Source organism: Priestia sp. 53B2 (assembly GCF_056099005.1).
Genome location: NZ_JBLZXA010000030.1, coordinates 229,579 through 287,249, shown reverse-complemented (window position 1 = coordinate 287,249; position 57,671 = coordinate 229,579). Strand labels below are relative to the sequence as shown.

The 57,671-nt window shown below is 37.8% G+C and carries 54 protein-coding genes, 3 pseudogenes and 1 other annotated feature (2 of these 58 only partly in view); of the genes and pseudogenes, 49 read left to right on the top strand and 8 right to left on the bottom strand.

Annotated elements, in window-relative coordinates; translation table 11 throughout:
- The 4 genes and pseudogenes from ACN6NE_RS26095 to ACN6NE_RS26080 all read left to right on the top strand — a co-directional run.
- A protein-coding gene (locus ACN6NE_RS26095) for an MFS transporter (protein ID WP_474328183.1) crosses the window boundary here: on the top strand, window positions 1–796 show its 3' portion. It extends 434 nt beyond the left edge of the window; the window shows 796 of its 1,230 coding nt (coding positions 435–1,230); the start codon falls outside the window, past its left edge; it ends in the stop codon at window positions 794–796.
- A gap of 84 nt (window positions 797–880) precedes the next feature.
- Window positions 881–1,297, top strand: coding sequence for a DUF4275 family protein (locus tag ACN6NE_RS26090; protein WP_474328513.1), 417 nt, complete (start codon window positions 881–883; stop codon window positions 1,295–1,297).
- A gap of 282 nt (window positions 1,298–1,579) precedes the next feature.
- Window positions 1,580–1,918: pseudogene (locus tag ACN6NE_RS26085) on the top strand (DUF805 domain-containing protein); the annotation flags it as partial.
- A gap of 45 nt (window positions 1,919–1,963) precedes the next feature.
- Complete coding sequence (locus tag ACN6NE_RS26080; protein ID WP_129710173.1) at window positions 1,964–2,320, top strand: DUF805 domain-containing protein; 357 nt, start codon at window positions 1,964–1,966, stop codon at window positions 2,318–2,320.
- Between the two features lie 64 nt (window positions 2,321–2,384).
- Here ACN6NE_RS26080 and ACN6NE_RS26075 read toward each other — a convergent pair whose 3' ends face one another.
- Window positions 2,385–3,443, bottom strand: coding sequence for an LLM class flavin-dependent oxidoreductase (locus ACN6NE_RS26075; RefSeq protein ID WP_474328181.1), 1,059 nt, complete (start codon window positions 3,441–3,443; stop codon window positions 2,385–2,387).
- A 322-nt stretch (window positions 3,444–3,765) separates the two neighbouring features.
- Here ACN6NE_RS26075 and ACN6NE_RS26070 point away from each other — a divergent pair, with 322 nt between their 5' ends.
- From ACN6NE_RS26070 to ACN6NE_RS26045, 6 genes are all read left to right on the top strand, one after another.
- On the top strand, window positions 3,766–4,578 hold the full coding sequence (locus ACN6NE_RS26070) for an amino acid ABC transporter substrate-binding protein (RefSeq protein ID WP_474328179.1): 813 nt from the start codon (window positions 3,766–3,768) through the stop codon (window positions 4,576–4,578).
- 151 nt (window positions 4,579–4,729) lie between these two features.
- Window positions 4,730–5,539 carry an SRA domain-containing endonuclease gene (locus ACN6NE_RS26065; protein ID WP_129710167.1) on the top strand — a complete coding sequence of 270 codons (810 nt, stop codon included), beginning with the start codon at window positions 4,730–4,732 and terminating at the stop codon, window positions 5,537–5,539.
- A 182-nt stretch (window positions 5,540–5,721) separates the two neighbouring features.
- Entirely contained in the window at window positions 5,722–6,633 is a 912-nt protein-coding gene (locus ACN6NE_RS26060) for an NAD(P)/FAD-dependent oxidoreductase (RefSeq protein WP_474328176.1), read from the top strand.
- 105 nt (window positions 6,634–6,738) lie between these two features.
- Window positions 6,739–7,017 carry a hypothetical protein gene (locus ACN6NE_RS26055; RefSeq protein WP_013083544.1) on the top strand — a complete coding sequence of 93 codons (279 nt, stop codon included), beginning with the start codon at window positions 6,739–6,741 and terminating at the stop codon, window positions 7,015–7,017.
- Between the two features lie 251 nt (window positions 7,018–7,268).
- Window positions 7,269–8,270 (top strand): DUF3231 family protein, encoded by a 1,002-nt coding sequence (locus ACN6NE_RS26050; protein WP_129710163.1) that lies wholly within the window; start codon window positions 7,269–7,271, stop codon window positions 8,268–8,270.
- A gap of 160 nt (window positions 8,271–8,430) precedes the next feature.
- Entirely contained in the window at window positions 8,431–8,778 is a 348-nt protein-coding gene (locus ACN6NE_RS26045) for a DUF805 domain-containing protein (protein ID WP_129710161.1), read from the top strand.
- A 32-nt stretch (window positions 8,779–8,810) separates the two neighbouring features.
- On the opposite strand, the gene ACN6NE_RS26040 is transcribed toward ACN6NE_RS26045, so the two are convergent.
- Window positions 8,811–9,995, bottom strand: coding sequence for an iron-containing alcohol dehydrogenase (locus ACN6NE_RS26040; protein WP_474328173.1), 1,185 nt, complete (start codon window positions 9,993–9,995; stop codon window positions 8,811–8,813).
- A 158-nt stretch (window positions 9,996–10,153) separates the two neighbouring features.
- Between ACN6NE_RS26040 and ACN6NE_RS26035 the strand changes: the two genes are divergently transcribed.
- The 6 genes from ACN6NE_RS26035 (at window position 10,154) to ACN6NE_RS26010 (ending at window position 15,951) form a co-directional block, all read left to right on the top strand.
- Window positions 10,154–11,254 carry a sugar diacid recognition domain-containing protein gene (locus ACN6NE_RS26035; protein ID WP_474328171.1) on the top strand — a complete coding sequence of 367 codons (1,101 nt, stop codon included), beginning with the start codon at window positions 10,154–10,156 and terminating at the stop codon, window positions 11,252–11,254.
- 127 nt (window positions 11,255–11,381) lie between these two features.
- Window positions 11,382–12,650, top strand: coding sequence for a GntP family permease (locus tag ACN6NE_RS26030; protein WP_474328169.1), 1,269 nt, complete (start codon window positions 11,382–11,384; stop codon window positions 12,648–12,650).
- A 22-nt stretch (window positions 12,651–12,672) separates the two neighbouring features.
- Window positions 12,673–13,809 carry a glycerate kinase gene (locus ACN6NE_RS26025; protein ID WP_474328167.1) on the top strand — a complete coding sequence of 379 codons (1,137 nt, stop codon included), beginning with the start codon at window positions 12,673–12,675 and terminating at the stop codon, window positions 13,807–13,809.
- Between the two features lie 277 nt (window positions 13,810–14,086).
- Window positions 14,087–15,034 (top strand): alpha/beta fold hydrolase, encoded by a 948-nt coding sequence (locus ACN6NE_RS26020; RefSeq protein ID WP_474328511.1) that lies wholly within the window; start codon window positions 14,087–14,089, stop codon window positions 15,032–15,034.
- Window positions 15,035–15,200: 166 nt separating this feature from the next.
- Window positions 15,201–15,659, top strand: coding sequence for a GNAT family N-acetyltransferase (locus ACN6NE_RS26015; RefSeq protein WP_474328165.1), 459 nt, complete (start codon window positions 15,201–15,203; stop codon window positions 15,657–15,659).
- A 76-nt stretch (window positions 15,660–15,735) separates the two neighbouring features.
- On the top strand, window positions 15,736–15,951 hold the full coding sequence (locus ACN6NE_RS26010; protein WP_129710151.1) for a DUF3951 domain-containing protein: 216 nt from the start codon (window positions 15,736–15,738) through the stop codon (window positions 15,949–15,951).
- Window positions 15,952–15,960: 9 nt separating this feature from the next.
- Here ACN6NE_RS26010 and ACN6NE_RS26005 read toward each other — a convergent pair whose 3' ends face one another.
- Window positions 15,961–16,719 carry a uracil-DNA glycosylase family protein gene (locus ACN6NE_RS26005; RefSeq protein ID WP_474328163.1) on the bottom strand — a complete coding sequence of 253 codons (759 nt, stop codon included), beginning with the start codon at window positions 16,717–16,719 and terminating at the stop codon, window positions 15,961–15,963.
- A 333-nt stretch (window positions 16,720–17,052) separates the two neighbouring features.
- On the opposite strand from ACN6NE_RS26005, the gene ACN6NE_RS26000 reads away from it, so the two are divergent.
- The 6 genes from ACN6NE_RS26000 (at window position 17,053) to abc-f (ending at window position 24,861) form a co-directional block, all read left to right on the top strand.
- A complete protein-coding gene (locus ACN6NE_RS26000) occupies window positions 17,053–18,087 on the top strand; it encodes a LacI family DNA-binding transcriptional regulator (protein WP_129710147.1) in 1,035 nt (344 codons plus the stop codon).
- 312 nt (window positions 18,088–18,399) lie between these two features.
- Window positions 18,400–19,659, top strand: a complete 1,260-nt coding sequence (locus tag ACN6NE_RS25995) for an ABC transporter substrate-binding protein (protein WP_474328160.1) — start codon at window positions 18,400–18,402, stop codon at window positions 19,657–19,659.
- An 89-nt stretch (window positions 19,660–19,748) separates the two neighbouring features.
- Entirely contained in the window at window positions 19,749–20,681 is a 933-nt protein-coding gene (locus tag ACN6NE_RS25990) for a carbohydrate ABC transporter permease (protein ID WP_474328158.1), read from the top strand.
- Window positions 20,681–21,511, top strand: coding sequence for a carbohydrate ABC transporter permease (locus ACN6NE_RS25985; protein ID WP_474328509.1), 831 nt, complete (start codon window positions 20,681–20,683; stop codon window positions 21,509–21,511). Before ACN6NE_RS25990 ends, ACN6NE_RS25985 begins: the two co-directional genes overlap by 1 nt.
- Window positions 21,512–21,537: 26 nt before the next feature.
- Window positions 21,538–22,860, top strand: a complete 1,323-nt coding sequence (gene melA, locus ACN6NE_RS25980; RefSeq protein ID WP_474328156.1) for an alpha-galactosidase — start codon at window positions 21,538–21,540, stop codon at window positions 22,858–22,860.
- A gap of 372 nt (window positions 22,861–23,232) precedes the next feature.
- Window positions 23,233–24,861, top strand: coding sequence for a ribosomal protection-like ABC-F family protein (gene abc-f / locus ACN6NE_RS25975; RefSeq protein WP_474328154.1), 1,629 nt, complete (start codon window positions 23,233–23,235; stop codon window positions 24,859–24,861).
- Between the two features lie 218 nt (window positions 24,862–25,079).
- Here abc-f and ACN6NE_RS25970 read toward each other — a convergent pair whose 3' ends face one another.
- Complete coding sequence (locus ACN6NE_RS25970) at window positions 25,080–27,212, bottom strand: GDYXXLXY domain-containing protein (RefSeq protein ID WP_474328152.1); 2,133 nt, start codon at window positions 27,210–27,212, stop codon at window positions 25,080–25,082.
- A 336-nt stretch (window positions 27,213–27,548) separates the two neighbouring features.
- On the opposite strand from ACN6NE_RS25970, the gene ACN6NE_RS25965 reads away from it, so the two are divergent.
- The 5 genes and pseudogenes from ACN6NE_RS25965 to ACN6NE_RS25945 all read left to right on the top strand — a co-directional run bounded on the left by ACN6NE_RS25965 (window position 27,549) and on the right by ACN6NE_RS25945 (window position 32,098).
- Window positions 27,549–27,884, top strand: coding sequence for a YwqH-like family protein (locus ACN6NE_RS25965; RefSeq protein WP_129710135.1), 336 nt, complete (start codon window positions 27,549–27,551; stop codon window positions 27,882–27,884).
- Window positions 27,885–28,031: 147 nt separating this feature from the next.
- Window positions 28,032–28,403 (top strand): hypothetical protein, encoded by a 372-nt coding sequence (locus ACN6NE_RS25960; protein ID WP_129710133.1) that lies wholly within the window; start codon window positions 28,032–28,034, stop codon window positions 28,401–28,403.
- Window positions 28,404–29,180: 777 nt separating this feature from the next.
- Window positions 29,181–29,573: pseudogene (locus ACN6NE_RS25955) on the top strand (Imm50 family immunity protein).
- 86 nt (window positions 29,574–29,659) lie between these two features.
- Window positions 29,660–29,860, top strand: a complete 201-nt coding sequence (locus tag ACN6NE_RS25950) for a hypothetical protein (protein ID WP_474328150.1) — start codon at window positions 29,660–29,662, stop codon at window positions 29,858–29,860.
- Window positions 29,861–30,595: 735 nt separating this feature from the next.
- Entirely contained in the window at window positions 30,596–32,098 is a 1,503-nt protein-coding gene (locus ACN6NE_RS25945; protein ID WP_474328148.1) for a malate:quinone oxidoreductase, read from the top strand.
- A gap of 114 nt (window positions 32,099–32,212) precedes the next feature.
- Here the strand turns inward: ACN6NE_RS25945 and ACN6NE_RS25940 are convergent, their stop codons facing one another.
- Both ACN6NE_RS25940 and ACN6NE_RS25935 read right to left on the bottom strand, forming a co-directional pair.
- Entirely contained in the window at window positions 32,213–32,779 is a 567-nt protein-coding gene (locus tag ACN6NE_RS25940) for a DUF6434 domain-containing protein (protein ID WP_129710127.1), read from the bottom strand.
- 55 nt (window positions 32,780–32,834) lie between these two features.
- Window positions 32,835–33,323: a DinB family protein gene (locus ACN6NE_RS25935; protein ID WP_129710125.1), complete on the bottom strand. Its 489-nt coding sequence runs from the start codon at window positions 33,321–33,323 to the stop codon at window positions 32,835–32,837.
- A 150-nt stretch (window positions 33,324–33,473) separates the two neighbouring features.
- Between ACN6NE_RS25935 and ACN6NE_RS25930 the strand changes: the two genes are divergently transcribed.
- The 10 genes from ACN6NE_RS25930 (at window position 33,474) to imm48 (ending at window position 44,614) form a co-directional block, all read left to right on the top strand.
- Window positions 33,474–34,406 (top strand): ADP-ribosylglycohydrolase family protein, encoded by a 933-nt coding sequence (locus ACN6NE_RS25930; protein ID WP_129710123.1) that lies wholly within the window; start codon window positions 33,474–33,476, stop codon window positions 34,404–34,406.
- A gap of 56 nt (window positions 34,407–34,462) precedes the next feature.
- Window positions 34,463–34,945 carry a hypothetical protein gene (locus tag ACN6NE_RS25925; protein ID WP_129710122.1) on the top strand — a complete coding sequence of 161 codons (483 nt, stop codon included), beginning with the start codon at window positions 34,463–34,465 and terminating at the stop codon, window positions 34,943–34,945.
- 262 nt (window positions 34,946–35,207) lie between these two features.
- The gene (locus tag ACN6NE_RS25920; protein ID WP_474328144.1) at window positions 35,208–35,513 is read left to right on the top strand and encodes a lactose/cellobiose PTS transporter subunit IIB; all 306 of its coding nucleotides are present in this window, start codon (window positions 35,208–35,210) and stop codon (window positions 35,511–35,513) included.
- An 11-nt stretch (window positions 35,514–35,524) separates the two neighbouring features.
- Window positions 35,525–36,877, top strand: a complete 1,353-nt coding sequence (gene celB / locus ACN6NE_RS25915; RefSeq protein WP_474328142.1) for a PTS cellobiose transporter subunit IIC — start codon at window positions 35,525–35,527, stop codon at window positions 36,875–36,877.
- 38 nt (window positions 36,878–36,915) lie between these two features.
- On the top strand, window positions 36,916–38,244 hold the full coding sequence (locus tag ACN6NE_RS25910; RefSeq protein WP_474328140.1) for a 6-phospho-beta-glucosidase: 1,329 nt from the start codon (window positions 36,916–36,918) through the stop codon (window positions 38,242–38,244).
- A gap of 99 nt (window positions 38,245–38,343) precedes the next feature.
- Window positions 38,344–39,252, top strand: a complete 909-nt coding sequence (locus ACN6NE_RS25905; protein WP_474328138.1) for a phosphotransferase — start codon at window positions 38,344–38,346, stop codon at window positions 39,250–39,252.
- A gap of 79 nt (window positions 39,253–39,331) precedes the next feature.
- Complete coding sequence (locus ACN6NE_RS25900; protein ID WP_474328136.1) at window positions 39,332–41,044, top strand: TcaA NTF2-like domain-containing protein; 1,713 nt, start codon at window positions 39,332–39,334, stop codon at window positions 41,042–41,044.
- Between the two features lie 602 nt (window positions 41,045–41,646).
- Entirely contained in the window at window positions 41,647–43,695 is a 2,049-nt protein-coding gene (locus tag ACN6NE_RS25895) for a ribonuclease YeeF family protein (protein ID WP_474328134.1), read from the top strand.
- A gap of 13 nt (window positions 43,696–43,708) precedes the next feature.
- The gene (locus tag ACN6NE_RS25890) at window positions 43,709–44,200 is read left to right on the top strand and encodes a hypothetical protein (RefSeq protein ID WP_129710112.1); all 492 of its coding nucleotides are present in this window, start codon (window positions 43,709–43,711) and stop codon (window positions 44,198–44,200) included.
- A gap of 9 nt (window positions 44,201–44,209) precedes the next feature.
- The gene (gene imm48 / locus ACN6NE_RS25885) at window positions 44,210–44,614 is read left to right on the top strand and encodes an Imm48 family immunity protein (RefSeq protein ID WP_098546773.1); all 405 of its coding nucleotides are present in this window, start codon (window positions 44,210–44,212) and stop codon (window positions 44,612–44,614) included.
- Between the two features lie 94 nt (window positions 44,615–44,708).
- Here the strand turns inward: imm48 and ACN6NE_RS25880 are convergent.
- A pseudogene (locus tag ACN6NE_RS25880) lies at window positions 44,709–44,954 on the bottom strand (IS3 family transposase); the annotation flags it as partial.
- A gap of 235 nt (window positions 44,955–45,189) precedes the next feature.
- Between ACN6NE_RS25880 and ACN6NE_RS25875 the strand changes: the two are divergent.
- The 4 genes from ACN6NE_RS25875 to ACN6NE_RS25860 all read left to right on the top strand — a co-directional run bounded on the left by ACN6NE_RS25875 (window position 45,190) and on the right by ACN6NE_RS25860 (window position 47,740).
- Window positions 45,190–45,636, top strand: coding sequence for an SMI1/KNR4 family protein (locus ACN6NE_RS25875; RefSeq protein WP_474328131.1), 447 nt, complete (start codon window positions 45,190–45,192; stop codon window positions 45,634–45,636).
- Window positions 45,637–45,879: 243 nt separating this feature from the next.
- Window positions 45,880–46,419 (top strand): SecY-interacting protein Syd, encoded by a 540-nt coding sequence (locus ACN6NE_RS25870; protein WP_129710108.1) that lies wholly within the window; start codon window positions 45,880–45,882, stop codon window positions 46,417–46,419.
- A gap of 98 nt (window positions 46,420–46,517) precedes the next feature.
- Entirely contained in the window at window positions 46,518–47,036 is a 519-nt protein-coding gene (locus ACN6NE_RS25865; RefSeq protein WP_129710106.1) for a SecY-interacting protein Syd, read from the top strand.
- A 269-nt stretch (window positions 47,037–47,305) separates the two neighbouring features.
- Window positions 47,306–47,740: an SMI1/KNR4 family protein gene (locus ACN6NE_RS25860; protein WP_129710104.1), complete on the top strand. Its 435-nt coding sequence runs from the start codon at window positions 47,306–47,308 to the stop codon at window positions 47,738–47,740.
- 361 nt (window positions 47,741–48,101) lie between these two features.
- Here the strand turns inward: ACN6NE_RS25860 and ACN6NE_RS25855 are convergent, their stop codons facing one another.
- A complete protein-coding gene (locus ACN6NE_RS25855) occupies window positions 48,102–49,058 on the bottom strand; it encodes a patatin-like phospholipase family protein (protein ID WP_474328128.1) in 957 nt (318 codons plus the stop codon).
- 617 nt (window positions 49,059–49,675) lie between these two features.
- On the opposite strand from ACN6NE_RS25855, the gene ACN6NE_RS25850 reads away from it, so the two are divergent.
- The 8 genes from ACN6NE_RS25850 to ileS all read left to right on the top strand — a co-directional run.
- Window positions 49,676–50,098, top strand: coding sequence for an SMI1/KNR4 family protein (locus tag ACN6NE_RS25850; RefSeq protein ID WP_474328126.1), 423 nt, complete (start codon window positions 49,676–49,678; stop codon window positions 50,096–50,098).
- Window positions 50,099–50,186: 88 nt separating this feature from the next.
- Complete coding sequence (locus ACN6NE_RS25845) at window positions 50,187–50,684, top strand: SecY-interacting protein Syd (RefSeq protein WP_129710098.1); 498 nt, start codon at window positions 50,187–50,189, stop codon at window positions 50,682–50,684.
- 133 nt (window positions 50,685–50,817) lie between these two features.
- Entirely contained in the window at window positions 50,818–51,252 is a 435-nt protein-coding gene (locus ACN6NE_RS25840; protein WP_129710096.1) for an SMI1/KNR4 family protein, read from the top strand.
- Window positions 51,253–51,320: 68 nt separating this feature from the next.
- A complete protein-coding gene (locus ACN6NE_RS25835) occupies window positions 51,321–51,806 on the top strand; it encodes a DUF6985 domain-containing protein (RefSeq protein ID WP_129710094.1) in 486 nt (161 codons plus the stop codon).
- Between the two features lie 654 nt (window positions 51,807–52,460).
- A complete protein-coding gene (locus tag ACN6NE_RS25830; protein ID WP_474328123.1) occupies window positions 52,461–53,846 on the top strand; it encodes a sunset domain-containing protein in 1,386 nt (461 codons plus the stop codon).
- Between the two features lie 338 nt (window positions 53,847–54,184).
- On the top strand, window positions 54,185–55,066 hold the full coding sequence (locus ACN6NE_RS25825) for a phosphorothioated DNA-binding restriction endonuclease (protein ID WP_474328121.1): 882 nt from the start codon (window positions 54,185–54,187) through the stop codon (window positions 55,064–55,066).
- A gap of 102 nt (window positions 55,067–55,168) precedes the next feature.
- Entirely contained in the window at window positions 55,169–56,155 is a 987-nt protein-coding gene (locus ACN6NE_RS25820; protein WP_474328119.1) for a GIY-YIG nuclease family protein, read from the top strand.
- Between the two features lie 89 nt (window positions 56,156–56,244).
- Window positions 56,245–56,486: a binding site (T-box leader), on the top strand.
- Window positions 56,487–56,538: 52 nt separating this feature from the next.
- Window positions 56,539–57,671, top strand: partial view of an isoleucine--tRNA ligase gene (gene ileS / locus ACN6NE_RS25815; RefSeq protein WP_474328117.1) — the 5' end (the start) only. Its footprint extends 1,966 nt past the window's final position; only the first 1,133 of its 3,099 coding nucleotides appear in the window; it begins with the start codon at window positions 56,539–56,541; the stop codon falls past the right edge of the window.

Below are 57,671 nucleotides of genomic sequence, written 5' to 3'. Positions count from 1 at the left end.
CTTTCTTCTTGGTCCAGCCGCAGCAGGTGCGCTATTTATGATTGGAACTCCTGCTTTTGCTATTTATGCCAATGCTGCAACGCTTGTGTTATCAGGTATGGTTACTTTATTAATTCCAAACTTAGATATAAAAACAAAAGCTAAAGAAAATAAACTGTCTGTAAACACTATTCGCGAAGACTGGAAAGCGGTGTTTCATTTTAGTAAAACGAACAAATATATTATGACGATTTATGTGTTATTCAGTTTTTTAATGGTCATGGTTACGGCAATTGATTCACTTGAAGTTTCGTTTGCAACAAACGTAATTAACTTGTCTGAAAGCGAGTACGGATTTTTAGTGAGCGTAGCAGGTGCAGGCATTATGATTGGTGCCGTTATTAATACACTGTTTGCTAAGAAGCTGTCAACGAACTTTCTCATAGGCGCCGGCAGTATAGGAGTGTCGCTTGGCTATTTGCTGTATGCTTGTTCGTCTTCTTTTCAAACCATCGGGACAGGATTTTTTAGCTTATCCTTTGCGTTAGCTTTTGCAAGTGCTGGTTTTCAAACCTTTTATCAAAACAGCATTCCCGTTGACATGATGGGGAGAGTGGGAAGTATCTATGGACTGCTTGAGTCACTGCTAATTATTATGATGACCTTCCTATGCGGCATGGCTGCACACATTGTTTCAATTCAAGGAGCTGTAATTGGTGGAAGTCTGATTATGCTTTTAAGTACGATTGTATTGTTTTTGTGTACGTTAAAGCCGGCGTTTTATAAAATAAGTTTAGTCAAAAAGCAAGGAATCTAACGCACGGGTACTAGTGGACAAATAAGCTAAGAAGCCGATAAAAAGAAATGAATACAGAATAAAGGATGGAAAAGCATAGTGAAAATGAAAGATGCGTTAAAGAAAAAAGGAATGTTTGTTAAAAAATTACCCAATCAAGGTGAACTCTTTCGAAAGCGGTGGGAAAATGAATTTGCAAGTGCTTTAAGCGCATCGCAAAAAAAGAAAATTTATATGAATCAATTTTTATGGCATGCATTTAGCTATGAAAAGCTCCCTTGCTTACAAGGAGAACAAGCGATTCAAGAGTTCGAACAACAAATAAAGAACGACTGTTATTTGTTGTTTGAGCATGACGAACGGGTGCTGCAGCTATCTAAATGTAAGCATCTAACAAGCGCTGATTTAAGTGAAAATACAAACATGTATTTAGAAGATTTATATGTAGTTGATGAAGATTTCAAGTGGACTTATGTGATTACCCATGAAAGCTCATGTGGACCTTACTTTTACCGCACGTAAGTAAAGATAGAGCCTGCCGTGTTTATCAACATGGCAGTTTTTTTCTATAAAAGAACATTTTATTAATTAAAAGTAATTGTAGAAATAAAATGGTTTTTAATCTAAATTTATTGGGTATTTACTACTAAATATTATCCATCTCTCTCCTATATCTATATTAACATTTGGGATTTTTTCGAAAAATAGGATATGAAATTAATTTTTTGTATGCTAAGGTAATTACTGCTAGTAAGCTTGTCTTACAAAATTTGTTTTAAAAAAGGAGGTTTTTGTATGAAATAGTATTTACATGTACTAAAAAATTATGCAACGTTTCAAGGAAGAGCGACGCGTAAAGAGTATTGGATGTTTGTCTTATTTAATTTTATTATATGGTGTGTGCTTTCAGCTATTGAACTAATAACAGGTATGCCTCCGTTTTTGCGTATACTTTATCTTGTTGCAGTCTTCATTCCATCTCTTGCTGTGACGGCACGCCGACTGCATGACATAGGAAGAAGCGGGTGGTGGCAGCTCATTAGTATTATTCCGATTGCCGGAGCTATTTGTCTATTCATTCTTCTTTGTCTAAGAAGTGAGTCGCAGCTAAATCGTTTTGATGTACCTAATAAAGTTGCGTAGGACTTAAACGATTAGATAATTTAATAAATAAAGAGAGGGTTTGTCATGTACTGGTATATAAAAGCGTTAAAAAATTACGCGACGTTTCGAGGAAGAGCAACGCGTACAGAGTATTGGATGTTTACATTATTTGCTTATATCTTTACGCTCGTTCTATACACCTTGGTTTTTATTGATTCAATTGCTCTACTTGTATCTATTTTAATATTGCTTTATGGAGCAGCAATGATTCTGCCTTCACTTGCAGTTACTGTTCGCCGACTGCATGATACAGGAAGAAGCGGCTGGTGGTATTTAATTAACTTTGTTCCAGTTATCGGAGGCATTTGGCTGCTCATCTTACTTTGTCAAAGAAGTGAAGTAACAGCCAATATTTACGATACAGATACCCAGGCTTCTTAACCAGAGTAGTTTATTAGTTTAAAAGTTGGTAAACTAATTGTTTTTAGAAAAAAGAAAACTCCTGTTAAAAAGGAGTTTTCTTTTTTTTATTTTCCCACATGCTGCTGGGAATTTCTTTTCGAAGAACAGGTGCAATATCACTTGCAAAGCGCTCTAACTGTTCGTGCTGTTCTGCGTCGCTTAGACCGTCTACGCTGATGCTTAGTACTTCGTTTCCATAAGCATGGTGATAGTCTATTATTTTTTCAATAATTTGCTCCGGGCTTCCTACTAAAGCAGGACCGTGTTGAACGACATCTTCTAGTGACGTGAACGGCGATTGATTATGCTTGGCAGCTTCCGTATTGCTAAAGGCGTTATAGTACGGGCGATAGCGGCGAATCGCTTCTTCCGCTGTATCAGAAATATATAGGCTGCTCGCCCCCGAACCGACGATGGCCTTGCGTGGATCATGCCCATAATAAGCGAAACGTTCGCGGTAATGGTCAATCAGCGCTTTATATTTAGCCTGAGGATGGAAGGAATTAGATGAAAATAGCGGCTCTCCATATTTAGCCGCCAGTTCTGTAGACAGCGGGCTTGACGCGCTTCCATGCCAAACGCGAATAGAAGGCTGAAAGGGCCGAGGCTGAGTCGTAACGTTAGTTAAAGGCGGACGATACCGGCCGCTCCACGTGACATTTTCTTCTGTCCATAGCTGTTTCAAAAGAGCGTATCTTTCAGCAAGAGACTCCCATTGCTCTTCTTCTGTAATGCCAAAAAGCGAATAATGACGCGGGTCATTGCCTTTTCCAATAATCAGTTCAAGGCGTCCACCCGACAGGTGATCAAGCGTTGCATAATCTTCAGCTACTCGTACAGGATCTAAAATGCTTAGAACGGTAACGGTAGTAAGGAGACGAATGTGTGACGTTTTAGCAGCGATTGCACTTAAAACAACGGGAGGAGAAGAAGACAAAAAAGGAGCTCCGTGTCTTTCGCCGACTCCGTAAGCATCAAAACCTAATTTTTCTGCCAGCACTGCTTGATTTAACACATGCTGAAATTTTTCTTGAGCAGTTAACGTTTCTCCAGTAACCGGGTTTGGGATGTTTTGAATAAGACTAAATAAAGCAAATTTCATACGTTTTACCTCCAAAAGATAAAATGGTGGACAACAATAAAAAAAAAAGCAAACGTACACTCATTATCGTGTCCATTTGCCTCCAGTTGACTGGTAGATATGTAGTTTTATTGTTTTATTAGTTGTATCTTAAGCGGTAGACACCAAGCTGTCAAGATAATCTTTTTCTTAAAACATACTTGATTTATCGGTTAACTAGTATTATGATGTGAATAATCTTACACGAAGTAAGCCGACTGGTTAACCAGAGGCTCTTGATGAAGTAGCTGCTTCATCAAGAGCCTCTTTTTATTACAAACATAGGGATTTAGGGGAGGAACGTATGAAAAAATATTGTCTGTTTTTACTTTCAATTGTAGTAGCTGTGAGCGTGGCAGGCTGCGGAACAAACGTATCTTCAAGTGCAGGAGAAAAGAATGAAAAAGATGTTCAAACGATTGTTGTTGGAACAGGCACTCAGTTTCCTAATATTTGCTTTATTGATGATAAAGGCAAACTGACCGGATATGATGTAGAAGTAGTAAGAGCAATCGACAAAGAGTTAAAGGATTATAAATTTGAATTTAAAACGATGGAATTTTCAAATCTGCTTCTCAGCTTAGAAAGTAATAAAATTGATATGATTGCTCATAATATGGCTCAAAACGCTGAGCGAAAGAAAAAGTTTTTATTTAATGATGAAACATATAATTATTCTCCGCTTTATGTAACGGTTCCTAAAAATCGAAATGATATTCATTCCTTAAAAGATTTAGAAGGTAAAAAAATGATTGTAGGAGCTACAAGCAATGCGGCTGTTTATCTAGACAAATACAATCAAAAACACGGCAATAAAATCGATGTAGTTTACGCCGGTCAAGGTGCGGATGATGCCACAACTCAATTAAAAACAGGCCGGGCAGATGCTACGCTCGCGACCCCATTTTCCATCGACTTTAGCAATCAAGCGCTGAAATTTCAGCAAAAAACGGTTGGAGATATCGTGATTAATTCAAAAGTGTATTTCATGTTTAACAAAAAAGACGAAAAGTTAAAGTCGGAAGTCGATCAGGCGATTAAAAAGCTGAAAAAAGACGGTACGTTAAAAAAACTCAGCACAAAATGGCTAGGAGAAGACTATACGGTGCAAAATTGACTATAGCAAAAAAGCAGCTGCCCATACAGCTGCTTTTTTTGTATGATATAAATCCAATAGACAGAAGAAACGATCGGCAAAGAAAACAAAAATTAGTGTATAGTAGAGCTATAAGTACTATAAAAGCAGGACCGCAGTAGGAGGCAATTCATTGATTACGGATTTACAGCGCGAAGATTTCTTTCAAAAAGGACATCGTTATCGCAGAAAACAAATTCATAAGCTTTATAAAGGACAGGAACAAAGCGAAATATCAACGCCAAAAGCTCATCCATATATTTTTATTTTCACAAAAGAAAGCGGAAGTGAATACGGAACAGGACACGGATGGAATAGAGATAAAACCTCTTTTTTCTATACGGGAGAAGGTCAAAGAGGATCGATGCAGCTCATTAAAGGCAATAAAGCGCTTCGTGAACATTTTTTATCAGGAAAAGCCGTTTACTTATTTCACTACGCGGAGCCGGGAGTAGTCGAGTTTATTGATGAAGTGACGTATATTAATCACCAATTAGAAATTATGTGGGACTCAGACGGAGAGCTTCGTGAAGCCATTATTTTTGAACTTGAACGAAATCCTGTGATTGAGGAAAAAGCAGCAAAGTTAGATTTTTCAGCTCATTCAATTGAACAGCTTCGCCAGCTCTCATTAGGAGAACAAAAAAAGACAAGTGTTTATGAGCAAACGGCAGCGCTTAAACAATATGTTTACAAACGCGCAGCTGGTATTTGTGAAGCCTGCGGAGAAAGCGCGCCGTTTATCGCAAAAGATGGAAGCGCGTTTTTGCAAATGTATTATCTTTCAAAGCTTTCAGAGAGCGGGCTCGCTAAGCCAAAGGACGCTGCGGCACTATGTCCCGACTGTTATAGCCGTCTACGCTACGGGAAAGATAGTGAAGTATATAAAGAAGAGCTGATTACTAAAATTAATGAAAAAGAAGCAGGAAAGAAAAATGAGTAATATCGTCTTTTTTCATTTTATAAAAAACCGTCTCTAGGCAGGGCAGCTGCCGAGGCGGTTTTTTTGTATGTAGAATGACTTCAAAAAATAAAGGCAATAAAGCGTATAAAAATAATGGAAAAACAGATAATGAAAAACTGAAGCTATTGTTTAGAAAATAGTAAAAGATGGGGTGATGTACTGTGGCAGATAAGTATGACTGCGTCATTATAGGTGGAGGAATTGCCGGACTTCAAGCCGCTATTCAGCTTGGAAGATATAAGCGCAGTGTATTGGTTATTGATTCAAACGATGGACGTTCCAATCTTTGCAAAAATTATCAAAATATATTGGGATGGCCTGATGGAATAAGCGGGCAAACTCTAAGAGAAACGGGAAGGCAGCAAGCAAAAAGCTACGGCATTCAATTTGCAGAAGATCGTGTCATTCAGTGTCAAAAAGAAATAGATGGGTTTAACGTCATTACAAACTCTGCTAACTACGAAGCAGATACTTTACTGTTTGCGACGGGAGTAGTAGACCGGATTCCGCCTGAACTTCAGCAAGAGCTATATCCGTGTATGGGAAAAACCGTATATGTATGTCCCGATTGCGACGGGTACGAAGTAAATAATAGAAGGGTATTAGTACTAGGGTCGGGAAAAGCAGGAGCCAGTTTATCTCTTACGTTAACATATTGGACAAATGACATTACGTATATTAATCACGACAAAAAACAGATTGGACCTTTAGCAGATACTTTGATGCAAAAGGGAATTACCTATAAAGAAGCGGCAATAAAAAAAGTCATAGCTGAAGCAGAAATGTTAAAAGGAGTCATCCTCGAAAACAATGAATTTATCTATGGAGAAAGAGGTTTTTTAGCGTTCGGAGGAAATAAAGTTCGAACAGAATTAGCGCATGGGCTCGGAGCAGAACTTCTAGAAAATCAGCACATTGTCGTAAATCCGCGTACAAAAGAAACAAATGTTTCAAACGTGTGGGCAGCAGGAGACATTGTGGCTCATTCTGAACAAGTTACGGTAGCGATGGGAGAAGGTTTACAAGCCGCTATTTGGATACACAAACGCTTGTTAGAGCTTTATGAAAAATAATTGTTTTTTTATAAAAAAAGTTAAGATTGCATGTTTTGTTTCCTTTTTGTTAGGGAAATGGAAATAAAAGAAAGATAAAAAATGAGGAGAAGGAGTGGCAAAAAAGTGGTATATAGTCAAGCAGTAAGAAAACCTGAGTTTCAACAAGCGGAATCGGAAGGGTTAAATGAAGCCATTCACGAGTACATAACTCGTCGTACACGTCACAATGCACCGGTTGTGGATGCGCTTCGATATATTATGACCATTGAACATAAACATGAACGCATGCAGGTAGCAGCAGAACTGTTCGGATCAGCTATTCAGCGTGTAAAAGATCAAGATATTATTCAATATCTAAAAAAATGCGGAAGCTACAAAAGAATTTCTGATACGATGGAATAAAAACGTTTTCTTTGAAAAAGCGCCTTTAATGAGAAGGGGGCTTTTTTGTTTCCTCCATTTAAAAGTGAGGGAAAATACATAGAATTCTTCCAGTTTGTGCATAGTAAATGAAGCAGAATTAATTGAGGAAGAGACAGAGTTTTGTATCTGACTACGTGAATAAACATTAAAGTAGAATACAATCTTCATTTAGATACCCACTCTGGAATAAATAAAGCTCTATGTATGTAGCCCGAGCAGGAGGTTTAGTAATGAGTCAAGAAATACCGTTAAGTTCAAGTGAAATTGCTACTCTTTGGATGACCTATCAGCAAAAGACAATGGTCCAAAGAATTTTAGAATATTTTATTCCATACGCAGAAGATGACCGAGCAAAAGAAATTATGCAAGATACGCATATGCAAGTGGTGAACTATATTGAAGATATCAAAACGATTCTAAAAAATGAAGGGGCAGCCATACCGGTAGGATACACAGAAAAAGACGTAAATGTCGGTGTTCCTAAGCTTTATGATAAGATGTTTGATATTATGTTTCTTCGCCTTTTAAAAGAAATTAGCATGGGGCTACATACGCTTCATTTGACCATGTCCTACAGAAAAGACATGATCTCTCTATATAAAGAGCTTACCGCTTTCACACAAAGTGGCTATGACAAATGTGTAGATTATCTTCAGGAAAAAAACGTGCTTCCAAGGCCTCCAGCTGTTTCCGTACCTAAAACAGCGAAGTTTGCTGAAGGCACAGATTACATGAATGGAATCCATTTGTTTTCTAGTAAACGTGCATTAAATACTGTAGAGGTAGCACATATTTATTATGCTATTGAAAGTAACATTCTTGGCATGCAAATGATTACAGGATTCGCTCAAGTAGCAAGTGATCCTGAAGTGAAGAAGTATTTTGTAAAAGGTAAGGAGTTAGCTAAGAAAATTGTAAGTGATTATAGCAAAATTCTTTTGGAAAGTGATATTCAGACCCCTGCGACGTGGGGAGCGAAAGCGACGGAGTCAAAAGTAGCGCCTTTTTCAGATAAACTAATGATGTACTGCGTGAGTTTATTCTGCAGTTTCGGGCTAGGTAGCAACGCTTTAGGTACTGCGTTTAGTTTACGTGGAGATCTTCCTCTTACACTTGTCAGCACGGCTAAAGACATTTTAACATACGGGCAAGACGGGGGGGAAATCATGGCCAAAAACGGATGGCTTGAAGAACCTCCAAGTATGGAAGACCGAAATGATTTGATTAAATAGAAAAGCATAATACATTAAGAAAACTTCTTTTTTTGAAAGAAGTTTTTTCTTTTGTATAAAAAATGTCGTTATTTGTTCGTTTAACGGTTTGTTTTTTGAATAAAAAGGATATATAAACTATAAATTTACAATTTTATACTAAAAAAGGAGGATGTTGCATATGAAATGGTACATAAAAGTGTTGAAAAATTACGGGGTATTTTCTGGTCGAGCGAGTCGAACAGAATATTGGATGTTTGTATTGGTCAACTTTGTTATTTCATTTATTCTTTCTTTCATTCAGTTCGTTATTGATAAGCCTCTTTTTCTGCCGGTAATCTACTCGCTATTGATTGCAGTCCCTTCGTTAGCGGTAGGAGCAAGAAGGCTCCACGATACGGGAAAAAGCGGATGGTGGCAGCTCATTACGTTAGTTCCACTCATTGGAAGTATTTGGCTGATTATTTTATTCTGCCAGTCTAGCGATCCAAAAGAGAATCGTTTTGGTACAACGGCAAAAGCAGCATAAATAGAACTCCCCCTTACATAAGGGGGAGTTTTTTAGTGCACAGGTTCTACTATAGCACCATCATACGCCGATTGATAAATGGCTCGTATATCTTTTTCATGAAGAGGCAAAGGACTGCGAGCGAGAATTCGTTTTTGCTGGATGCCATCTTCTGTCAGCTTTTGAAGGGCACTTTCTGGAATATCAAATCCGCGAAGGGTTTGAGGAATGCCCACGTCTTTGACAAGTGACTGCAGCTGTTTTACACACTGATAAGAAGCTTCTTCTGTTGATAAAGAGGTAGCGTTTCCGCCTAGTGCTTCAAAAACATCACGCATCTTCGCCACGCAGCTGCTGCGTATGTAACCCATCACATATGGAAGCAATACGGCGTTTGATTCACCGTGAGAAATATGAAACTGTCCACCTAACGGATATGCAAGTGCATGAACACCAGCAACACCAGCGTTAAAAAAAGCAAGACCTGCTAAATAGCTTCCGTAGCTCATCTGAGTTCGCGCTTCTTTGTCTTTGCCGTTTTCTACAGCTGTTCTTAAAGAAGAGCTAATCATGCGTAAAGCCTTTAGTGCTAAAGCATCGGTTGCCGGATTTGCATTTACTGATACATAAGCCTCAATGGCATGAGTTAATGCATCAACCCCTGTAGCCGCCGTTACTTTAGGAGGCACGCTCAGCGTAAGCTCGGGATCTACAATTGCAGCGTCCGCAAGCAAATAGTCGTGGGTCACAACATCCTTGGTGCTTTCAAGAGACAGCACAGAAATATTCGTTACTTCTGAACCCGTGCCGGAAGTAGTGGGAATTAAAATTTTTGGAAGACCTTTTTTTGAAATTTGTTTCGTACCAGTTAAGTTCAAGTATTCTTCTACAGCTCCGTCGTGAACGGCTAAAACGGCCGTAAGTTTTGCTAAATCTAACGCGCTGCCGCCGCCAACACCAATGACTAAATCAAATTTTCGGCTTTTTGCGTAGGATACGAGTTTTTCACCGAGTGCTAAAGGCGGCTCTGGTACCGTATCTGCATATACATCTACTTCGTATCCGTTTTTGATAAGGGGAGAACTCACTTTATCTACAAGTCCAATATCTTTTAAAACAGGATCTGTGACAATTAAAATATGAGCAGGGTGATATTTTTTTACTTCCGGAAGCAGTTGCTGAAGTGATTCCCATCCTGTATAGCTAAGAGGGGTAAAAACTAGTTTTGACACAGTCATTCTTTTATCCTCCTATAGGCACTGTTTTGTTGGCGGTTTCAAAGATGTGGTTTTGCTTCTACGTATATTATAATGAAGTATCGCAAATTTTTCATTGAATGCAAATTAGCTGTCACGAAAAAATTGAGCTTTACTTCACAGAGGCAAAGGATGGGGAAATGTTGAGATACGTAACAAAAGAATTAGCTCAGAAAATTGTGTGTAGAACGATGGAGATTATTGATTGCAACATTAACGTGATGAACGAAAAAGGAGTCATTATTGGTTCTGGTGACAAAAATCGAATGAATCAAATTCACGAAGGAGCGTTGATGGTATTAAAAAACGGCAATTCCTACGAAATTACTCAACAGCAGGCTGACTCGCTGCGCGGGGCCAAACCGGGCGTGAATTTGCCTATTTTCTTTAATGAAGAAATTGTTGGAGTCGTGGGATTAACAGGACTGCCAGAACAGATTCGTAATTACGGAGAGCTTGTGCGCATGGCGGCTGAAATGATTTTTCAAGAAATGATTTTAATAGAGGAAATTCAATGGGATGAACGATTAAAAGAAGAGCTGGTTCATCAGCTTCTTCAACAAGAAGGTCCGCTTGACTCTTTATTTTTTGACCGGGCGAATCGCTTTGATATTAACTTATACCTTCCACGAGTGGCACTGATTGTTACAGCGGACAATCGCCATGAAGTTATGAAGCTTGTAAAGAAATACATAGCTAATAATGACCTATACGCTATGCTTCCAGACGGAGTGGTCATATTAAAATCTACAGAAGCAGGCAGCGCTAGCAGCTATGCGGAACAGCTGGAAAAACAGCTTCGGGCTTCTGGTATGGTGTGTAAGTTAGCGGCAGGATCTGTTCAAGCTGATTTTAAAGGCCTTCATGTATCTTATCAGCAGGCAAAAGATACGCTTGCGGTCGGTTCAAAGCTTCACCCAGAAGCTGTTTTCTACTGCTATTCTGATTTTCAAATTCCCGTGCTGTTACGTCAACGCGCCGGTTTTCAAGAAAATCATGATCTGTTGGATCACTATAAAAAGCTAAAGGGATATGATAAGAAAAAAGAACTTATCGAAACGTTAACGGTCTACATAGAAGAAAATGGCGAAGGAAGCACGGCAGCTAAAAAGCTTTTTATCCATCGAAATACGCTAAGCTACCGTCTAGATAAAATCCAAAGCATCACAGGAAAAGATCCAAGGAAAGTAAAAGACCTTCTCGAACTGTATGTAGCGCTACTGCTATCTAAAATTTCATAATTGTGCACGTGCATAAAAGATCTTGCGATAGTGAGGTCTTTTTCTGTTGAAGTGACTAATGAAAGAATGTGAGATAGCGCTTACAATTAACGTTAGGGACAGGAGAAATAAGAAAGGGGATGGCTTTATGGACGTTCAAGTAAGCGCGTTAGGCGCGATTTGTGCATTAGTAATTGCTATTATATTAATCTTAAAGAAAGTGGCTCCAGCATACGGAATGATAGCCGGAGCTTTAATTGGAGGGCTGATTGGCGGAGTTAATATTGCTGATACCGTTAATTTAATGATTGAAGGCGCACAAGGAATTATTCCAGCAGTCCTGCGAATTCTTGCAGCTGGAATATTAGCTGGCGTATTAATAGAATCAGGGGCTGCAGCGGTTATAGCAGAAACCATTGTAAAAAAACTAGGGGAAACAAAAGCGCTTTTAGCTCTAGCACTAGCTACACTTATTCTAACGACAGTAGGCGTGTTTGTTGATGTGGCTGTAATTACAGTAGCCCCTATTGCTTTAGCGATTGCTAAACGTACGGGTATGTCAAAGCCTGCTATTTTATTAGCGATGATTGGAGGGGGAAAGGCAGGGAATTTAATGTCTCCTAATCCAAATGCTATTGCGGCTTCTGATGCATTTAATATTCCGCTTACATCCGTGATGGCCGCAGGAATTATTCCCGCTATATGTGGCGTAGCGGCCACTTATATAGTAGCCAAACGATTAGTGAAAAAAGGAACAATGGTTCAAGCTGAAGAAATAGATACCGTGGATGCAAGCAGCTTGCCGCTGTTTTTAACGGCCATCATAGCACCAATTGTTACCATCGTGCTGCTGGCGCTGCGACCGCTTTTTAATCTTAATATTGATCCAATGGTTGCGCTTCCCTCAGGAGGAATTGTTGGCGCTATTGTGATGAAAAAAGGAAAACAGCTTAATACATACGCTATTTCGGGATTAGGGAAAATGTCAGGTGTAGCCATTATGCTTCTCGGAACGGGGACATTAGCAGGAATTATTGCTAACTCCCAGCTAAAAGACGTTATTATTCACGGCTTGTCTGCCATTGGATTGTCAGCTTATGTTTTAGCTCCGGTTTCAGGTATTTTTATGTCAGCGGCAACCGCTTCGACAACTGCAGGAACAGCAGTAGCAAGCCAAGTTTTTGGATCGACAATTTTAGAGCTAGGCGTTTCTGCTTTAGCCGGAGCTGCTATGGTTCATGCCGGAGCGACCGTACTTGATCACCTCCCGCACGGAAGCTTTTTCCACGCAACGGGCGGAAGTGTAAACATGAAAATAAAAGAACGTTTAAAATTAATCCCTTACGAATCGCTTATTGGACTCATTATGGCAATTGTATCCACGCTTATATTTGGTGTATTAAAGCTATATGGCTAAAAATAAAAAGGAGTGTTTGCGCATGAAAATTGTGATTGCACCGGATTCGTTTAAAGAAAGCTTAACGGCTCTAAATGTTTGTGAAGCTGTGGAAAAAGGAATAAGAACTCATTTTCCTAACGCGGAGATTAGTAAAGTACCTATGGCAGACGGTGGAGAAGGAACCGTTCAGTCGCTTGTGGACGCAACGGGTGGGGAGATTATACAAACCCGAGTAACCGGACCGTTAGGGAAAGCAGTGGAAGCTTTTTACGGAATTCATGGAGGCGGCAAAACGGCTGTTATTGAAATGGCAGCCGCTTCAGGTCTTCATCATGTTCCGGTGGATAAACGCAATCCGCTTATAACCACAACGCGAGGAACCGGCGAGCTCATTCTTAAAGCGTTAGATCATAAAGTGAAGCATATTATCATTGGCATCGGAGGAAGTGCTACAAATGATGGAGGAGCCGGTATGGCAAAAGCTTTAGGCGCAAAGCTTCTTAATGCTAAAGGAGCAGAAATAAAAGAAGGAGGGGGCAGCTTAGGTCAGTTAACTTCTATTGATCTTACAAACTTGGATTCTCGGCTTGCTGAAGTCAAAGTAGAAGTGGCTTGCGACGTAGACAATCCGTTAACGGGTGAAACCGGAGCATCTGCGGTATTTGGTCCTCAAAAAGGCGCAACTCCGGATATGGTTAAACGGCTGGACTGTAATCTCGCTCATTACGCAGCAGTTATTGAAAAAGAAATGAATATTCATATCCAAAGTGTTCCTGGTGCTGGAGCGGCAGGAGGACTAGGAGGCGGCCTGCTGGCATTTTTATCTGCGGAGTTAAAGCCAGGTGTAGACATTGTCATTGAAGCAACTCAGTTAGAAAGATATATTAAGGGTGCTGATCTTGTCATTACGGGCGAAGGAAGAATAGATGGACAAACCATTTACGGAAAAACACCCATTGGCGTAGCAAAAACAGCAAAAAAGCATAGCGTTCCCGTGATAGCGATAGCAGGGAGCATTGGAGCGGGAAGCGAAGCTGTGTATGAACACGGTATTTCAGCTTTATTCAGCGTCGTGCCTGGGGCAGTCGATCTGTCAGAAGCACTGGGAAAAGCCGGTGAAAACATTGAAAGAACGGCTAAAAACGTAGCGTCAGTTATACGCTTAGGCATAAAGTGAAGGAGTTACAGTTTTTATTCTTCTCTTTTTAATAAATAGTAAAAGGTCTCTTCCATCAGAAGAGGCCTTTTTTGCGTTTAGTGCTGAAGTAAGCTGCTATCATTCTTTTAAATTTTATATAGGAAATAGAACTAAACGTTTTCTGAAGCGTCATAGTTAGTAAGCAGTTCTAAATCCAAAAAGTCACTGGCGTTTGCATCTGCTTACTAACTGCTACTTACGGAAAGGAGAGGTAAACGTGCAAAAAAAGTTTAGGTTCTTGAGAATTTTACGAAACATGATAGTAGCTATTTTAGGGATATGCATCATTTGGGTTGTAACGAATCAAGTTATAACGGCAGTGGAAAAGAAAAAGTACCTGCCTATTGGTCAATTAGTAGAGGTTAATGGCAGAGATATTCATGTATATACAAAAGGTAAAGGGGAAAATACAATTGTACTACTAACCGGCTTGGGAACGACTGCGCCTGCACTGGATTTTGAACCTTTAGTAAATGAACTGTCGAAGGATAATAAAGTTGTGATAGTAGAACCATTTGGATACGGATGGAGTGACATTACGAATAAAAAACGAACAGTAGAAAATAGTGTAAGTGAAATGAGAGAAGCTTTGCAAAAATCGGATATAAAAGGTCCGTATATATTAATGCCACACTCAGTTTCTGGCGTTTACAGCATGTATTATGCTAATAAATATCCAGATGAAGTAAAAGCAATTATTGGAATAGACCCTACGTTGCCAAAAGCGCTGGATTATTTTAAAGAAGAAGCGCCGAATATACCAAGTTTGATGAGTGTTTTAGCGCCAAGTGGACTTGCTCGCTTTGCCCTGCTTACTAGTCCTAATCAGTATCTACCACTAGCCGAAGAAGGAACGTATCCAACAAAAAATTTAAAAATGACAAAAGCAATCTCCAGCTGGAAAGGCTACAACAAAAACGTCATCGATGAAGCAAAAGAACTGAACAACAATATAAATAAAACCGTCGATATGTCGTTTCCTTCAAAGATGCCCGTAATGATTTTTACTAGAAAAATAGCCAAAGAAGAAAAAGAAGAAAAATCGAATATTACGTTTTATCAAAATCAATTAAGTCACGTATCATCGCAAAAGTTAGTTGTTTTACAAGGACATCACTATTTACATTGGACGAAGTACAGAGAAATGAGCGAATATGTGAATGATTTTATAGATACATCTATTAATTCAAGTAAAAAGAAATAAAGTTGATTTAAGAAAAGGAGTCCGAACATTGGATCTCCTTTTCTAGTACAGTGAAGAACGATAACTAATTTATTCGTTCTATGTCTATAAATGTTATAATTAACCAATAACTGGAATGTTTTATATATAAATGAATTTCAAGAAAGTTGATAGGAAAAGGAGTAACATGATGAAAAGTCAAGTTCGTTTACTAAGAGATAAAGAATTAGAAGAAGCAGCAATCATCTATACAAACGTTTTTAGTGGGTCACCGTGGAACGAGCCTTGGAGTATAAACACTGCTTATGCTCGTTTATACGATATCAGTAAAACTCCAGGTTACATAGGGATAGGTTACTTTCATAGTGAAAATAATAAACTCATAGGATTTATAGTAGGAAATGAAGAACAGTGGGCGAACTATAAGACTTTTTATTTAAATGAAATTTGTGTGTTAAGCAACACTCAGCAAACTGGCATAGGAACGAGTCTTTTATCTTTCCTTAACGAGTTACTTATACAAAAAGAAGTGAAAGAAGTCTATGTGTGTACTGAAAGAGGCCAGGGCAAACCAGAACGTTTTTTTGAAAAGAACGGTTTTGTTACTCATGAATCCCGCATACTGATGACAGTAAATGTAGATTAAATATAAGTGGATGAATGTAGGGGATCCGCTTTGTTATTTCAGGAGGCACGGTTCATAAAGCAGGAGGAAATAATCTATGATTTTTTCGCTACTAGTTTTAGCCGCTATTTTAACGGTGAGTATTCCGCTGCTGATTATTATTGTTAAAACAGTTTGGCAGCGAAAGCTTCCTCGTAGTTATTATACGCCATTTGACTATCTTGCTGCGCAAACAGAAGAAGAGTTTCGTGAAGAGCAAAATGAACGAGAACTAGAAGAAAGAGAAGGAGATGTTGCAAACAGAAAGAGCTAAAGGTCGTTTTCAACTCTTTCTGTTTGCAGCCCACCCCTCCACAATTTCCGTAAATTCACCTAGGTGTTCTTCAAATATCCGTTTTCGATGTCCGTTTGCTCCTGATGGATGTGGAAAGCCAAATAAATACGTATGCTGAGAAAGCGAAGATTCACTTGAAAGTTTTCTTAAAATATTTTCAACTGCTTTTCCTAGCGGAACGATTAAGCACGGATTCTTTATTTCGTTCAATTCCTGTGGAAACACTTCAAAAGCATAGCGAGAAAGAAGCGCTGAGCGTTCAATTGGCGGCTGATGACCCGTATAGTTTTTTCCTTTGTAAAACACAGGATACTTTAATACGGACGTTGTATGCAGTATATCACGCTGTGAAGCAAATAATTCAGCGGCACTGTCAATACCAATCGCTTTTTGAACGCCGCATCGATCTAACATGTCTGTTAAATTTACTCTCATCGTCCCGCTAAAGCTAGCGGCTTTTTTTGTTTCGTACAGTACTTGTTCAAGCGGATGATGATGAGACAAGCTGGAAACGCATTGTTTAAAAGCGGTTTTCATTTGAAACCAGCCTGGTGTGATGCCTGCAATAACAATATGAGCATCTGGATTTATGTAGTCGTTATGAGGCGAGTAGTACATGCTTAGTTTATGTTCTTGACCGATTAAAAAGTCTTTTTGCAACAGCTGTTCTTTAGTGAAATTCATATGAGTATGTATTTGTTGAATGGCAGGCAGACATTGTTGAAAATAGGAATGTTGGCTAATCATATGCGCTCTCTTTCTTTATCAGTATTTCTTCTTTTATTTTCCCCAATAAACCTTTTTATATCAAATATGAACAAATTCTTATAAAAAACAATATTTACTAAAAGTTTACTTAGGTTTTAATAGGATATGATAAAAATAAAGTAATAATAGTAGCTTTTTTGTCATTTTACATGGAGGATAAACAAAATAAACAAAGAATTTTGTAGAATAATTTAATAAATTTACTGAAATTTTAAAATTATTTATTGAAAGCGTTTTATTAATATGCTATTCTTCCAATATAATAGATAAATATTTAGTAAAAATAGAAGATTATAATAGAGAGGTAAAAAGATGGCAACTTTAAAAGATATAGCGGCGTACGCTAACGTTTCCAGTTCAACTGTATCAAGAGTACTAAATAATGATCATACGCTTTCTGTATCTGAGGTTACTCGTGAGCGCATTCTGCATGCAGCCAAGGAGCTGCAATATACGCCTGTGAAGATACGAAAAGGAACGGCAAACGGAAAAGACCTCGAAGCTCCAAAAATAGGTATTATTTTTGCTCAATCCCTTGAAGAAGAGCTAGTAGACCCTTTTTTCTCTTCTATTCGCCATGGAATAGAAAGTGAATGCTCAGAAAGAGAAATTTTTACAGTAAAGTCATTTAGACTAAAAGGCATGAAGAAAGAAGAGCTGCTGCAGGATCTTGATGGAGTGATTGTGGTGGGAAGAGTTAGTCCAGAAACGGTTCAAGAAGTGAGCAATCATTTAGATACTATTGTTTTTATCAATCACAAAGCGGATGAAGATTTGTACGATTCGGTCATGATTGATTTTGAGAAAGCTACTAAACATGCATTAAATCATTTATTTGACCTCGGTTATAAAAGAATTGGCTATATCGGAGGGACAGAAAGAGAACACTATATAAATGGAAGTTCTATTATTGAAGATCAGCGTCAAACGGTTTTTGAACGCGTTATGCATGAAAAAGGCCTGCTCGATTCTGAGAAAGTTTATATAGGAGAGTACTCAATGACTGAAGGGTATGAGCTGATGGGACAAGCGATTAAGCAAGGAAATCTTCCTGAGGCATTTTTTATCGCAAGTGATGCAATGGCGATAGGGGCGATGCGTGCCCTGCAGCAATCCAATATAAAGGTTCCTGAAGACGTGGCGATTGTAAGTTTTGATGATGTGGATATCGCAGCATTTGCGAGCACGCCGCTCACCACAGTTAAAGTATATACCGAAGAAATGGGAAGGCAGGCTGTTAAAATGCTAGTGGATCGGTTAAGCGGCAGGTCCATTCCTTTAAAAGTCATGGTGCCGACTAAATTAGTTTATCGTGAAAGCTGCGGAGCTTTACTCAAGAAGCAGTAGCCTAAAAGTTATAACTTGAAAGGAGGTGATAGAAAAGCAGAATTCATACATAAAGAGTGATAAGGGGGAAGGAAAATAGAAAAAATCATAAAAAAAGCAGGTTAAAAAGCCCTAGAACCTACATACTTATTGGCAGATAAGTATGTAAATGAAAAACCTTTTTCATCTCTAGGACTCTTTGAACCTTTGTAAAAGTATAGGACTTAAATTATAAGTGACTTTATTTCGTTGTGCAATGAATTTGTCTACAAATAAAATACTGAATATTCTGTATTTTATAACTTGATAGAGTATAAGGAGGAAAGAAGATAAATGAAAAAGCTTCCGTATCTTTTCGTTCTATTACTAGTCTTTTCTGTTGTGGCAGCGGGCTGCGGAAATAAAGAAGCGTCAACAGGCGGAAATGAGAAAACAACGTTAACGCTTTTTTCTACGATGAGTAATAAAGGCGAGAGAAAAGCGCTTCAAAACGCAATTGCAGAATTTGAAAAACAAAATCCAGATATTAAAATTGATGCAAATTTTCCGGGTAACGGCTACGAAGATATGCTTCGTGTGAAAATGGGTGCAAATGATATGCCCGATTTATTTGATACGCACGGCTGGTCTCAGCTTCGCTACGGGGAGTATGTAGCAGATTTAAAAGATATGGATTGGGTTCAGCATTTAGATCCGGCGCTGAATCAAATTTTAAAAGATAAAAGCGGAAAAGTGTATGCGTATCCTTTAAATCAAGCAAAAGACGGAATTAGCTATAATGCGACGTTATTAGAAAAGTACGGAATAAAGCCACCTAACACAATGGATGAATTTATAGCAGCGTTAGAAACAGTAAAGAAGAAAAGCAAAGGAGAAGTAGCGCCTTTATGGATTCCAGGAGGAGAAAACGGCAATATTGCTCAAGTGTTTGATCAGCTAGCCACACCTCAGCTTATTACAGCAAAAAATAAGAACTACGCTAAGCAGTTGGAAAAAGGAACGTTTAATTGGTCAAACTACACGCCGCTAGCGGAAACAATAGCAGAAATGAAGAAAAAAGGGCTGCTGAATGAAGATGTATTAACCGCAAAAGTATCTCAAGCAACGGAATTAATGGCTCAAAATAAAATTGCTTTCACATTTGTGGGCGGATCTCTTGGACCGGATGCAACAGAATTAAATCCTGAAGTAAAAGTAGGAACGGTACCGGTGCCTGCTATTCATAAAGGCGGTACGCAAAGCTGGATCGGCGGAGAGCGCTTTACCCTTGCTGCTTGGAAAGATTCTAAGCATCTTAAAGAAGCGAAGAAATTTATTGAATTTGTGTCGCAGCCGGAAGTTGCCAAAAAGATTGCAGAAGGAACGTCTTCAGCATCGGCTCTAACAAACAATAAAACACAAAACTACTACTCTGCATACTACGATAAGTATAGTGATATCAAAGTTGAGCCATACTTCGACCGGAAGTATTTACCGAGCGGCATGTGGGCAGTGATGTCTTCTACAGGCCAAGAATTGCTAGCGGGAAGTTTAACGCCAAAGCAATTATCAAAAGAGATGGAAAAAGAGTACAAGCGTCTCAGTAAACAATAAAATAGTGTGCAAAAGTTCCTTGTTCGCTAAGAAGCAGGGAGATAGGCTTCTGCTTCTTTTCAACACAAGCTGAAATAGGAGTGAACACGATGAATGAATTAGTCAGGAAAGAGCCGGTTTCCGTAGCAAGAGATACGGAAAAACGAAAGAAAAAATTAAAAACAGAATCCTCTTTATGGTGGATGTACCTTCCCGGCTTAGTAATTATCACCGTTTTTATTATCTATCCTTTTATTAACGGAATTAGACTTTCCTTTACTAATTGGAATGGATTTTCACAAACGTACGAGTGGATTGGGCTCGAGCAGTATAAACGCTTGCTTGCAGATCCAACGACTTGGCTTGTGATAAAAAATACGCTGCTCTACGGAATAGGCAGTACTATTTTTCAAAATATTATTGGCTTGTTATATGCTTTACTTCTCAATCAAAGCATTAAAATGAAAGCTGTAACAAGAACAATTGTCTACCTTCCGGTTATTATCAGCCCGATTATTATGGGGTATATCTGGTATTTCTTTTTTGCCTACCAAGGAGGCGCTTTAAATGACCTTCTTGTATTTTTAGGCTTTGAGAAGATTAATGCTTTGGGAACTCCGGAGCTTAACTCTTGGATTATCGTGTTTGTCAATACGTATCAATTCGTTGGAATTGCGATGATTATCTATTTAGCGGGGCTGCAAAGTATTTCAAAAGATTACTGCGAGGCAGCGCAGCTTGACGGAGCATCTGCTCTTCAGCAGTTTAAAAATATCACTCTTCCACTGCTTATGCCTTCTATTACAATTAACGTCGTTTTAAATATTATCGGAGGTTTAAAACTGTTTGACGTAATTGTTGCGCTGACAGGAGGAGGACCTGGAGATGCATCGCAGTCGATGTCTACTTTTATGTATGACTTATATTTTAGAAGACAAGACGCCGGCTATGCAGCAACTCAAGGTGTATGCATGGCGCTTATTATTTTAGTCATTAGCTTATCAGCATTTGTGTACTTTAAGCGAAAGGAGACAGAAGCGTGATGGACTATACAAATAAACGGAAAAAACGATTTTTTACCTTTCTAGCTCTTTGTATAACGCTCGTTCATATTGTCCCTTTTTATATTCTAGTTACGACTGCTTTAAAAGCAACCGGGGATTTTAGTTCCAAATGGGTATTTCCAAAAAGCATACACCTTGAAAATTTCACAGCGGCTTGGGAGCAAGCGAACTTAGGAAACTCTTTTGTTAATACATTTATCATTACATTCGTTTCGGCCATTCTGCTTATTTTTTTAGGATCAATGGCTGCGTATCCTTTAGCGCGCCGCCAAACGAAATTAAATAAGTACGTCTATTTTATCTTTATTGCCGTGATGGTAATACCGCCTTTAACAGCGCTAGTTCCGCTATACAAAATGGTTGTGAATATGGGAATGATGAATACGTACCAAATTGCCATTTTAAATAATGTCGCAGCATTTTTGCCGCTAACGATCTTTTTGTATGCGGGCTTCATTCGCTCCACTATTTCTAAAGAGCTCGAGGAAGCAGCAAGAATTGACGGTGCCGGTACGTTAACGATTTTCTTTAAAATCGTATTTCCACTGTTAAAGCCCGTCACTGCGTCCATTTTAATTATTGCAAGCGTCTATATTTGGAACGACTATCAGTTTGCAATTTTCTTCCTTCAAGATAAGGAAATGCATACATTAACCGTTACGTTAGCAAGCTTTTTTGCCGAAAATCAAAATAATCTTAGCTTAGTAGGAGCAGCTGCGATTATTGCCATGCTGCCAATGACTATTTTATTTTTAGTGCTACAACAATACTTTATTGCAGGGCTTTCATCAGGATCTGTAAAAGGATAAAACCAATACGAGGAAGGAAGATGACGATGTCTAAAATCACATTTATCGGAGCGGGAAGTACAGTTTTTGCAAAAAATATTTTAGGAGACTGCATGTTTGTGCCTGCTTTAGCTGGCTTTGAATTCGCTCTTTACGATATAGATGCTGAGCGTTTAAGAGATTCGGAAAATATGCTAAACAATTTAAAAGAAAACTATAAAGTGAATATTACGGTTAAAGCCTATCTAAACCGAACAGAAGCTTTAACAGGAGCAAAGTATGTGATCAACGCGATTCAAGTAGGCGGATACAAACCAAGCACCGTCATTGATTTTGAAATTCCTAAAAAATACGGCTTGCGTCAGACGATTGGAGATACAGTAGGAGTTGGAGGAATCTTCAGATCCCTGCGCACGATTCCAGTGCTGTTTGATTTTGCTAAGGACATTGAAGAAGTATGTCCAGAGGCGCTGTTTTTAAATTATACCAATCCAATGGCAACGCTGACAGGTGCAATGCTGCGCTATACAAATGTAAAGACGGTAGGCCTTTGTCACAGTGTTCAAGTGTGTACAAAAGATTTGTTTGACTCTCTCGGAATGGACCATGAAGGAATACAAGAGAAAATCGCAGGCATTAACCATATGGCATGGCTGCTAGAAGTAAAAAGAGATGGACAAGACTTATACCCAGAAATCAAGCGTCTAGCAAAAGAAAAGCAAAGAACAAAGCATCACGATATGGTGCGCTTTGAGCTAATGGATAAGTTCGGTTACTATATTACCGAATCGTCTGAGCATAACGCAGAGTATCACCCATACTTTATTAAACATAAATATCCACATCTTGTTGATCAGTTTAACATCCCTCTTGATGAATATCCGCGCCGATGCGAAGAGCAAATTAGCAATTGGGAATCCATGAGAGAAAAAATGGTTAACAACAGTCAGTTAACTCATACAGGTTCACATGAGTACGGCTCTAGAATTATTGAAGCAATGGAGACAAACGTGCCGTTTAAATTTGCCGGTAACGTATTAAATACCGGAGGCTTAATTAGTAACCTGCCGACAAAAGCGTGTGTAGAAGTTCCATGTGTGGTAGACCGAAGCGGTATTATGCCGACTTATGTAGGAGACTTACCGGAGCAGCTTGCGGCGTTAAATCGCACGAATATTAATACGCAATTATTAACAATTGAAGCAGCGGTCACTAGAAAAAGAGAGCATATCTACCAAGCAGCGATGCTAGATCCTCATACAAATGCGGAATTATCTATGGATGACATCATTCGTATGTGCGATGATTTAATTGAAGCTCACGGCGAGTGGCTGCCTGATTTTACAGGGAAAGTGAACCAATACGTGTAATAAAAGAATCCTCGGCTGAAATCAGCTGAGGATTTTTTTGTGCGTAGGAAAAGAAGGGAATATCATCCAAATCGATATTGACATTTAAAAAACTTCATCATACACTGTAAGAAGCAAGTCATTTTATACTAAGAAAGGAAAGGTACCGTAGACAATGGATAAGTAATCCTATTTTTTTAGACATTCTTTTAAAACTTTATTTTAAATGAACATTTGTCTAGATAGGATTAGTCTGTACATTTTTAGGTGCCATTTCTATATGTCTTATATGAAGTGATTTCTCCCTTTTTTTACTCTATAAAAAGGGTGCATATTTGCGTATGCCTAATTATGACCTCTAATCCTCTCTAGAAATCCTAGGGAGGTTTTTTTATGTTATTGTTAGAAGCTATAAATATTGAAAAAAGCTATGGAGACCGCCTGCTGTTTCAAGCAGAGAAGCTTCAAGTACATCGCGGAGAGCGAATTGGAATTGTTGGGAAAAATGGAGAAGGCAAATCGACGTTGCTTCATATTTTAATGAAAAAAACGAGTCCGGATCAAGGAATTGTGCAAACATATTGCCGTGCCGCACTGATTCCGCAGCTTGAGGTTCAACCTACAGGAGCTGTATCTCCTGAGATGAAAAGTCAGTGGAACGTGCCAAATGAAGCCGACTTTCTTAGCGGAGGAGAAGAAACAAGAAAGAAAATTGCTGCTGCTCTTTCATCGGGCGCAGAACTACTTGCAGCCGATGAGCCAACGAGCCACTTAGACGTAAAAGGCGTAGAAAAATTTGAAGAAGAAATGAAATCTTTTACAGGCAGTCTGCTGCTGATTTCACATGACCGAGAATTATTAAAACGCATTTGTACGTCCATATGGGAAGTAGAAGACGGCAAAATTCACTGCTATGAAGGCAATTATCAAGAATATGTGACGCAAAAAAAACATGCAGTTGAAAGACAGCAGTTTGAGTATGAACAGTATGTAAAAGAAAAGCAGCGGCTTGAACTGGCCTCTGAAGAAAAAAGCCAAAAATCAAAGTCGCTTAAAAAAGCGCCGAGCCGCATGGGGAACTCTGAAGCGAGACTTCATAAGCGAGCGGTCGGAAAACAAAAAGCGAAGCTAGACAGAAGTGCAAAAGCGATTGAAACAAGAATTGAAAAGCTGGAGAAAAAAGAAAAGCCAAAAGAAATGGAAGAAATTCATTTTGATTTATCTCAATTTCACCAAGTACACAGCAAGCAGGTACTAAGCTTTGACAAAGTCTCGGCATCAGCTGGTGACCATATGTTGTTTCAAAACCTAAAAGGCGGTGTGAAGCCAGGCGCGAAAGTAGCGATTGTCGGTCAAAACGGCGCCGGAAAATCTACGCTGCTGAATATGATCGAGCAGCAAGCAGAAGGCATTACGGTTGCGAAGCCTGTAAAACTTGGCTTTTTCCATCAGCGTCTTGAAAATCTAGATCCAGCTAAAAGTATTTTAGAAAACATTAAAGAAGACAGCCCGTACACCGAGCAGTTTATTCGGACGGTACTATCGCGCTTACTTTTTAAACGTGAAGACGTGTATAAAAAAGTAGAGATGCTAAGCGGAGGAGAACGAGTGAAAACGGCATTAGCAAAAGTCTTTTTAGGAAATTATAACGTTCTTCTTTTAGATGAACCGACCAACTATCTTGATCTTCATACAAAAGAAGCGCTGCAGGAAGTGTTAAAAGCTTATCCAGGGACGATTTTATTTGTGACGCACGACCGCTACTTTGTTAAAAAGCTTGCGACGCATGTTTTGACGTTAAAACAGTCTAAAGCGGAGCTCGCGGCGATTGAAGATACAGGTAAAAGCAAAAAAGCGTCACAGCAGCAAAATGAAGCGGAGAAACTTGCGCTTCAACTAGAATTAACAAAAGTGATTAGCGAGCTTTCCATCACGCCAGAAGGAAAAGAAAAACAGCTGCTTGAAAAAAGATATGAAGAGCTGTTAAAAGAAAGAAAACGATTAAATAGAAAGGAAGGATAATATCACTTCGCCTAACAATGAATACAATGATGTTACTGAACATCAAAAGCGTATTGAAGAAAAACTAACGGATATGAATATAAAAGGAACGCCATAAAGAATACAATGGATTGGGTATGAATCATTATCTTCTTTGTGTTTCTTATTCTAACGATGATCATCAGCGTATTTATCAATTAAAATAAAAGCAGCCGCTTCAATGTTGAAGCGGCTGCTTTTTATTTTCCTACTTTTGTAACAATGGCATCTCCGTTTTTTCCAATTCGTACAGTAGCAAAACGAGCTTCGCTTTCCACTTTGCTGCCGGTTCCTTCTGGAATAAAGTAATGCTCAATTCCGTACTGAATTCCCCAGTCGTGATACTTCCCCGTAATGACAACGTCTTTTTCTTTAGAAGTATACGGCTTATTCCATTCATCATCCGCTTGGTAGATTTTTGCGTATTCATACACGCCTTGTTTGTTAGGGCGAAGAACGAGCTTCACTTTTTCACCGTCTTTTACATGAGGTAAGGTAACGTGCGCAATGTCGTAATTCAGCTCAACATAATCGCCTTGCAGCAGCGAGCGCGGATCGATCGGCTGTAAAGCGAGCTTAATTTCTTTTCCGTTTTGAAGAAGCACTTCGTTTTTAGTGAAAATGCCGCCCAGCATAATAAGCTGAACAAGAATGATGATCCATACAGCGGTTCGGCTGCGGTCAAGAAACGACGGCTGCGGCTGATCAGGCGTTGACAGGTCCCATTTCCTGCTTAGGAAAAGAAAGATAAGACCTAAAATAACAAGCACAAGTGATTTATTAAATAAATCCCACACAAAGTCGTAATATTTCATCGCTAAAAAAACAAACCAGAAAATCATGCCGACAATAAAATCATATTTTGGCTCTTTTCGTACCGTTACAAATAAAAAGACGGTTGAAATTACAAAAAACACCGTGCAGTAAATAATATTTAAAAAAGAAGGTTCGCTTAATTCAGTCAGCGACAGTAAAAAGATAAAAGCAAGAAGCAGCGCCGCTTTTTTAAACGCGTGGTGTACGTTTATCGCGTACACAGCGGCATTTAATAGAAACAAAGTGAGCAGCACATAATCTATTTTGATAGTGTCATAGTAAGCAGTCGGAACCTTTATTAACAGAAGCCCTTGCACTAGCACAAAAAGCAACAGGCGAACGGGGGTATGCTTCGTGAATACTAAAAGCGCTACAAGTGCGATGACGTAGATGAAAAACAGAATGTCGTTTACAAAAAAAGCAGCGCCGCCGCTAATTAATACGCCCATCATTAAAAGCGTATATTTCACGGTTGGAATATCTGCTTTAATCAAATAACATGCCACAATCAGCAAAACGCCAATCACAAGCATTCCGTTTGTTGGGTACGTTCCTGTAATAAGTGTGACAAGTCCTCCTAAAGAGCTGCTGCCAATCACCGATGCAATGGCCGTAATCCCAATCACCGCTATTCGTTTGATTACGCGGAGCGAAGTTTTATGTGCTGAAGTGTTGGCAGTGAGCCATTTGACAAACCACACGCTTGCACCAATAAATAAAATCACGAATCCTAAAGCTAAGAACAGTGACCATTCAGCGTAGTGTTTAAAAATAAAAGAGAAAAACTGTTCAATAACAAATAAAGCAAATGCCGCAATGGAAATCCCTAAAAATGACTTTTGCGGCTTCACTTTTGAAAAATAAAAAAAGGAGCTTAGTAAAAACAGCAAATAAAAAATAATAAGACCAATCCGTAAGCTAGAGCTGCCTGTGAAATCCGGCAGGGAAAGAGTTAAAAAGATGTAGTGAAACAAACAAAACGCCGCATACATGATCACAGGAGACGAGAGGTGTTTCTTTTTTATAATCCAAAAAACAATCAAGTTCACAAACGCCATTCCTGCGTAAAGTAAGAGCGTCTCGTGTTCACCTCGCTGTGAAACTGCGCCTGTTGGTGAAATAAAAAAAGCCATGGTGAATTGAAATAACACAAACGATAACACATAAAACGGCTGATACTTTGTAAAAAAGCTAAACAAAATAACCGGCACAAGCCAAATTAAAAACAGCCAGTACGATTCAGCGTGCGTGTTGTAAATTTGAGAAAGAAGCGCGATGCTTAATCCAAATGAAAGAGCGCCGGCCAAAAGCGTCCAGTGACTTAAAAACGCCTGCTGAGGAAGCAGCTTTCGCGCCGCAAATGCACTTCCGTAAAACAGCAGCATCAGCCCCACGCTCAGCGCAATTTTAGTATAGCGGTCAAAGCCTTGCCAGTTCGATGCGAAAAAATATAAAATGCCGGACAAAACAAGAGCCAACCCCAGTAAATAACCGAGTCTTACGAGCTTTTCTCTCATACTCAACCTCCTCTTTATATTATGTATATACTAGCGCATGTTTAAATATTTGGAAATAGAAAGAATGAATGCGTTTTAACAAAAAAATTGTGTAAAAAGGCCTTTTAGTGGCGTGGAAATAACAAATGAAGTAGTCCGAAAATCTTGATAAATTGTCAATAATAAGATAGTTTTGGTTATTTTATCCTGAAGAGTGGGTATTGAACTAAAAACCTACATTATTCCCAAAAAATATAAGAAAACGTGCCGATGTTCTCTCTTTCTTTATTTGATAAGCTATAAAAGGGAATTACTGTTAGAAGAACCAAGAGATAGATATAAAGGAAGTGTCATCATATGAATGAGATGTTTGTTGCTCATCTGTATACCCAAGTGAAGCAGGCACATGAAGATATCCAGCAGCTTACGGCTAGTAAAAACACGTTAACGGAAGTCAAAGGCGAGCTTGAACGTGCAAAGGAAAAGGTAAAAGAACCAGAGCTCACTTCCGCCACTTGGTCAGGCAGCCTTGCTGTTGGGTTTGAAGACATCCGCACCGCTATGTTAGATGAATACGATGATTTGCTGACCCGTCAGCTGACGGATGCCCTTACGACAATTGAAGCAAAAATTACGGCGCTTCAATCAGATATACAAGGGATGGAACGCGCCATTAAAATGCAAGAAGACTAAAAAGTTATGCTAAGTTTGAATTTGTAGGAACAAATAACTTAGGAGAAATTACAACGTATCATGTTGAAAGTGGTAAAACTTTTTGGAAAATGATGAATAACGGAAAGAATATTCCTGTTATTAATCCTGTGGAATAGAGGAGAAATTATGAATAACAAAATAGAAATATGCAAGCTTGACTCTCTTGCTGAGGAAGAAATTAAATTTTTAGTTAATAATCAAGAAGTCATAGGATTTAATGTATCCCCTCAAAAACTGGAAGTAGGCAAAGAATATGAAGTTGAAATAGATATATTTATAAACGATAGTTTGGATATAGAGGAACAAAAAGATCGATGTTTGAAGAAAGTTAAGCATGTTAATAATTATAGTTATATTCTTTGGGGGAAGATGCTAGAAGATAATATTTTAGATGTAGGTTTTTTCATTACAAGTGACTTATTTGAAGATTATCAATATTTGATAGGACACTTTGTTTATTTGAAAGTTGATAGATTACAAGTCTATTGTGAGAATTAAGTAAGATAATTGAATGCTGCATCTTCTACAATCTAGCTGTCCAAAAAGTCCAAATATGTGAAGATAGCAAAATTCTTTGCAACCCTCTTTTACACTTGTCATAATTTAGTCATAGTGACACTTGGTGTGATAAAATATTCAATAAAAGGAATGGGGAGTGTTAAGCTAACGACAAAGCTTGTAACGCTTTAAGCTCCCAAATTCACGCTCCTTAGAAATAAAACGAAGAATGTCATTTTGAAAGTCGAGAGTTTATAAAGGTTATATCGTTATGGTGCTATTATACGAGGATAACGAGAAGAGACCAAAAATTAGGTGAGATACCTCTTTACATATTAGAATCACTTTATGGATGCCATAAACTCGAAACACATGAGATTAAACAAGCTAAAGGGTTTAAATGTTACACTTGCGACGTGGTAAAAAACATGTCAAACTGTCAACTATAAAAATAACTTATAAAACTTACAAATATCAATAAACTTAGAAAATTTATGAACTTAAAGCACTTGATTGTCTATAGTAGACTACAAGTGCTTTTTGCACGTTTAAATACGTAAATTAAAAAGGCTACGATTACTTACTTAGTGTACTAAGTGCTAAATTTTATATAAATACTAACATACAACGCGAAGAACAAGCGAGGGAAATAGAGGTACTGAAGGTATATATTTCATGTGAATATGTATTGTGTTTATATATAGAAATATAGTCTTGATTAATTATAAAGCGTGTAAGAGATAGATAACGTATTAATAGAAATAGAGGAGTGTATATATGATTAACTCGAGTAGGATAATGAACCCTCAAGCAGTTACAGGCATTTTTGGCAGGGTGCCAATGTTTAACGATTCTGAATTATTGAGTGTTCAAATAAAAAGAGATGGTCCGACATTATTTATTCAATTATCTACTAAAGAGACTGTAAAAAATAAGCCTAAACGGTGGGGGGAATAGGACATAGTATATATTGAAATGTCATTTTTGGGTGTGAAAGAATTGGAAATCAATTCATTTGGAACTATTAATGAAATTGAGGAATTCGAAATTGAAGACATTGGTGAAGGGGGATCTATAAAAATTCAATGTACTAATAGAATGTCTATTACGTGTTTATTTGACTGGGTAAGGATTGAACAAATAAATCCTGGTTTAATAGGTACACCATAAGAATTTATTAAAAAAGGCATAAGTATAAGAACAAAAAACTTTGTATTTGCATTCAGAGCGCACGATAGATAGAATAATCTATTTAGATGAATATGGACAACGCCAAGGTTGTTTCTGGTGCCACAGAGGATTATTTGAATGGAAATATTTCACCAGGAGAAAAACAAAGCGGTATTGCAATGTTTGATATACCAAAAGAAGGCGATTTTAAGTTTGAATTTAGCGGTTTTAGTAAAAATCGTGGTATTTGGACGTTTATACAAAATGATATTCAACCAGCTCAATAAGAATCAAAACAAGTCGCGTGCTAAGCGTGGCTTATTTTGATTGAACTCAGCAACAACCATGGCGCATAAATAAGGTAATTAAACAAATTTAAAATGAAAGGAGCATGTAAATTACTGTTAAGTATGTCCTATGTAAAAGCCAACATACATGTTAGGTTTTATAACATAAATTTCTGAATAATCATTTACTTATTCACTTATTTCATGGTATGTTATATGACATAGATGTTGTAACTTGCAATATCTGTTGTAATATATACTTATTTTTCTAGATATGCACCTCTGGACAAGTTGGTGTTCTATACATATATATACATCTATGTATAACTAGTCAAAAAGAATGAAGGCTTTTCTATTTATAGTGCTGATTGTTCTTTGGACTGAGTATAGTTATAGTAGGTGAAATTTTCAAGACAGTTATTTTGGTTTTTAAGCTGAATTTTTGGAATAGTTTGTTATTTTGTTGATCAATGCTTTGCCACTTAGAAGTAGGTATAAAAGTTTACTAATAAAAGAAAATGCAGACGGAATTTAATAAGTTTTTTGGAATTTGTGGGCGATTTTCTCACTTTTTTATCATTTTTGAATAGTTTATAATCATCAGACAATTATACTGTGATATAGTTATAAGTGAGACAGAAAAAGGTGTGTTCTTGGGTCGCACCTGAATTTTTTTACTACGTAAGCAGGAGCGCCTACATCTTTTTACAAATATAGGGGATGAGGAAGGTTATAATGAGCAACGTACAGAAAAAAACAGACGTTATCTTAATTGGTGCCGGAGTCATGAGCGCAACTTTGGGATCATTACTCAAAGAGTTAGCACCTGAATGGGACATTAAAGTATTTGAAAAACTCGCAGACGCAGGGGAAGAAAGCTCGAACGAATGGAATAATGCAGGGACGGGCCATTCTGCGCTGTGCGAACTAAACTATACATCAGAAAAAGCTGATGGATCTATAGATATAACGAAAGCGATTCGAATTAACGAGCAGTTTCAGCTGTCAAGACAGTTTTGGTCTTATCTTGTAAGCAGCAAGTTGATTCGCAATCCGCAAGATTTTATCATGCCAATTCCGCATATGAGTTTGGTACAAGGGGAAAAAAATGTATCGTTTCTGAAAAAGCGTTTTGAAGCGCTGTCAAACAATCCGTTGTTTCAAGGAATGGAGTATTCCGACAGTCCTGAAAAACTAAAAGAATGGATTCCGCTAATCATGAAGGGGCGCACATCAAATGAACCGATTGCCGCAACTAAAATTGATTCGGGAACAGACGTAAACTTCGGTGCTTTAACACGCATGTTGTTTGACCATCTGAAGAATAAAGGGGTTCACGTTCATTACAAACGAAGTGTAAAAGATATTAAACGTAAAAGTGACGGTATGTGGGAAGTAAAAGTCGCAGATGTAGACAGCGGCAAAGTTGAGTACCACACGGCAAAGTTCATCTTTATCGGTGGCGGAGGCGGAAGCTTGCCTTTACTTCAAAAAACAGGTATTCCTGAATCCAAGCATATTGGAGGATTCCCGGTAAGCGGATTATTTATGGTATGCAATAACCCTGAAGTCATTGCGCAGCATCACGGGAAAGTATACGGAAAAGCCAAAGTCGGAGCTCCGCCAATGTCAGTTCCGCACCTTGATACACGCTATATCGATAATAAAAAGACGCTGTTGTTTGGCCCGTTTGCCGGCTTTTCACCGAAATTCTTAAAAACAGGTTCGAACTTGGACTTAATCAGTTCTGTAAAGCCGAATAATATTCTAACCATGCTAGCAGCAGGCGTCAAAGAAATGGCGTTAACGAAATACCTGATTCAGCAAGTGCTGTTATCAAATGAAAAACGTGTAGAAGAACTGCGTGAGTTTATCCCGAACGCTAAAAGCGAAGACTGGGATATCGTTGTAGCAGGCCAGCGTGTTCAGGTAATCAAAGACACGGAAGCCGGTGGGAAAGGAACGCTTCAATTTGGTACAGAAGTTGTAAGTGCCGCTGATGGTTCTGTTGCTGCACTTCTTGGAGCTTCTCCGGGTGCGTCAACGGCGGTTCATGTTATGCTTGAAGTATTGGAAAAATGCTTCCCGCAAAACATGAACAAGTGGGAGCCAAAAATAAAAGAAATGATTCCTTCCTATGGCATGTCGTTAGTTGATCATCCAGACTTCTTTAACGAAATTCATGCGTCTACTTCACAGACGCTTGGTTTAATTAAAAAAGAGTCTGTTTATAGCTAAAGATTTTACGCCGTAACAAACAGTACATGTGTATGTGAAGAAATCTACAGGCGTGCACAAACACCACCTTTTCTTGAGGTGGTGTTTTAATGGTCTTTATATGTAGAGTTTGATTTAAGAGCGGTATTGATTGCTTCCAGGCTGAAGCTTTAAATGCTTCCACGCTGCAATTGCATCATCGCGGCTTTTTCCTTTGTTTTTCGAATCGTTAAAAGAATCGCGAATAAAGCGGTTGTACTCAAACTGAGGCGCAATTTCTTTTTGATAAGAAGGCTGCTTTTTTCGTTTTTCTTCTTCATGCCACGCTTTTACCACATCTCGATAGGTTTTCCCTACATTTTCTTTAAAGTAGTTTTGAATATACGTGGAAAAATGAAACGTAGGATAAATGGCTTCTTTAAAAAAAGCCCGTACTTCTTGACTGCAGCGGTGATTTTCCCCAATGACGGTATCTAATGTGAGCGGCGCTTTCGTTTTAGAGGACGAGCGTCTTTTAGAAGGTGATTTTGATTGTTGAGTGTCACCGGTTGTTAAAAACACTTCAATTCTTTTTGAAAGTTCCATTTTAGATCCAGACGGGCTCATGTTGTTTTCTCGACAAAATTGCTGCAGCTCAGTTTTGAGCCAGTAAAAATCCGTAAAGTCATTGATCGGTAAGTTTTTTGTAAGTTTGGGTCTCATTGTTTTCACCTCCATATATTTACAAAAGTGATTATAGAATGTTTGTTCTTGTTGGTCAATTGTTTTTAGAGAAGTACGAAGGAATGTCTTTTATGTTTCTTCCTACATAGTGAGAAGAAATAGGCCGTTTATTCACTTCTCTTGCCCAAATAGAAAGCTGGCCGATGTGATGGATTTCATGAATGATGATGTGATGCAAGATGTCAGCTTCTGTGTAAGAAGTAGAATCCCAAGGGACTGTTACGTGCCTTTTGTTAGAAAGATTCAAATGACTTAGAAAGTCGGCGATTTCAGGTCTATGTGCTGAAGAGAGCGCTTGAAGCTTTTCAAGCGTATCGTGTTCTTCAAAAGAAAGTACGATATCTTGTTTACCTTGGATGGCGCGTATCCAGCTGTATTCCACATCAATAATATGAAAAAAAGTTTGTAAAATGCTGCCCGTTCCTCCAGTACGGTTCTTCAACAGTTCTTCTCTTGAAAGTTGATAACACCAGCTAAACCATTCGTCTCTCACTTGCCAGTTATATTCAAAAAAATGAATCATCTACCACACCTCACATGTTTTTTTACCTCTTATTAAATTAGATGAACGCTGGTAAATTCCTTTTTATAAAGAAGAAAAAGCGTCTAGGCAGGGTGTCTCTTGCAAATTCCAAAATCAAACAATTACAATAAGAAAAAAGGAGTTGATTACATGAAGCTACATAACAAAGTCCTTTCTACGATTCTAGGAGGAGCTGTTGGAGACGCTTTAGGCGTTCCAGTTGAGTTTAAAAAGCGAGATTCATTTCGGATTACGACTATGATCGGCTACGGTACATACAATCAGCCTAAAGGAACGTGGTCAGATGATACATCTCTGACGATGTGCTTAATTGATAATTTAATAGACAAACAAGATGAATATGATTTAATGCAAAAGTTTGCGAACTATTGGTCGGATGGCTACTGGACGCCGTACGGAGAAATGTTTGATATTGGTATCGCAACAAGCGAAGCGATTCGCCGCTATAAAAGCGGACTTCCTAAAGAAGAGTGGGGAGGAAGCGCTGAGTACGACAACGGAAACGGAGCGCTTATGCGTATTGCTCCGCTTGCGTTTACACTACGTCAGGAACCTAGCTTTATAAAAAGAAAAGAAGAAATAGAAAGAATTGCGCACGTCACGCACCGCCACTTGCGCTCTACGCTTGGCTGCATTATATATGTGGAGCTGCTTATTCGTCTCCTTCACGGCGACGAGCCTTTTGAAGCATATGAAAACGCTATAAATCTCTGTCAAAAGCAGTTAACAGGTACGGAGTATGAAGCAGAATTTTCTGCGTACGAACGAATGTTAAACCTAAGCTTGCCGCACGCAGGGAGAAATGAAATCCAGTCAACCGGATACGTTGTCAGCTCGCTAGAAGCATCGCTTTGGTCTTTTCTGCAAAGTGATGACTACGAAGAAGCTGTACTTACTGCTGTGAATCTTGGAGAAGACACAGATACAATAGGCTTTATTACAGGTACTATGGCAGGAGTATATTATCAGCTGGATGGCCTTCCTAAAGAGTGGGTTTGTCAGCTTGCTAAAAAAGAAGAGTTGATAGGAGCTTGTAAGAGATTTGCGGATGCATGTGTATGAAAAAGACAATGAACAGAAGATGTATTTCATGAAAAAGTCAGGTAAGGAGTGTTTTTTTGAAGAAGATTTTTCTGATAGCTAGTATCTTGATTATCGTATTTGCCGGAGTATATACATTTGTAAAAATGAGTGCATCGTTGGAGGCTAAAGCCGCTGGCTTTGCTAAGAATAAAAAAGTTCAGCTGATCTCTATAGGTAATAAGAGCTCTCTAGGAAATATTCAAATAGAACAAATCCGTATCAACGGAAACAAAACACCCGAATATGCAAAAATACAAGTAAGCAATGATAAAAAAGGGTTCCTTCTTGGAGACTTTACTAGCGAAGAAACAAAAGGCTATACGTTTAAGAACTTGCAAAGTGTGAAGTTGCAGCCGCATACAGGTCCTGACGAACAGCTAGAAAGATTGCACAAAGGAAAAGAAAGTGATCAGATATATGCGCTTTCTCTTGCTGATAACATAAGTATACAAGAAGTAACCATCTCATATCGCCACCTAGGAATCTCACATCAGCAGACAATTTCTACTGGGTTATAATAAAGTACGCTAAGCAGCTTACCTAGATGGGTGAGCTGCTTATTATTTTTTAAGGAGCTACCACAATTCACTTTGATTTACAATCCCTTTCCTTTTTAATTTAAAGAATATTCAAATAATATTTTTCCTTTGATAACGGAAAAATATTGCGTTTAATTGAAAGCGTTTTCAATATATAGTGAAGGTAACAAGAAAACATCTTAGCAAGATACTTATCTCACTTATGGATGTTAATCAATCGCTGATCAAGGGGGAATTAGAAATGAATATTTTATTATGCTGCGCAGCAGGTATGTCTACAAGTTTGTTAGTAACTAAAATGGAAAAAAGTGCAAAAGAAAAAGAAACGGCATGCAAAATCTGGGCAGTACCAGGAGACGCGGTTAGAAATCATATTGATGATGCAGACATTTTGCTTTTAGGTCCGCAAGTGCGCTACTTGCTTCCTCAAATGAAAAAGATGGGAGAAGAAAAAGGAATTCCAGTAGAGGTTATTAATCCGGTTCATTACGGAATGTGTAACGGAGAAGAAGTGCTAAAATCTGCTGAGCAGTTAGTTTCGAAATAGGAGGGAATCAATTGAGCAAAATGAATCGTGTACTTGAAACATATATTATGCCGCTTGCTGGCAAAGCTGCTCAGCAGCGTCATCTTCAAGCATTACGAGACGGTATGGTCCTGACGATGCCGCTTATTATTATCGGTTCACTTTTCTTAATTTTAGCCAATTTACCTTTTCAAGCCTACACAGATTTTTTAATAGAACATCCTAAGCTGAAAGCAAGCATTTTATATCCGTACAGAGGAACGTTTGAAATTATGGCTTTAGTAGCTACGTTCGGGATTGCCTATCGCTTAGCAGAATCGTATAAAGTGGATGCACTTGCTTCAGGCGCAGTATCTCTAGCTGCTTTCTTTGGCGGGACACCTTTTGTTTCATATACAATCGGAGAAAACGCAGATGGAACGGCTATGGTCGAAACAGCTTATCAAACGGCGATGTTCACGAGTAAAGGTCTTTTTGTGGGGATGGTCATAGCGGTTATTGCAACAGAAGTTTACCGGAAGATTATTCAAAAAAATATTGTGATTAAGCTTCCAGAAACCGTTCCGCCAGCTGTCGCTCGTTCATTTTCAGCGTTAATACCAGGGTTTGGCGCTGTAATGGTTATATGGGCGCTGCGTTTGCTTGTAGAAAACGTCGGAGACTTCGGGAATTTACATAATGTCGTGACGGTTTTACTGCAGCAGCCTTTAACTCATATTGGTACAAGCTTAGTCGGTACGATTCTGATTTTTATCTTAATTACTCTTATGTGGAGTACGGGGCTGCACGGTGCGACGATTGTTGGTTCTGTCATGACGCCTGTATGGCTTACGCTAACAACGGAAAACGCAACCGCTCTTGCTTCTGGTGAGCCAGTGAAGCATATTGTAACGAATGAATTTAACGATATTGTTTTTGTGGGAGGGTCCGGCACTACGCTTTCTCTTGTGTTGGCGATGGTGCTGTTTGCGAAAAGCCAGCAAATGAAGCAGCTAGGAAGATTAAGCATCGGACCAGGCTTCTTTAATATTAACGAACCTGTTATTTTTGGAATGCCTATCGTATTAAATCCGATTATGATTATTCCGTTTATTTTAGCACCACTTCTATCAGTTATCATTACGTATGTATCGATGGATATCGGCCTCGTTGCAAAGCCAATAGGAATTGTAACGCCGTTTACAATGCCTCCGGTGATTAGCGGCTACTTAATTACAGGAAGCATATCAGGCGCGGTTCTGCAGCTTGTGCTAATGGTGGTATCGTTTGGTGTCTATTTTCCATTCTTTAAAATGTGGGATAAACAAAAACTTATAGAAGAAACCGGAGCTTCTATAGATCGTGATCGTTCACCGGTAAAAGAAGAGCAGCAAAGTATTGTATAACTTATTTTAAAATCATTCATTATAGCGGAGGGATTGAAATGACAAAAGGAATTAAAATTGTAACCATTGGCGGAGGTTCAAGCTACACGCCGGAGCTTGTCGAAGGATTTATTAAGCGCTATGACGAGCTGCCTGTACGAGAGCTTTGGCTAGTAGATGTAGAAGAAGGAAAAGAAAAGCTAGAGATTGTTGGGAATCTGGCAAAACGAATGGTTGAAAAAGCAGGAGTGCCAATTGATATTCATCTTACGTTGGATCGAAGAAAAGCGTTAAAAGATGCTGACTTTGTCACTACACAATTTCGCGTAGGATTGTTAGACGCAAGAATGAAAGATGAACGAATTCCGTTAAAATACGGCGTGATTGGGCAAGAAACAAATGGACCGGGCGGCTTATTCAAAGGGCTGCGCACAATTCCTGTGATTTTAAGTATTGTGAAAGATATAGAAGAACTATGTCCAAATGCGTGGCTTGTAAACTTTACGAATCCCGCTGGTATGGTGACAGAAGCCATTTTACGCTATAGCAATCATAAAAAAGTAGTGGGCTTATGCAACGTGCCAATCGGTATTCGTATGGGGATTGCTAAAGCGCTAGAAGTAGATGAAAGCCGGGTACAGGTTAGCTTTGCCGGGTTGAATCATATGGTCTTTGGATTAGATGTCTTCTTAGACGGAGTGAGCGTAAAAGATCAAGTGATTGACGCCATGGCAGACCCGACGAATGCGATGTCTATGCGAAATATCAAAGGGGTTTCATGGGATCCTGACTTTATTAAAGGCCTAGGGGTTATTCCATGCGGCTATCACCGCTATTACTATAAAACAAACGAGATGCTGCAAGAAGAACAAAATGCAGCTGAGCTCGAAGGCACACGAGCTGAAGTAGTACGCGCGTTAGAAAAAGACTTATTTGAGCTCTATAAAGATCCTAATCATGCAATTAAACCGCCTCAGCTTCAAAAGCGAGGAGGCGCGTACTACAGCGATGCAGCCTGCAGCTTAATTTCCTCTATTTATAATGATAAAGGCGATATCCAGCCTGTAAATACTATTAACAATGGTGCTATTGCGAGCATTCCAAATAATTCTGCCGTTGAAGTGAGCTGCGTGATTACAAAAGAAGGACCAAAACCAATTGCAGTTGGTGATTTACCTGTAGCTGTTCGAGGACTTGTGCAGCAAATCAAATCTTTTGAACGAGTGGCAGCCGATGCAGCCGTTACGGGAGATTACAATACCGCGCTTGTTGCAATGACAATCAATCCATTAGTCCCGTCTGATACCATTGCCAAGCAGCTTTTAGATGAAATGATAGACGCACATAAATCTCATTTACCGCAGTTTTTTAACTCGGTGAACGTCTAATACGTATAGTGAAAAAAACCTTTGACAACGAGTCAGAGGTTTTTTCACTTTTATAGTATACTTTACATACAAAATCAACACCAAAGAAAGGTGGTTACAATGCCAAATGCATGGGATGCAGAACAAATTGTATCAGCACCGCTTGCCAAAACGCTAATCGAGACGCAGTTTCCAGAACTTGCGCCCGCTGCAATTTCACTGCTTGGCTACGGCTTTGACAATACGGTTTATCAAGTAAACGACCGCTTTGTGTTTCGGTTTCCAAGAAGAGAACTCGCAGTAGGACTATTAAAAACAGAAAATCAGCTTTTACCAAGTCTTGTTTCTCAATTGCCTCTATCGATTGCAGAGCCCATTTTTTTCGGTAAGCCGAATGCAGGCTATCCTTGGCCTTTTACGGGCTATCACTACGTGCAAGGAACTCCGCCTGCAAGATTAACAGAAGAAGAGCGCATACAATCTGCTTATATACTAGCAAGGTTTCTTCGCACGTTACATCACTATCCTCATTTAAAAGCCCAAGAGCTCGGCGTGCCGTTTGATGAGTTAAATCGACTTGATATGATGAAGCGAAAGCCGGCGTTAGAAAAGTATGTCAAGCAAATGAAAGAGCGTAATCTTTATTCAAAACAAGAGATTCTTGAAGACTATGTAAATGACATACAAGAAATTCACTATCAAGAAAAACACGTACTAGTTCACGGAGATCTTCATATTAAAAACATGATTGTTGATCAAAATAATATGGTTTCAGGCATTATTGACTGGGGAGATGTTCATATTGGTCACCCGGCAGTTGACCTAGCAATTGCCTACAGCTTTTTACCTCCTAAAGGAAGAGTACGTTTTTTTAAAGAGTACGGAGAAGTAGATGAAGAAACGCACAGACTGGCAAAATGGAAAGCCGTATTTACAACTGTAGTCTTAGTGGCACACAGCTACGATCAAGGAGATAAACAAACGTTAGAATCGGCTCTAGAAAGCTTAAACCTCATTTTTCAAGAGTAATAAAACTGTAATAGAATTTTTGTTAAATTCCTGTATAGTTAAAAAAGGATAAAAATAAAAACAACAGGTGAAGCAAACGATGAATACAAGCCACTGGAATGAATCAGCAGCGCAGCTGCTAGAAGCATGGATACAGCTATATAATGAAAAGGAATTTCTTATTGGAGAAACGGAATCTTTGAACATGCTAAAAGAGGAAGTAGAAGGGATGGATAAAGAAAAATTTCTCTCCATAGTAGAACGTCATCTGCAAAAAGTGTATGACGAACTGGAAAAAGAACGGACAGAGTACAACATGAACAACAGTGAATATACAATGGTGACGTTTCTTTCAAGCGACTATCCGGAGTACATAAAAAAGCGTCAAAGCAATATGAGACAGATTGAACAGTTAACAAGCATACATAGGAATGTGACAGAGCTTTTCGGAAAAGAACTTTCTTCCGAAGCGGATATGGTGGCATTTAGAAATGAGTTTTTTCAACTAACAGAAAAACATGCTAACACGTCATTGTTACACGAAATTAAGGAAAGCTGGAATACATATTTGCCTGCGTTCTTTGACTTTCAAAAAAAGCATGAAAGTGTGAGACAAGCGGTAACGAAAGTTCTTGAAGAAGATAAGAGATTGAAGCAAGAATGGCATCAGTTAAGCAAAAATAAGCTTGTGACCAAGCAAAAAGCGACCGCTTTTCGCACAAAGCAGCATGAGTTAAATGAAAGTATTCGAAAAGCCACGACTTTACAAAAACAATTACTCGAACTTCACTGGCCCGATATCCGCAGCCAGTTTAATGCGCTGCAAGAAAAAATGAGCGGAAGTCTTTCTGCCGTGCTGAAAGAAACGGAACGCAGTATGGAAGTCATTAGCCAAAACGATGCAAATGAACACGCCAAGTTAAAGCAATCACTTAACGACCTACATGCAGTCCACAAAGTCGACGTTCATCAAACGTGGTTAGCGGCTTTTATTAAAAAATCACGACCATTTTTTAACGAACTGAGTGAAGATATAAAGGATACTCGGTGTCGAGAACTGTGGAATCGAATTTACGGCATGTATAAAGGACTAGCAGTAAACGAGTTTATTGTTACCTGCGAAGAATTTTTAGCGCTTCAGCCGCTTGGAAATGTAAAAAGTACGGAAATACCAGGGTCATTAGCTCGGTTGAAGCTAAATATAAACCCTGTTACGCTGCCAGCCTACGCAGACTTTCCCGTGCTCAAAAAGCAGCAATCATCACGACGCACTTTTCCTATTTTAATAGGAATCATTATTGGACTTCTCTTGTTACTTACGATTGTATATATGAATCATGACAATCAAACGGCAGAAACAAGCTCAGATATAAAAGAAACGCCCAGCACGAAGCCGTTAAAAAATGAACAGACTAAACCAGCTTCTGTAAGTAAAACGGATCTTGAAAACTTTTTTATCTCCTATAAAGCTGCTTACTTTTCAAGTTTAAACAGCGGCGACTTTAGTGGGATGGCACCCTATATCGACTCGGGTCAGCCAGTGTATAAGCAGCTAAAAAGCTATATCACATCCCTAGCCGGAAAAAACGTATCGTTTGCTAACGATCAGTTTCTAGTGACAAAAACAGAGTCACCTGATGACGGAACCTACGACATTTATACAAACGAAGTATACACGTTCACCGACTCATATGATGCAAGCACGCAGTTTAAAAAAGAACGAATTTATCATGTTAAAGCTGCTGGCAAGGACAAACTTCAAATTACTAAAATTGATACATTAACAGATGAGCAGACGCCGGTGGAAGAGTGAGTGATCTGTAAAAAATAATAAATAGCCGCTAGTTCCTTTTGGAGCTAGCGGTTGTTGTGGTTGGGGGGGAGGGAAGTGTTTTGAGTGACTGCTACGCTGCCAGCGTGGAAAATGAAATTTCCTGTAGTTTTCTACTATGTTCAGAAATACCTCTATATCAAGGATTCAAGGGGATTTTTAAAATTTAAATGAACTATAGTTTCCCTTAAATTTCTATAGTGTATGACCAAAATATGACCAGAGTGTGACCAACATTTTTGGGGTGAATGTAGCTTTTCTTTTGTAGAATAATAGGACTTTGAGATGTGATAGTATGCCGTAAGTTACCTTTCCACTTAGGTGGAATTACAAGAAAGCAATTAGGAATAATGTAGTCTGACCATGAAGCGTAGTGTTTTTATACGTGATATAAACTAGAAATAAATATTTGTACCTATGACTATTCCCTTTTATTTTGAATTTATATCCTTTTTAATGAATCAACTAGCTTATAAAAGGGATTATTATCCTATTTAGATAGTGTATTAGCAGTTTTATAATGGATAATAGAGGAAAATCTCAAACCAGAGATATATTAATCATAAAATAAAAGAGGGTATGTAATGGGAAAAGTATATGAAGCCAGTACGCTTTTAGCTTATGCAAAAGACAGAGTGCAGGCGTACAAAGCATTTGATGAACAGCTAGATGCATTAAAAAAAGCCCTTCATGCCGTGGCTACACTGGATCATGAATTTCAAGGGAAAGGTGCGGACAACATAAAAGGCTTTTATACATCACAAGTAGATATGGTCACGCATTGGGAAAGCCTTGTATCTTCACATCAATCCTATTTTAATAGTATTGCAGATTATGCGGAACAAGCTAAATTAAAAGGTGATACGGTTGTAGACGTATCGTTTTTAGAGCAAGAGCTGGCTGTTGCTAATGATCGCTCTAAGCAAATGGTCGAACAGCAGCAAGCTGAACTTGAAGCGATTTTAAGCAATATTGAAGATATTATACATATTACACCTTTTTCCACAGAGGCCTTTGAAGATGAGTTAAGCGATGCGGAGAAAAAAAGAACAGAAACTATTACCGCAGTAGAAGAACTAGATAATCAACTTTCAAGTGAATATGAAATGTTAAATTCTTTCTATGAATCCGTTCAATTTAGCGTAAATGGTTTGGAACAGCTGACTTCTCAAGGCGGCAGCGCTTATCAGCTCACTTTTGATGCCAAAGCTTACAAAAATAGCGAAGCATACAAAACACAGCAGCAAATTGATAAAGTTGCTACGAGGTATGTAGAGGGGAAAGTAGAACAAAAACAAGAAATTAAAGAAAGAAAAGCAGCCATTGAAGCTGAGAGACAAAGACAAATCCAGGCCAATAAGCCGTGGTATGAAAAAGGCCTGGATATTGCAGGAGAGCTTACTGGATACTATGATGTTAAACGAGCCACAGACGGAGTGGATCCGGTTACGCATAAGAAACTGTCTGCTACCCAGCGAGTCACAGCTGGAGCAATGGCAGCAGCTGGATTCATCCCGTTCGTAGGCTGGGCAGGACGAGCGGTAAAAGGCGGAAGCGTTGTCTACAAAACGGCAAAAGGCATGAGTGCTGCGCATCATGCAATGGCTCTTTACCAAACACCTAAAGCTTTTAAAGTGCTTGAAAAAACAGAAAAAGGATTGTATGGACTTGTCTTAACAAATGGCATGTATGAGTATACAATGGGGAAGGACTTACTAGGAAATAAGCTTACTAAAGAAGAGCAGCAGGCTAGTTTGTTTCAATCTTTTGGGATTGCAGCAGGCGGTTTACTTGCCTCAAAAGCATCCACTCAGCTTGTCGAAAAAAGTGCACAGGCAGTCACGAAAAAGTTCAATGATATGCGCAACGTAGTTCGTACAAGTAAAGTGACTCAATATGGAAAAGACATTCAGCAGGCGATGCGAAAAATGCCAGCAGCTGGTATTGATAAAGCCAAAAAAATGTATGATGCTGTATTAGATGCGAAAGTACCGAGGTTCTTACCGCAGGAAGCACCAGTGGGTGTGAGTGTAGACTTTGCGCAGCAAACTGTACGGGATGTGTTGAAGAGTACGGGTAAAGATACGATGCATTTTATGAAGGGTGCTAAGTTATCTCATAATAGCAAGCACATGCAGAATTCAGAGTGGGGAGTTAAAAGCGATAAGGTTACTGTCGGAACTGAAAAACTTGTAGGTAATTTAGAAGATGTAGATGAATTACTTATTGATACGTATGCTAACATGAGGAAAAACAAAGAAGTTACAGGACAAGCGCATCACTTGAGTCAAGACGCAGCTTTTAGAGATGTTATTCCTAGAAAAGAAGGATTAGCTATAGAACTGTCTGGAAATATCTTTAAAGATATCGGTAGTCCACATTATTCGGCTCATGAAAGTCTAGAGGCTTTTTGGAACTCTTATAGAAGGAACGGAGAATCGTTTGGTGAAATACCGATGGTTTCAGAATATAATGACGCATTATACGAATCTTTGAAGTCAGCTGGTTTAAGCGATACTCAGTCTCAGCAAGCTGTCCAACGAGCATTTGAACAGCAAGTATCTTATGGATTGAATAAAGATTCGTTTGTCCCAAGAATACCTGGGAGAATTAATTTACCTAAGCTTAAATAGAGGAGAAAACTATATGGAACTAAATAATGCCGTAGTTGAAGCAATAACATCTAATAATTGGCTAGAATACTGTGGAGTTGAAACTAATCTTCCAAAAGGAAGTAATTATTCTTATTTATCAAATAAAAAAGTAGTTAATAAGAATGTAAAAGGAGTGAAATGGGAAAATATTTGTCTTGAAGAGAGAAATAATTTAACGGGTTATTTAGCCAAGAATAAACCGGAGCTGTATAATAAAAATTGGAATGTATTAGTGAGAGAAGTTAAAACAGAGGTATTACCTAAAGTTATTGATAAAATCGAAAGCCAAGTAAGCATATTAGGGTTATCAAGTGATATAGTGAATTCTGTTAAATTTGATATTATCAACATCATTATGGTGCTTACATATGAGAAATATTATAATTCAGATTTTTACACCAATATGTTAGACATCTATTTAAGTGGTCATATTCCTTGTGGATGGGACGGAGATTATCCAAATGGAAAAATATTAGTATATTAGGAGGAAAAAATGGAGCGTAATTTAGCATATTATAGCGAGATGAAAAAGGTGGTTAATCATTTTTTAGAAATATGCCAATTAACCCCGGAAAATTTAGATGAACAAGAAAAACAAGTTGTATCGACATTTTGTTTCGGTATGATAAACAGCTATTCTCTTAAAGAGAAAAAAGATGCTGTACAGATTCAGGGAGCTACCATAAATATACTTATAGAAGTATTTTCTTATTCTCCCTCAGCTAGTGCAGAGTTTTTTGATTTTTTAATTGAGTGTACAGATAAGTCGTTTCATCCTACTATGAATGCTATTATTCATAGGGGAATTCAGGCATATCATCAGTATAAAGAGAATAGGAATCAAGAATTAAAAGAAAACATTCATAATATAATAGATATAATTAAAAGTGGTTCCTAAAGAACTTTTATCCATTAAATATTAGTAAGCTATAATCTGAAAAGAGCCTTAAGTTTTGAAGTGATTCCATAAAGTTAGACAGGTTATTTTGGCAGGCAACTTGCAGGGCATGAGTTCGGTATTGGACTGGACTCATGCCTTTTAATTTTGTTTTGATCCCTCTATGCTTATAGTAAATACACTTCTTCAATTCCTTTTTAAAATGTTCAACATTTTAAAATTGCTTTAAATAAAGAGGTTCAGACTTCATAATTCCAAAGAAGATTTCGACTATACCATTATCGTAACAATTCCATTTTCGTGACATACTCTGTGTAATCCCTTGTTGATTTAGAGAATAGGGGGGCTTTATTACTATATTATTAAATGCGAAAGTGCTGAGGCTGTTACCGTAAGAAACACTAGTTGGGTTAAGTGTAGATTTTGATCAGCGTTTCATGATACATTGATAAAATTGATAAATATGTTTAAGAATATAATACACTTTATTGGATAATCTACTGCACTATATAGAGGTCTCAAAAGTAAGTTATAGCGAACTTATTGTAGAGGATTTTAATGAGGAGAGAAATAATTTGAACCAAAAAGAAATGAGTGAATTTATTCAATTCAATTCCGAGATTAATGATTTTACTGGAGGAGTCTCAGACGAAATTATTAAAGAAGTTGAAAAAGCACTTAAAGTGAAATTTTCGGATAGTTATATCTGGTTTCTTGAAAATTATGGTTCTGGAGGGCTGTTTGGAGTAGATATACTTGGCTGTGGAAAATCCGCGACTCCATCTGTAATAACAAACACTGAAAGATTTCGGAATATTGGATTGCCAACTCAATACGTAGTTGTTGAAAACTGTGAAGAGTTTGTATATTGTTTAGATACTGGAAACCTAATTGACGCTGAATGTGTAGTTGTGTCATGGGACAGAATTGATGGATATAGTGGCAAAAGAGCAGAGAACTTTTATGAGTTTTTAACAAATAGACTTCTTGATGCGAAAGAAAACTGGGACGAAGACTTTTAAAATTAATCTATATGGTTGTTAAGTTATTTAACCTTGATTGGTTCTATAGATTTCAAGGTTTTTTATTATGTTCAAATGTATAGGGATGTCTGAAACTTTAAACCTATGGTATAAACAAGATGAGCACTTCAAAAAGTTATTCTATTAATTATTAGAAAATGCCAAGAGAAAAACTTTAGGAGGAAATTAAAAGGAGAAATCGAGCAAATTTCAGTCGGTAAGTTTAAATAAAGGAGACTTAGGATGAGTGTAAAAGGGATAATGACGGATTATTTTGAGAGACTGCTAGATTATTGGAATGAAAAGTATAATACATTTCCGAAGGCTCCATGGGATGAAGACATAAATCCACTACTATATTTAAGTGAGCCTGATGAAGAAGAATATATTTTTTGGAAACCAGTAGAAAAAAAAGACGTTGAAAACTTTAGTACAATTGAAGCTGAAATTAGAATACCCTTGCATCACTCAATCAAAGACTATTTCAATAGTTATTTATTTTTAAGCTTAGAGGGTCTTTATCATTCAAATTATATATACCTTGAGCCTGTCGAGCCGGATAAAGATTTATTAAGTTATTTTAAAAATCTTAAGAACTATGAAGAGAGTCAAGGTAAGGAATTTAGATATGTACAGATAGGTTTTATTTCTCCGGATGAAATGGCAATTAACGTAGATAATGAAAAAGGAAAAATTTACATAGAGGATTATGAAACAAATGAATTAAAATTATTAGCAAATTCTCTTGAGGAATTAATTGGGGAAATAAAGTTGAAGGAATAATAATTTATTGAATAAATTATTATAAAGTAGGATTCTTAGGAGCCCTATTTTTATTGTGTATTCATTTTATTCAATATATAAGGAAAGGAATATTAAATGTGAAACAAGCAATGGAAATATACTTTAGTAAGCTGTTAAAGGAATGGGAAGGTTTTAACAGTACTTTACCTATGACTCAATGGATCGAAGGAGCAGAAGATTTTATCTTTGAAGGTGAAAAAGATGAAGAAGATTATATATCTTGGAAACCTTTAAAAAAAGATATTAAGAGTAATTTTGAAGATATAGAAAAAGAACTTAACGTTCATCTGTATCCAGATATTAAGGCATATTATAATTGTTACTGGTTTTTAGAGTTAGCTGGAAACTACAATGGATATGATTTAGTGTTGAACCCTGTTATACCAGGTATAGCATTAAAAGATTTCAAACATGAAACAGGGCTTTATAAAGAAGCCCATAATGACCAGCTTTTTAATATCCCTATTGGTATAGAAGCTAACGGTTTACTTTTAGTGGTAGATAATGAAAGCGGAGAGGTAAAATTAGAAGATTATGAGAGAAATTCATTTGAAATTATTAGTGAAAATCTATCAAAATTAATTGAGAATTTATAAGTATGTTTAAAGATTTTATTTTTATTAAAATGATTAAAAGAAGCTAAATTAAACAAAATTTCTTTTTGAAACATAAAATATATTGATGCAAAAAACTTTCATTAAAAGGTGGCAGCGTGTTCTATAAAACAGCAAAAGGAATGAGAGTCAGTATCATGCGATGGCTCTTTACCAAACATTAAAGGTTTCAAAGTAATCGAACAAACGGCTTTACGGACCTGTATTCTGGACCAACAGTTAATGAATGATTTAAAGGGGATAACTAAATTATGAGATGCGATTTTGTTAAGAATCAAAAAGATAATGAATTTTATCCTGTAAGTAAAAATGATATTGAAGAGGTAGAAGGAACATTAGGGTTAAAGTTCCCTTTTGAATTAAGGAAGTTTCTTTTAGAGGTTGGTTATGGCTTTCTCCAAAGATCAGAATACAATATCAATCGTATTATGGGGCCATTTTCTATCAGAGATGCTAGATTAAAAGTTAATGATTTTGAATTTTATCCTGATATAGAAGTTTACGAAGATCTGGAGGAGGACAAATTAATATTTTTTGAAGCTAATGAAAGTGCGTTGCTACTAATAGAAATAGGTGAAGAACAAAATAATGCTATTTATTATGATGATATAAAAATCGCAGATTCCTTAGAAGAATTTTTAGAGAAAATCATGGAAGATGATAAGTATTATATTGATTTAGAATAATACAATACTTATTGAATATTAAAGGCTTTATTTATATTAAAAAATGAACAATAGATAAATAAAGAACCCAACAAATAGAAGGTATCGGCCAAGGTTTAGCCAATGTCTTTTATTTAGGTAGATATTATTAAGAAGGTTCATTCTTAGGAAGACGACGAACCATTCATTCTAAGAATATAAATTGCATAATATTCAAATGTAGTAAAAAATAATCCGGAGTATAGCACACTTAAATAAATTAACAAGAAATAAAAACACTTCACTTTATATAGTGTACAACACTGCCAGCGTGGATATCTTGTTATATAAAATTTTAAATACTTCCAATAGAAACAAGAAATTAATCTAAAGTACGGTCATATTAATTCCAGTTTCTCTCGATAAAATGAAATGCAGGCCGTAAATTCGTTTTATTAGCAATCGAAATAAGGGCGGGAACAACCAAAGGATCCGTTTTAGAGAAATTAGGAATCCTCGGATTTAACCGAAAAAACTGATCGCCTAAAAGCTCAGAGCTAACCATTGATTCATAATAGCTCGATCCACCAGAGATAATCTGAAGAAACGGCAGCAACGGTTCATTAGGAGACCGGTCTAAAAGTACTCCCCAATTTGGCGGAAGGTCCTCCATATCTTCAGGTCGTATGTTATCGGCACTAACCATTCCCCATCCCTTGGTATCTCTTCTTAATTGAGTTGGCTGCTCACCTGTTCCGATGGATAATACGGCAATTTGATCTAACGGCTGGTTTGCTTTCCCTACTGCAAACGCAATACTAGCTGTACTGGTGTTAGTTGCTACTGTATACCCATCCACATAGTTTTGATAAGCTCTTTGCGTTGCGGGTGCAGCGCTGCTTCTAAGTATTACGTCACTTGCTTTTTCATTAAGGTAGGGAGAACCAGGGAAATTATGAAATAACACAGGATTCCAACGATTCAGCTCCGGTGAAAATAAGTGAAAGGCAGGCACAACAATTCGTTTTTTTAAGTCTCTAAGGCGAAGGTCTCGGGGGAAAAACGTTCGTATGGCTTTAATAAAACCAGAATAGGGTACTTGTTGATTAAAAACAGGTCCGCCCGGTCGGGAAACGCTGAATGCCGGTAAGATTTGATCTTTAAAAAAATCAAACGTCTCTTCTGGTGTTCTTCCGCTTGCTAGTGCAAGAGCAGTAAATGAACCAATTGAGTTTCCTGAAAAAACATCGGTTTCACTAATTAACTTGGGGTTTTGATAAACCAATCTATTCAAAAGTTGTAAACTTAAAGCACCTAAAGTACCGCCTCCATCAAAGGTCATAATCCGATATTTTGTCAAAGGTGATTTCTCCTTTCGAATCCCATGAGAGTATTCTGTATATGTTTATTTTATGTGTTGTAGAGGTATGATTATCTCTTTTACTGATTATGTAGGCGAATATTAATTAATGGTAGGAGTTAGACAAGAGGTCCCTTTGGAGTCTAAATAAATGGGAGAAGAGATTTATTCAGAAAACCCTGAGCTAAAGCCATTTGTCGAAGAAATAAATATGTTGGAGGTATCCATAAGTTAAATCTAGGAGTAAATAAAGAGGCTTTAAAAGAGCTTGAACCCAAATTTAATATTCAATTTACTCAATATTATAAACATCATATTTATCCAGAAACTGGAGGGATTCTTCCTTGGGGATACACGGAGAATGGTGACGAATTATATTGGCTAACTGAAGGGAGCCCTGACGAATGGAAAGTGGTGGTGTATGAATCTAGATTGCATGAAAATCATATTTATTCACTGTCCATGACCGGTTTTTTATATCAAATTATTACAAAAAAGTTAGCCTGTGATGCATTTCCAGATGATTTTCCGAGTGATGACGCTACGTTCATTTCGGTAAATGTTGAATAGTCAATTAATTAGTAGAAAACAAGACTTAGGAGGAATGTTACATTAAGATGTTGCCAGATAAATTGAACCAAGCTCTTGAAGGGGAAATATATATACGTGAAGATAAAACTGCAGTAAAGGATGTTTTAGCACGGCTAGAAGTAAAGGTATCCCAAACCTTCACAGAATTTTATAACCGGTATGCTGGACCATTCTGGGAAGAATACGTACCTTTTGAATTACTCGATTTAGTAGATGAAGAAAATAACATTGAAGCATATACGCTTATTTGCCGAAAAGAATACGGTTTTCCTAAACAATATCTGATTTTAAGTGAAATATCAGCAAATGCGGTACTAGTGCTTGATACTTTAACCGATAACGTGTACCTAGTTAATTTTGAAGGAGGAGACGAGCTGCTGTTAAAAGGAGAACTAGAGGCAACGTGGCCTACCTTTTCTGATTTTCTGAAATCATATTTTAAATGTTAGGTATGGATTTAAGCGGTTATATTCCGTGTGAACAGGACGGAGAGTATCGAGTTGGAAATACAGTTGTATATAAGGTAGGGGAAAGCTTTTGAAACATGTAATGAAACAATACTTTAAGAAACTATCAGAAAAATGGGAAGAGTTCAATGGAACGTTGCCTTTGATTCCTTGGAATGAAGAAGCAGATGGACGTATTTATGTAGGTTCTCAAGATGAAGAAGGGTATATATCTTGGAAGCCTCTAGAAAAGTATGAAAATACAAACTTTCAACAGTTTGAACAAGAAATAAACGTGGTACTTCATGGGGATGTAAAAGCTTATTTTAACTCGTTTTGGTTTCTTGAAATGATTGGATGGGTGTCTCAGTATAACGTTTATTTATATCCTGTCATTCCCGGTGTAGAACCTGAAGCATTTTGTCAACGTGTAAAGGAGTACATTTTTGAAAAAGAAAACAGCACGTACATTCCGGTAGGTTTTGAAAGCAATGGCATGCTAGTAGTCATGAATAATCAGTCTGGAAAGATTTTTGTAGAAAACGGTGAAGATAAAAGCTGTAAATATTTGTCGTCTAGTTTAAAATAGCTCATTTCTCAGCTGGATTTTAAGTGAAATAGATAGTTTACACTTTCGTTAATCGTACACCTTCTTCACCATCGGAGTAAATCTAATTGATTATAAAAAACGTATGAACGGCATCTCATAGGAGGCAACAGTAATGGCAGATTTTGCGTTTGTTAATAATGGGAAAAATAACATTTATCCTGTATCTGAACAGGAGATTTTACAAGCCGAAGACAAAATGGGTTTTCGTTTTCCTAACGATTTACGGCAGTTATATTTAGACGCTGGATATGGATTCATTAAGGAGCCAAGTAATACGGCAATCAATAGAATTATGGGACCAAAAACGGTAGCAGATGTTAAATTACGAAAAGGAATGTTTGAGTTCGATTCAGATTTAGAGGAACTTGACGAAGAAGATAAACTTATTTTCTTTGAAGTGAATGAAGGAGTATATATATCGTTAGACTTAAAATCACCTAATAATCCAGTCTTTTATTTGGACACGCCGATCGCAGACTCATTAGAAGATTTTTTCAAGAAATTTATAAACGATAATGAGTATTACATTGATTTAATTAAAGAGTAGAAAAAACGGTAGCTGCTACAAATAAACAGGCTATGTAATTTAAAAGCTAAGCTAGGAGAGCGATTAGAATGACAAGGATTAATGATGAATCATTTGGAAAGCTTGAATATAAAAACAACTTTTGGCGAGGGAAAACTACGATTAAAATGTTTGGTATAGAAAAAGAAATTCTTTTAAGTGTTGATGCATACGAAAACACTGATTTTTCACATGTACAAAAAGAAGCATTTCTTAACTTTATTCAAGATATGGAAAACATAATGAATAAGGCAGAAAAGCATATATACGATTACTATATGGAGAACTATGAAGAGTATAGAGAGATGATAGCTAATAAATCAGAAGCAAATCAGGTTGTTCCAAACATTCATTCCATCTTAGATTTAAAAAAATTAGTGGAGCCCACTGAATTAATCGTAAGAAGAGTAAGGAAGAATGGAAAAAGAAGACTGGGTTTACTTTGCGATGTTTCTTGGGATATTGAAAATGGAATAGGAATTAAAATGGAAGATGAAGGTGTAGAAGAAGTGGGGTATCAGGATATTGTGTTGTAATTGATCTAATGGATGTTAATGATGCTATGGATAAGGAAGATTACCTTGCAAATATGGAGCGTAAACAAGAATACTACAAGAAAAAAGGAATACCATTAATTTTGTGGGATACTCGTAAACCTATTCCGGAAATCGTCTAATGTAATGAATAGTGTAGATTATTTAGAAAAAATTCAAATAAAACTATAAAGGACAACAAGTATTATATTAATTTAAGTTGATACAATTAGTTATTAAATATCAAAGACCTTATTTATATTAAATAACTACCAATAGATAAAATAAGGAACTCAACGAATAAAACCATCGACTAAGCCTTAGTTGATGGTTTTTCATTTGTATAGCACTGTTAATAAGGAACATTTCCTTGCTTAATTACAAAAATAAGAACAAGAAGGAGTATGAAAATGGAAATTAAGCTGAAAATATTATACTCATAACATTTCATTCCTTCTTTTAATCTTTTCATTCCCTTCATAAGTGCAGGTCAAATCTAAAATAGTCCTTTTAAAGAAATTAAAGGAAATATAGTACCCGTTTATACAACATTTTATTGTAAGATAGATTAGTTGCATATGAAAATATTAGTAAGTTCACACTAACTTGCCTATTAATTAGTGTAAGGAATCAAGAAAGAGTGAGGGAAAGGTCAAAATGTCTAAGACAAGGTATAAGAACCAAAAAGAATCCAATGAAGCAATTGCGAAAGCTCATATAGAGAATGATTATACAAATAGTCAGAATAAGCTGTTGCTAGTATCAAAAGTTAATTACGGAAAAATAAATTCAAAGGTATACTACTCGTCAGTAGACGACAAAGGTATGAATCTTTATGAATTTAGCAAGAACGCTGAACGAAATTTAATGTTAATTGAGCGGTATGAATGGTCTGATTTCTCTAGTGCTACAATTGACCATACCATTGCAAAATCAGTATTTACATTTATAGGTCATGATACAAATATGGATATTACAATAGAAGTAAAAGGAAAGGAAGTAGAGCAAGTTATTCGTAACCATTCTTCTATGGAAGTTAACGTAGTAAAAAGACCCGTCTGGACTAAGGTATTAGGATATCGTTCACAGACAAGCTGGAAAATGTTTATGGCTTCTACTGTTTACACCTTAATTCTTTTATTCATATTACATGCCTTATTACCGTCAGCTACTCATAATTTTATTATGGGACTAGCTTTACTGATTCTGTTTTTAAGCATCATAGGATTATTTATTGGATTAATAAAGCCAAAGTGGGTATTGCCTAAATTTAAAATCAAAACAAGAAAACGTGTATTATTTTCTTATCTATATTTAATTCTTAGTTGTTTTTTTATTGCCGGAGTCTTTAGTGATGGAGAATCAACTTCTACTCCTGCTTCAACTCAAGTAAGTTCTGCGCAAAACAGTGTCACTGTTGCATCTAAAAAAGATGGTGCTGATAGCAGCAAGCAAAAAGTTGAAAAGAGTGATAGTGATAAAGCAGTAAAAGAAGAGAAAAAACGAAAAGCCGAGGAGCAAGCAGCAAAAGAAGAAGCAAAACAAAAAGCTGAGGAGCAAGCAGCAAAAGAAGAAGCAAAACAAAAAGCTGAAGAGCAAGCGGCAAAAGAAGAAGCAAAACGAAAAGCCGAGGAGCAAGCAGCAAAAGAAGAAGCAAAACAAAAAGCTGAAGAGCAAGCGGCAAAAGAAGAAGCAAATCGAAAAGCCGAGGAGCAAGCGGCAAAAGAAGAGGCAGAACGAAAAGCTCAGGAGCAAGCGGCAAAACAAGAAGCAGAGCGTAAAGCTCAACAACAAGCAGCTAGTCAACAGACTACAACTAGCAGTTCTACTAGCAGCAGTGGAAATTATAAGCCATTTGAAAACGATCCGAGTGATGATCAACAGTCTAATATGTCTTGTTCGGGTCAAATCAAAGGTAATAAAAATTCGAAAATTTACCACGTACCTAGCGGAGCTTATTATGATAGAACTCAAGATAATATTGTTTGGTTCTGTTCAGAAGCGGATGCACAGGCAGCTGGGTATAGAAAATCCCAACGATAAAAAAATGTATGCAACCTTTAAAAGCGCTCCTATATGTTTCTTGGAGAGCTTTTTTCTTTGTGAGAGATTATTTAATGTAGGTATTAAAGACACAGAACGAGTAAGTTTTAAAAGTAGAAAAGGTATCAAAAAAGAATTCTTTGAACAAAACAACTTAGATAAGAAAGTATTATAAAGTAGCGTTTTATAAATGCCTCTGTAAATAAAATCCCCTTGATCATTTAATGGTGTCATATAATACAATTAGTTATTATACTTACATTTATTAATACTTTTTCAAAGACGGACTTAGCTCTAAGGTTTTTAATAGTTTTATAGATGGGAGTTAAAGCAAGTTTATGAACAGAGAAGAATTACTACAAAAAATAAAGAACTTAAACATCTGGAAAAAAAGAGATCAAAGAGCTCCGCACAAACCATTACTAATACTGTATGCCTTAGGTCAGCTCCAGGAAAAGCAGCAAATGCACCTGCCGTATAGCGAGGTGAAAATCCCTTTAAAAGAGCTGCTTATGGAGTTTGGACCTTCTCGCAGTTCCTATCATCCGGAGCATCCTTTTGTTCGTTTGGCAGGAGATGGAATATGGGAGCTAAGCGAAGAAGTTGATAAGCGTAGCTTTACAGATAAATATTTGTTGAATACGAATATAGTAGGCGGTTTTAAATCGGATGTTTATAATCTTTTTGCAAATGATCCTGCGCTGCTTCAAGATGCAGCGCAATTTTTATTAAATGAGCATTTTCCGGATACGATCCATGAAGATATATTAAGAGCCGTAGGCTTGGATTTTGAAACACAGTTAAAGAGAAGAAGAGATCCAAAGTTTCGAGAGAAAATTCTTCAAGCTTACGGATATAGCTGCGCTGTTTGTGGTTTCAACGTTCGTCTTGGACATAATTTAGTTGGGGTAGAGGCCGCTCATATTAAGTGGCATCAAGCGGGAGGTACAGATATTGAAAGTAATGGAATCGCGTTATGTTCAATGCATCATAAATTATTTGATCGGGGAGTTTTTACTTTTTCCGATCATAATGAGCTGCTAGTGGCAACTCAAGCGCACGGGACGAATGGATTTGAAGAATGGCTTATGAAATTTCACGGGCAAAAGCTTAGAGATCCTATTCATCCGGCGTATCAGCCGAGTGAAGATTTTCTTGGGTGGCATGTTAGAGAAGTGTTCAAGGGACCTGCTAGATATCAAGCAGGTGATATAAATTAATTTTTGTGAATGATAGATTGCTGCGTCTATAATTAGGAATTGATTTACATATCGTGATGTCAGTTAAAATACGCTAAAGAAGATATAAACGGGGGAAGAAAGATGCTACGAAAAAGCGGTGCGAAACGAATACAAACTTGGTTTTATGATGATGATCCAAATGGGATTAAAGTATCTGAGGTACCGAATACAATGATACAGGCTGTATTTATTCCTAGAAATAGTTTGAAAGATTTAAAGGGTGAAAGTGAAATAGAAAAGCCCGGCATTTATTTTTTATTTGGAGAAGATAAAGAGGCATATATTGGAGAGGCAGAAGTGGGATATGAACGTTTAAGACAGCATGCTAGTCCATCAACAGGTAAAAGCTTTTGGGATGTGGCCGTGTTAATTGTCTCTAATGCTTCTCAAGATCAATTAGATAAAGTTGATGTAAAATACTTAGAACACATTTCTTATCTAGCAGCCATGCGTTCTGGTACATATAATATTAATCAAACCGTTCCCACAAAACCATTTGTGCGTGAATTTAGACGAGACGACCTGACAGATATCTTTAATGTTATTAAAGTATTACTTGGTGGGTTAGGCTTTTCAATTTTTGCGGATGCTTCAAATGGAATAGAATATGAAAGCGAAGCTGTACAGTCTGGTGACATACCAAATATTGAAGCAGAGCAAGCGATAGAAAAGGTTGTTCGAGTTGAGACACATTTGTCAGAAGATATAAAATCAGTAATAGTAGAGGACGTTCTATATTGTAAACGCCGAGATGCGTATGCGACCGGGAAATATGTTAGCGATGGATTTCTTGTCTATAAAGGAGCTTTGCTTGCGAGCGAACAGCAGCTAGAAGGAGCTAAACTTAAAAGGCAGCAAGACCATATTAATACTTTCTTAGCAAACGGTGTATTAGAAATAAAAGGTGGTAGATACGTGCTGGTACAAGATCAAGTTTTTTCTTCTATATCAGCTGCGGGAGTGTTTGTGACACAGCGAAGAAGCAGTGGAACTTCTGAATGGAAAGATAAGAACGGGATAACAGCGCGTAATAAAATTGATCGAATGTTAAGTGCAGAAACAGAATAACCTAGATCTAAATCTTTTGATCTCAATAAGTATTTCAAAACATTGACATTCCCTTCCAAAACGCATACAATAGCTACTAATAAAAGCACACAAATTCGTTGAAGAGAATCAGTACGCTGCAAGTTTGTTCCACAGAGAGCCGGTGATAGCTGAAAGCCGGTGTTCAAGCTGCAGGGGAATATCCTCTCTGAGAAGTCAAACTGAACGATAAGTAAGTTTGAACGGTAGTCTACCGTTAAAAAGAACGCGTATGATTGTACGTTGCTGAGTGCTATTGATGAACGGATCAATAGAAGCCAGGGTGGTACCGCGGTTAAAACCCGTCCCTAGTCATAGGGACGGGTTTCTTTGTGTGCTTTTAACTTTAAAAGGAGTGGTATCACATGAAAGAAGTGAATGTAAGGGAGTCTTCGCAAGAGCGCGAACAGCGTATCCAGCAGCAGTGGCAAAAGGGAAATGTGTTTCAGCAGTCGGTTCAAAACCGAGAAGGGCATCCTTCGTTTGTATTTTATGAAGGACCTCCGACAGCAAACGGTCTTCCTCACGTCGGGCACGCGTTAGGTCGGACGATTAAAGACGTAGTGGCTCGTTATAAGACGATGACGGGGCATCAAGTGATTCGAAAAGCAGGCTGGGATACGCACGGACTGCCGGTTGAACTCGGTGTCGAGAAACAGCTCGGGATATCTGGGAAGCATGACATTGAAAAATACGGCGTGGAAGCTTTTATCAACAAGTGTAAAGAAAGTGTATTTGTGTATGAAAAGCAGTGGCGCGCATTCACGGAGCAGCTTGGCTATTGGGTTGATATGGAAGACCCTTACATCACCTTGGAGAATTCATACATTGAAAGTGTATGGAACGTGCTTGGCACGATTCATGATAAAGGACTTCTTTATAAAGGCCACCGCGTATCACCTTATTGCCCGAGCTGTCAAACGTCGCTGAGTTCGCATGAAGTAGCGCAAGGGTATAAAGATGTAAAAGATTTAACGGTAACGGTGAAATTTAAAGTGAAAAACCGCGATAACGAGTATTTTCTAGGCTGGACGACAACGCCTTGGACGCTGCCGTCAAACGTGGCACTTGCGGTGCATGAAGAGATGAACTACGTTCGCGCCCAGCAAGGCGGCAGCGTGTATATTGTGGCAGAAGCGCTTGCAGACAAAGTGTTAAAAGGAGAGTATACCGTTTTATCTCAACATAAAGGAAATGAATTAAAAGGGATGGCGTATGAGCCGCCGTTTAATTTTGTGAAAGTGGAAAAAGGGCATGAAGTAGTGACGGCTGATTACGTAACGGATCAAAACGGAACAGGAGTTGTTCATTTAGCACCTGCATACGGCGAAGATGATTACAGAGTTGTAAAAGAAAACGGCTTTTCATTTGTGAACGTGGTGGATGAAAAAGGACAGTACACATCTGAAGTGCCGCCGTTTCAAGGGCGTTTTGTAAAAGACTGCGACGTTGATATCGTACGTTATTTAGCGAATCAAGACGTGCTGTATCATAAAGA

What these genes read in the sequence shown, in the direction of transcription:
- ACN6NE_RS26090 (WP_474328513.1), top strand. Translation starts at nt 881, where the DNA reads ATGAAAGATGCGTTAAAGAAAAAAGGAATGTTTGTTAAAAAATTACCC.
- ACN6NE_RS26080 (WP_129710173.1), top strand. Translation starts at nt 1,964, where the DNA reads ATGTACTGGTATATAAAAGCGTTAAAAAATTACGCGACGTTTCGAGGA.
- ACN6NE_RS26075 (WP_474328181.1), bottom strand. Translation starts at nt 3,443, where the DNA reads ATGAAATTTGCTTTATTTAGTCTTATTCAAAACATCCCAAACCCGGTT.
- ACN6NE_RS26070 (WP_474328179.1), top strand. Translation starts at nt 3,766, where the DNA reads ATGAAAAAATATTGTCTGTTTTTACTTTCAATTGTAGTAGCTGTGAGC.
- ACN6NE_RS26050 (WP_129710163.1), top strand. Translation starts at nt 7,269, where the DNA reads ATGAGTCAAGAAATACCGTTAAGTTCAAGTGAAATTGCTACTCTTTGG.
- ACN6NE_RS26045 (WP_129710161.1), top strand. Translation starts at nt 8,431, where the DNA reads ATGAAATGGTACATAAAAGTGTTGAAAAATTACGGGGTATTTTCTGGT.
- ACN6NE_RS26040 (WP_474328173.1), bottom strand. Translation starts at nt 9,995, where the DNA reads ATGACTGTGTCAAAACTAGTTTTTACCCCTCTTAGCTATACAGGATGG.
- ACN6NE_RS26035 (WP_474328171.1), top strand. Translation starts at nt 10,154, where the DNA reads ATGTTGAGATACGTAACAAAAGAATTAGCTCAGAAAATTGTGTGTAGA.
- ACN6NE_RS26030 (WP_474328169.1), top strand. Translation starts at nt 11,382, where the DNA reads ATGGACGTTCAAGTAAGCGCGTTAGGCGCGATTTGTGCATTAGTAATT.
- ACN6NE_RS26025 (WP_474328167.1), top strand. Translation starts at nt 12,673, where the DNA reads ATGAAAATTGTGATTGCACCGGATTCGTTTAAAGAAAGCTTAACGGCT.
- ACN6NE_RS26020 (WP_474328511.1), top strand. Translation starts at nt 14,087, where the DNA reads ATGATAGTAGCTATTTTAGGGATATGCATCATTTGGGTTGTAACGAAT.
- ACN6NE_RS26015 (WP_474328165.1), top strand. Translation starts at nt 15,201, where the DNA reads ATGATGAAAAGTCAAGTTCGTTTACTAAGAGATAAAGAATTAGAAGAA.
- ACN6NE_RS26010 (WP_129710151.1), top strand. Translation starts at nt 15,736, where the DNA reads ATGATTTTTTCGCTACTAGTTTTAGCCGCTATTTTAACGGTGAGTATT.
- ACN6NE_RS26005 (WP_474328163.1), bottom strand. Translation starts at nt 16,719, where the DNA reads ATGATTAGCCAACATTCCTATTTTCAACAATGTCTGCCTGCCATTCAA.
- ACN6NE_RS26000 (WP_129710147.1), top strand. Translation starts at nt 17,053, where the DNA reads ATGGCAACTTTAAAAGATATAGCGGCGTACGCTAACGTTTCCAGTTCA.
- ACN6NE_RS25995 (WP_474328160.1), top strand. Translation starts at nt 18,400, where the DNA reads ATGAAAAAGCTTCCGTATCTTTTCGTTCTATTACTAGTCTTTTCTGTT.
- ACN6NE_RS25990 (WP_474328158.1), top strand. Translation starts at nt 19,749, where the DNA reads ATGAATGAATTAGTCAGGAAAGAGCCGGTTTCCGTAGCAAGAGATACG.
- ACN6NE_RS25985 (WP_474328509.1), top strand. Translation starts at nt 20,681, where the DNA reads ATGGACTATACAAATAAACGGAAAAAACGATTTTTTACCTTTCTAGCT.
- melA (WP_474328156.1), top strand. Translation starts at nt 21,538, where the DNA reads ATGTCTAAAATCACATTTATCGGAGCGGGAAGTACAGTTTTTGCAAAA.
- abc-f (WP_474328154.1), top strand. Translation starts at nt 23,233, where the DNA reads ATGTTATTGTTAGAAGCTATAAATATTGAAAAAAGCTATGGAGACCGC.
- ACN6NE_RS25970 (WP_474328152.1), bottom strand. Translation starts at nt 27,212, where the DNA reads ATGAGAGAAAAGCTCGTAAGACTCGGTTATTTACTGGGGTTGGCTCTT.
- ACN6NE_RS25965 (WP_129710135.1), top strand. Translation starts at nt 27,549, where the DNA reads ATGAATGAGATGTTTGTTGCTCATCTGTATACCCAAGTGAAGCAGGCA.
- ACN6NE_RS25960 (WP_129710133.1), top strand. Translation starts at nt 28,032, where the DNA reads ATGAATAACAAAATAGAAATATGCAAGCTTGACTCTCTTGCTGAGGAA.
- ACN6NE_RS25950 (WP_474328150.1), top strand. Translation starts at nt 29,660, where the DNA reads ATGAATATGGACAACGCCAAGGTTGTTTCTGGTGCCACAGAGGATTAT.
- ACN6NE_RS25945 (WP_474328148.1), top strand. Translation starts at nt 30,596, where the DNA reads ATGAGCAACGTACAGAAAAAAACAGACGTTATCTTAATTGGTGCCGGA.
- ACN6NE_RS25940 (WP_129710127.1), bottom strand. Translation starts at nt 32,779, where the DNA reads ATGAGACCCAAACTTACAAAAAACTTACCGATCAATGACTTTACGGAT.
- ACN6NE_RS25935 (WP_129710125.1), bottom strand. Translation starts at nt 33,323, where the DNA reads ATGATTCATTTTTTTGAATATAACTGGCAAGTGAGAGACGAATGGTTT.
- ACN6NE_RS25930 (WP_129710123.1), top strand. Translation starts at nt 33,474, where the DNA reads ATGAAGCTACATAACAAAGTCCTTTCTACGATTCTAGGAGGAGCTGTT.
- ACN6NE_RS25920 (WP_474328144.1), top strand. Translation starts at nt 35,208, where the DNA reads ATGAATATTTTATTATGCTGCGCAGCAGGTATGTCTACAAGTTTGTTA.
- ACN6NE_RS25910 (WP_474328140.1), top strand. Translation starts at nt 36,916, where the DNA reads ATGACAAAAGGAATTAAAATTGTAACCATTGGCGGAGGTTCAAGCTAC.
- ACN6NE_RS25905 (WP_474328138.1), top strand. Translation starts at nt 38,344, where the DNA reads ATGCCAAATGCATGGGATGCAGAACAAATTGTATCAGCACCGCTTGCC.
- ACN6NE_RS25900 (WP_474328136.1), top strand. Translation starts at nt 39,332, where the DNA reads ATGAATACAAGCCACTGGAATGAATCAGCAGCGCAGCTGCTAGAAGCA.
- ACN6NE_RS25895 (WP_474328134.1), top strand. Translation starts at nt 41,647, where the DNA reads ATGGGAAAAGTATATGAAGCCAGTACGCTTTTAGCTTATGCAAAAGAC.
- ACN6NE_RS25890 (WP_129710112.1), top strand. Translation starts at nt 43,709, where the DNA reads ATGGAACTAAATAATGCCGTAGTTGAAGCAATAACATCTAATAATTGG.
- imm48 (WP_098546773.1), top strand. Translation starts at nt 44,210, where the DNA reads ATGGAGCGTAATTTAGCATATTATAGCGAGATGAAAAAGGTGGTTAAT.
- ACN6NE_RS25870 (WP_129710108.1), top strand. Translation starts at nt 45,880, where the DNA reads ATGAGTGTAAAAGGGATAATGACGGATTATTTTGAGAGACTGCTAGAT.
- ACN6NE_RS25860 (WP_129710104.1), top strand. Translation starts at nt 47,306, where the DNA reads ATGAGATGCGATTTTGTTAAGAATCAAAAAGATAATGAATTTTATCCT.
- ACN6NE_RS25850 (WP_474328126.1), top strand. Translation starts at nt 49,676, where the DNA reads ATGTTGCCAGATAAATTGAACCAAGCTCTTGAAGGGGAAATATATATA.
- ACN6NE_RS25840 (WP_129710096.1), top strand. Translation starts at nt 50,818, where the DNA reads ATGGCAGATTTTGCGTTTGTTAATAATGGGAAAAATAACATTTATCCT.
- ACN6NE_RS25835 (WP_129710094.1), top strand. Translation starts at nt 51,321, where the DNA reads ATGACAAGGATTAATGATGAATCATTTGGAAAGCTTGAATATAAAAAC.
- ACN6NE_RS25830 (WP_474328123.1), top strand. Translation starts at nt 52,461, where the DNA reads ATGTCTAAGACAAGGTATAAGAACCAAAAAGAATCCAATGAAGCAATT.
- ACN6NE_RS25825 (WP_474328121.1), top strand. Translation starts at nt 54,185, where the DNA reads ATGAACAGAGAAGAATTACTACAAAAAATAAAGAACTTAAACATCTGG.
- ACN6NE_RS25820 (WP_474328119.1), top strand. Translation starts at nt 55,169, where the DNA reads ATGCTACGAAAAAGCGGTGCGAAACGAATACAAACTTGGTTTTATGAT.